Source organism: Mycobacteriales bacterium (genome assembly GCA_030697205.1).
Classification (GTDB): domain Bacteria; phylum Actinomycetota; class Actinomycetes; order Mycobacteriales; family SCTD01; genus JAUYQP01.
Window position 1 is genome coordinate 1 of the sequence record JAUYQP010000013.1, and the last position, 55052, is coordinate 55052.

At 74.2% G+C, this 55052-nt stretch carries 63 protein-coding genes and 2 tRNA genes (1 of these 65 running past the window's edge); 27 read left to right on the forward strand and 38 right to left on the reverse strand.

Annotated elements, in window-relative coordinates; all coding sequences use genetic code 11:
- Together Q8R60_03325 and rsmI are read right to left on the reverse strand one after the other, a co-directional pair.
- Positions 1-197 (reverse strand): class I tRNA ligase family protein (locus Q8R60_03325; protein MDP3711502.1); only part of this gene is annotated, 197 nt, incomplete at its 3' end.
- 92 nt (positions 198-289) lie between these two features.
- A complete protein-coding gene (gene rsmI, locus Q8R60_03330; protein ID MDP3711503.1) occupies positions 290-1123 on the reverse strand; it encodes a 16S rRNA (cytidine(1402)-2'-O)-methyltransferase in 834 nt (277 codons plus the stop codon).
- Between the two features lie 64 nt (positions 1124-1187).
- Between rsmI and Q8R60_03335 the strand changes: the two genes are divergently transcribed.
- Positions 1188-2786, forward strand: coding sequence for a phospholipid carrier-dependent glycosyltransferase (locus tag Q8R60_03335; GenBank protein ID MDP3711504.1), 1599 nt, complete (start codon positions 1188-1190; stop codon positions 2784-2786).
- A 149-nt stretch (positions 2787-2935) separates the two neighbouring features.
- Here Q8R60_03335 and Q8R60_03340 read toward each other — a convergent pair.
- The 8 genes from Q8R60_03340 to Q8R60_03375 form a co-directional block, all read right to left on the reverse strand.
- Positions 2936-3009 (reverse strand) — tRNA-Ala (locus Q8R60_03340).
- A 32-nt stretch (positions 3010-3041) separates the two neighbouring features.
- Positions 3042-3944, reverse strand: coding sequence for a hypothetical protein (locus tag Q8R60_03345; GenBank protein ID MDP3711505.1), 903 nt, complete (start codon positions 3942-3944; stop codon positions 3042-3044).
- A 144-nt stretch (positions 3945-4088) separates the two neighbouring features.
- The gene (locus Q8R60_03350) at positions 4089-4700 is read right to left on the reverse strand and encodes a GNAT family protein (protein ID MDP3711506.1); all 612 of its coding nucleotides are present in this window, start codon (positions 4698-4700) and stop codon (positions 4089-4091) included.
- A 3-nt stretch (positions 4701-4703) separates the two neighbouring features.
- Positions 4704-5201: a molybdopterin-binding protein gene (locus Q8R60_03355; GenBank protein ID MDP3711507.1), complete on the reverse strand. Its 498-nt coding sequence runs from the start codon at positions 5199-5201 to the stop codon at positions 4704-4706.
- Positions 5189-5614 (reverse strand): cyclic pyranopterin monophosphate synthase MoaC, encoded by a 426-nt coding sequence (moaC, locus tag Q8R60_03360; protein MDP3711508.1) that lies wholly within the window; start codon positions 5612-5614, stop codon positions 5189-5191. Before moaC ends, Q8R60_03355 begins: the two co-directional genes overlap by 13 nt.
- A 38-nt stretch (positions 5615-5652) precedes the next feature.
- Positions 5653-6864: a molybdopterin molybdotransferase MoeA gene (locus tag Q8R60_03365; protein ID MDP3711509.1), complete on the reverse strand. Its 1212-nt coding sequence runs from the start codon at positions 6862-6864 to the stop codon at positions 5653-5655.
- Positions 6861-7742 carry a UTP--glucose-1-phosphate uridylyltransferase GalU gene (gene galU, locus Q8R60_03370; protein ID MDP3711510.1) on the reverse strand — a complete coding sequence of 294 codons (882 nt, stop codon included), beginning with the start codon at positions 7740-7742 and terminating at the stop codon, positions 6861-6863. Before galU ends, Q8R60_03365 begins: the two co-directional genes overlap by 4 nt.
- A gap of 44 nt (positions 7743-7786) precedes the next feature.
- On the reverse strand, positions 7787-9763 hold the full coding sequence (locus tag Q8R60_03375; GenBank protein ID MDP3711511.1) for a diguanylate cyclase: 1977 nt from the start codon (positions 9761-9763) through the stop codon (positions 7787-7789).
- A gap of 70 nt (positions 9764-9833) precedes the next feature.
- Between Q8R60_03375 and Q8R60_03380 the strand changes: the two genes are divergently transcribed.
- The 4 genes from Q8R60_03380 to Q8R60_03395 all read left to right on the forward strand — a co-directional run bounded on the left by Q8R60_03380 (position 9834) and on the right by Q8R60_03395 (position 11829).
- On the forward strand, positions 9834-10352 hold the full coding sequence (locus Q8R60_03380) for a 5-formyltetrahydrofolate cyclo-ligase (protein ID MDP3711512.1): 519 nt from the start codon (positions 9834-9836) through the stop codon (positions 10350-10352).
- Positions 10349-10849, forward strand: coding sequence for a carbonic anhydrase (locus Q8R60_03385; protein MDP3711513.1), 501 nt, complete (start codon positions 10349-10351; stop codon positions 10847-10849). Before Q8R60_03380 ends, Q8R60_03385 begins: the two co-directional genes overlap by 4 nt.
- A gap of 98 nt (positions 10850-10947) precedes the next feature.
- Positions 10948-11397, forward strand: coding sequence for a hypothetical protein (locus Q8R60_03390; GenBank protein MDP3711514.1), 450 nt, complete (start codon positions 10948-10950; stop codon positions 11395-11397).
- A 129-nt stretch (positions 11398-11526) separates the two neighbouring features.
- Positions 11527-11829, forward strand: coding sequence for a zinc ribbon domain-containing protein (locus Q8R60_03395; GenBank protein MDP3711515.1), 303 nt, complete (start codon positions 11527-11529; stop codon positions 11827-11829).
- 2 nt (positions 11830-11831) lie between these two features.
- Here Q8R60_03395 and Q8R60_03400 read toward each other — a convergent pair whose 3' ends face one another.
- Positions 11832-12194, reverse strand: a complete 363-nt coding sequence (locus tag Q8R60_03400; protein ID MDP3711516.1) for a hypothetical protein — start codon at positions 12192-12194, stop codon at positions 11832-11834.
- On the reverse strand, positions 12191-12517 hold the full coding sequence (locus Q8R60_03405) for a hypothetical protein (protein MDP3711517.1): 327 nt from the start codon (positions 12515-12517) through the stop codon (positions 12191-12193). Before Q8R60_03405 ends, Q8R60_03400 begins: the two co-directional genes overlap by 4 nt.
- A 147-nt stretch (positions 12518-12664) precedes the next feature.
- Between Q8R60_03405 and Q8R60_03410 the strand changes: the two genes are divergently transcribed.
- The 4 genes from Q8R60_03410 (at position 12665) to mscL (ending at position 16187) form a co-directional block, all read left to right on the forward strand.
- Complete coding sequence (locus Q8R60_03410) at positions 12665-13459, forward strand: S-methyl-5'-thioadenosine phosphorylase (protein MDP3711518.1); 795 nt, start codon at positions 12665-12667, stop codon at positions 13457-13459.
- Positions 13456-14061: an SAF domain-containing protein gene (locus Q8R60_03415; GenBank protein MDP3711519.1), complete on the forward strand. Its 606-nt coding sequence runs from the start codon at positions 13456-13458 to the stop codon at positions 14059-14061. The genes Q8R60_03410 and Q8R60_03415 overlap by 4 nt, the downstream gene beginning before the upstream one ends.
- A 42-nt stretch (positions 14062-14103) precedes the next feature.
- Positions 14104-15660, forward strand: coding sequence for an FAD-binding oxidoreductase (locus Q8R60_03420; protein ID MDP3711520.1), 1557 nt, complete (start codon positions 14104-14106; stop codon positions 15658-15660).
- 83 nt (positions 15661-15743) lie between these two features.
- Entirely contained in the window at positions 15744-16187 is a 444-nt protein-coding gene (gene mscL / locus Q8R60_03425; GenBank protein ID MDP3711521.1) for a large conductance mechanosensitive channel protein MscL, read from the forward strand.
- On the opposite strand, the gene Q8R60_03430 is transcribed toward mscL, so the two are convergent.
- Positions 16184-16345 (reverse strand): hypothetical protein, encoded by a 162-nt coding sequence (locus Q8R60_03430; protein ID MDP3711522.1) that lies wholly within the window; start codon positions 16343-16345, stop codon positions 16184-16186. The genes mscL and Q8R60_03430 overlap by 4 nt on opposite strands.
- 41 nt (positions 16346-16386) lie before the next feature.
- On the opposite strand from Q8R60_03430, the gene Q8R60_03435 reads away from it, so the two are divergent.
- Both Q8R60_03435 and Q8R60_03440 read left to right on the forward strand, forming a co-directional pair.
- Positions 16387-16459: transfer RNA gene (locus Q8R60_03435), tRNA-Arg, on the forward strand.
- A 148-nt stretch (positions 16460-16607) separates the two neighbouring features.
- Positions 16608-17051, forward strand: a complete 444-nt coding sequence (locus Q8R60_03440) for a hypothetical protein (protein MDP3711523.1) — start codon at positions 16608-16610, stop codon at positions 17049-17051.
- Here Q8R60_03440 and mftF read toward each other — a convergent pair.
- The 12 genes from mftF to mftA form a co-directional block, all read right to left on the reverse strand.
- On the reverse strand, positions 17048-18355 hold the full coding sequence (mftF, locus tag Q8R60_03445) for a mycofactocin biosynthesis glycosyltransferase MftF (protein MDP3711524.1): 1308 nt from the start codon (positions 18353-18355) through the stop codon (positions 17048-17050). The two genes, Q8R60_03440 and mftF, sit on opposite strands and share 4 nt — an antisense overlap.
- 74 nt (positions 18356-18429) lie before the next feature.
- On the reverse strand, positions 18430-19206 hold the full coding sequence (locus Q8R60_03450) for a mycofactocin-coupled SDR family oxidoreductase (GenBank protein MDP3711525.1): 777 nt from the start codon (positions 19204-19206) through the stop codon (positions 18430-18432).
- 112 nt (positions 19207-19318) lie between these two features.
- Positions 19319-20002 carry a mycofactocin biosynthesis peptidyl-dipeptidase MftE gene (gene mftE / locus Q8R60_03455; GenBank protein MDP3711526.1) on the reverse strand — a complete coding sequence of 228 codons (684 nt, stop codon included), beginning with the start codon at positions 20000-20002 and terminating at the stop codon, positions 19319-19321.
- A complete protein-coding gene (locus Q8R60_03460) occupies positions 19999-20862 on the reverse strand; it encodes a mycofactocin-associated electron transfer flavoprotein beta subunit (GenBank protein ID MDP3711527.1) in 864 nt (287 codons plus the stop codon). Before Q8R60_03460 ends, mftE begins: the two co-directional genes overlap by 4 nt.
- A gap of 4 nt (positions 20863-20866) precedes the next feature.
- The gene (locus Q8R60_03465; protein ID MDP3711528.1) at positions 20867-21172 is read right to left on the reverse strand and encodes a 4Fe-4S dicluster domain-containing protein; all 306 of its coding nucleotides are present in this window, start codon (positions 21170-21172) and stop codon (positions 20867-20869) included.
- Entirely contained in the window at positions 21169-22482 is a 1314-nt protein-coding gene (locus Q8R60_03470; protein MDP3711529.1) for an FAD-dependent oxidoreductase, read from the reverse strand. Before Q8R60_03470 ends, Q8R60_03465 begins: the two co-directional genes overlap by 4 nt.
- A complete protein-coding gene (locus Q8R60_03475) occupies positions 22479-23465 on the reverse strand; it encodes a mycofactocin-associated electron transfer flavoprotein alpha subunit (protein ID MDP3711530.1) in 987 nt (328 codons plus the stop codon). Before Q8R60_03475 ends, Q8R60_03470 begins: the two co-directional genes overlap by 4 nt.
- Positions 23462-25414 (reverse strand): mycofactocin system FadH/OYE family oxidoreductase 2, encoded by a 1953-nt coding sequence (locus Q8R60_03480; protein ID MDP3711531.1) that lies wholly within the window; start codon positions 25412-25414, stop codon positions 23462-23464. Before Q8R60_03480 ends, Q8R60_03475 begins: the two co-directional genes overlap by 4 nt.
- On the reverse strand, positions 25411-27336 hold the full coding sequence (locus Q8R60_03485) for a mycofactocin system FadH/OYE family oxidoreductase 1 (protein ID MDP3711532.1): 1926 nt from the start codon (positions 27334-27336) through the stop codon (positions 25411-25413). Before Q8R60_03485 ends, Q8R60_03480 begins: the two co-directional genes overlap by 4 nt.
- Positions 27336-28514 (reverse strand): mycofactocin radical SAM maturase, encoded by a 1179-nt coding sequence (mftC, locus tag Q8R60_03490; protein ID MDP3711533.1) that lies wholly within the window; start codon positions 28512-28514, stop codon positions 27336-27338. Before mftC ends, Q8R60_03485 begins: the two co-directional genes overlap by 1 nt.
- Positions 28511-28801 (reverse strand): mycofactocin biosynthesis chaperone MftB, encoded by a 291-nt coding sequence (mftB, locus tag Q8R60_03495; GenBank protein MDP3711534.1) that lies wholly within the window; start codon positions 28799-28801, stop codon positions 28511-28513. The genes mftC and mftB overlap by 4 nt, the downstream gene beginning before the upstream one ends.
- Entirely contained in the window at positions 28786-28941 is a 156-nt protein-coding gene (mftA, locus tag Q8R60_03500) for a mycofactocin precursor MftA (protein ID MDP3711535.1), read from the reverse strand. Before mftA ends, mftB begins: the two co-directional genes overlap by 16 nt.
- 84 nt (positions 28942-29025) lie before the next feature.
- Here mftA and mftR point away from each other — a divergent pair, with 84 nt between their 5' ends.
- Positions 29026-29613, forward strand: a complete 588-nt coding sequence (mftR, locus tag Q8R60_03505) for a mycofactocin system transcriptional regulator (protein MDP3711536.1) — start codon at positions 29026-29028, stop codon at positions 29611-29613.
- A gap of 34 nt (positions 29614-29647) precedes the next feature.
- Complete coding sequence (folE, locus tag Q8R60_03510; GenBank protein MDP3711537.1) at positions 29648-30199, forward strand: GTP cyclohydrolase I FolE; 552 nt, start codon at positions 29648-29650, stop codon at positions 30197-30199.
- 16 nt (positions 30200-30215) lie between these two features.
- Here folE and Q8R60_03515 read toward each other — a convergent pair whose 3' ends face one another.
- A complete protein-coding gene (locus Q8R60_03515; protein MDP3711538.1) occupies positions 30216-31121 on the reverse strand; it encodes an SDR family NAD(P)-dependent oxidoreductase in 906 nt (301 codons plus the stop codon).
- Between the two features lie 97 nt (positions 31122-31218).
- Between Q8R60_03515 and Q8R60_03520 the strand changes: the two genes are divergently transcribed.
- Positions 31219-32211 (forward strand): TlpA disulfide reductase family protein, encoded by a 993-nt coding sequence (locus Q8R60_03520; GenBank protein MDP3711539.1) that lies wholly within the window; start codon positions 31219-31221, stop codon positions 32209-32211.
- Between the two features lie 39 nt (positions 32212-32250).
- Positions 32251-33597: a deoxyribodipyrimidine photo-lyase gene (locus Q8R60_03525; GenBank protein MDP3711540.1), complete on the forward strand. Its 1347-nt coding sequence runs from the start codon at positions 32251-32253 to the stop codon at positions 33595-33597.
- Between the two features lie 4 nt (positions 33598-33601).
- On the opposite strand, the gene Q8R60_03530 is transcribed toward Q8R60_03525, so the two are convergent.
- A complete protein-coding gene (locus Q8R60_03530; GenBank protein ID MDP3711541.1) occupies positions 33602-35548 on the reverse strand; it encodes a hypothetical protein in 1947 nt (648 codons plus the stop codon).
- A gap of 59 nt (positions 35549-35607) precedes the next feature.
- Between Q8R60_03530 and Q8R60_03535 the strand changes: the two genes are divergently transcribed.
- Positions 35608-36264, forward strand: coding sequence for a hypothetical protein (locus Q8R60_03535; GenBank protein ID MDP3711542.1), 657 nt, complete (start codon positions 35608-35610; stop codon positions 36262-36264).
- Here Q8R60_03535 and Q8R60_03540 read toward each other — a convergent pair.
- Together Q8R60_03540 and pdxH are read right to left on the reverse strand one after the other, a co-directional pair.
- Positions 36248-37489 (reverse strand): MFS transporter, encoded by a 1242-nt coding sequence (locus tag Q8R60_03540; protein ID MDP3711543.1) that lies wholly within the window; start codon positions 37487-37489, stop codon positions 36248-36250. The genes Q8R60_03535 and Q8R60_03540 overlap by 17 nt on opposite strands.
- Positions 37486-38121 carry a pyridoxamine 5'-phosphate oxidase gene (pdxH, locus tag Q8R60_03545; GenBank protein ID MDP3711544.1) on the reverse strand — a complete coding sequence of 212 codons (636 nt, stop codon included), beginning with the start codon at positions 38119-38121 and terminating at the stop codon, positions 37486-37488. The genes Q8R60_03540 and pdxH overlap by 4 nt, the downstream gene beginning before the upstream one ends.
- Positions 38122-38208: 87 nt before the next feature.
- On the opposite strand from pdxH, the gene Q8R60_03550 reads away from it, so the two are divergent.
- The 3 genes from Q8R60_03550 to Q8R60_03560 are packed head-to-tail and all read left to right on the forward strand — an operon-like array spanning position 38209 to position 40711.
- Entirely contained in the window at positions 38209-39324 is a 1116-nt protein-coding gene (locus Q8R60_03550; protein MDP3711545.1) for a citrate synthase 2, read from the forward strand.
- On the forward strand, positions 39324-40442 hold the full coding sequence (gene serC / locus Q8R60_03555; GenBank protein ID MDP3711546.1) for a phosphoserine transaminase: 1119 nt from the start codon (positions 39324-39326) through the stop codon (positions 40440-40442). Before Q8R60_03550 ends, serC begins: the two co-directional genes overlap by 1 nt.
- A 59-nt stretch (positions 40443-40501) precedes the next feature.
- Positions 40502-40711, forward strand: coding sequence for a hypothetical protein (locus Q8R60_03560; GenBank protein ID MDP3711547.1), 210 nt, complete (start codon positions 40502-40504; stop codon positions 40709-40711).
- A gap of 12 nt (positions 40712-40723) precedes the next feature.
- On the opposite strand, the gene Q8R60_03565 is transcribed toward Q8R60_03560, so the two are convergent.
- Positions 40724-41530: an alpha/beta fold hydrolase gene (locus Q8R60_03565; GenBank protein ID MDP3711548.1), complete on the reverse strand. Its 807-nt coding sequence runs from the start codon at positions 41528-41530 to the stop codon at positions 40724-40726.
- On the reverse strand, positions 41527-42918 hold the full coding sequence (locus tag Q8R60_03570) for a wax ester/triacylglycerol synthase family O-acyltransferase (protein MDP3711549.1): 1392 nt from the start codon (positions 42916-42918) through the stop codon (positions 41527-41529). The genes Q8R60_03565 and Q8R60_03570 overlap by 4 nt, the downstream gene beginning before the upstream one ends.
- 38 nt (positions 42919-42956) lie before the next feature.
- On the opposite strand from Q8R60_03570, the gene Q8R60_03575 reads away from it, so the two are divergent.
- On the forward strand, positions 42957-44189 hold the full coding sequence (locus Q8R60_03575) for an alpha/beta hydrolase (protein ID MDP3711550.1): 1233 nt from the start codon (positions 42957-42959) through the stop codon (positions 44187-44189).
- A 265-nt stretch (positions 44190-44454) separates the two neighbouring features.
- Here the strand turns inward: Q8R60_03575 and Q8R60_03580 are convergent, their stop codons facing one another.
- The 4 genes from Q8R60_03580 to Q8R60_03595 form a co-directional block, all read right to left on the reverse strand.
- Positions 44455-44670, reverse strand: coding sequence for a hypothetical protein (locus Q8R60_03580; GenBank protein ID MDP3711551.1), 216 nt, complete (start codon positions 44668-44670; stop codon positions 44455-44457).
- A gap of 65 nt (positions 44671-44735) precedes the next feature.
- Positions 44736-46028: an MFS transporter gene (locus Q8R60_03585; protein MDP3711552.1), complete on the reverse strand. Its 1293-nt coding sequence runs from the start codon at positions 46026-46028 to the stop codon at positions 44736-44738.
- Entirely contained in the window at positions 46025-46402 is a 378-nt protein-coding gene (locus tag Q8R60_03590; GenBank protein MDP3711553.1) for a MarR family transcriptional regulator, read from the reverse strand. The genes Q8R60_03585 and Q8R60_03590 overlap by 4 nt, the downstream gene beginning before the upstream one ends.
- A gap of 115 nt (positions 46403-46517) precedes the next feature.
- On the reverse strand, positions 46518-47993 hold the full coding sequence (locus tag Q8R60_03595; protein ID MDP3711554.1) for an NCS2 family permease: 1476 nt from the start codon (positions 47991-47993) through the stop codon (positions 46518-46520).
- A gap of 60 nt (positions 47994-48053) precedes the next feature.
- On the opposite strand from Q8R60_03595, the gene Q8R60_03600 reads away from it, so the two are divergent.
- Positions 48054-48317, forward strand: coding sequence for a DUF2530 domain-containing protein (locus Q8R60_03600; GenBank protein MDP3711555.1), 264 nt, complete (start codon positions 48054-48056; stop codon positions 48315-48317).
- A gap of 12 nt (positions 48318-48329) precedes the next feature.
- Here Q8R60_03600 and Q8R60_03605 read toward each other — a convergent pair whose 3' ends face one another.
- A complete protein-coding gene (locus tag Q8R60_03605; protein MDP3711556.1) occupies positions 48330-49454 on the reverse strand; it encodes a DUF3027 domain-containing protein in 1125 nt (374 codons plus the stop codon).
- A 40-nt stretch (positions 49455-49494) separates the two neighbouring features.
- Here Q8R60_03605 and Q8R60_03610 point away from each other — a divergent pair, with 40 nt between their 5' ends.
- Both Q8R60_03610 and mqnB read left to right on the forward strand, forming a co-directional pair.
- Entirely contained in the window at positions 49495-49959 is a 465-nt protein-coding gene (locus Q8R60_03610; protein MDP3711557.1) for a hypothetical protein, read from the forward strand.
- A gap of 2 nt (positions 49960-49961) precedes the next feature.
- A complete protein-coding gene (gene mqnB, locus Q8R60_03615; GenBank protein ID MDP3711558.1) occupies positions 49962-50651 on the forward strand; it encodes a futalosine hydrolase in 690 nt (229 codons plus the stop codon).
- Positions 50652-50671: 20 nt separating this feature from the next.
- Here mqnB and Q8R60_03620 read toward each other — a convergent pair whose 3' ends face one another.
- Entirely contained in the window at positions 50672-51055 is a 384-nt protein-coding gene (locus Q8R60_03620) for a cold shock domain-containing protein (GenBank protein MDP3711559.1), read from the reverse strand.
- 189 nt (positions 51056-51244) lie between these two features.
- Between Q8R60_03620 and Q8R60_03625 the strand changes: the two genes are divergently transcribed.
- Complete coding sequence (locus Q8R60_03625) at positions 51245-52480, forward strand: alpha/beta hydrolase (GenBank protein ID MDP3711560.1); 1236 nt, start codon at positions 51245-51247, stop codon at positions 52478-52480.
- A gap of 14 nt (positions 52481-52494) precedes the next feature.
- Positions 52495-52725, forward strand: coding sequence for a hypothetical protein (locus tag Q8R60_03630; protein MDP3711561.1), 231 nt, complete (start codon positions 52495-52497; stop codon positions 52723-52725).
- On the opposite strand, the gene larE is transcribed toward Q8R60_03630, so the two are convergent.
- The gene (larE, locus tag Q8R60_03635) at positions 52699-53514 is read right to left on the reverse strand and encodes an ATP-dependent sacrificial sulfur transferase LarE (protein ID MDP3711562.1); all 816 of its coding nucleotides are present in this window, start codon (positions 53512-53514) and stop codon (positions 52699-52701) included. The genes Q8R60_03630 and larE overlap by 27 nt on opposite strands.
- Positions 53515-53568: 54 nt before the next feature.
- Between larE and Q8R60_03640 the strand changes: the two genes are divergently transcribed.
- Both Q8R60_03640 and Q8R60_03645 read left to right on the forward strand, forming a co-directional pair.
- Positions 53569-54558 carry a hypothetical protein gene (locus tag Q8R60_03640; protein ID MDP3711563.1) on the forward strand — a complete coding sequence of 330 codons (990 nt, stop codon included), beginning with the start codon at positions 53569-53571 and terminating at the stop codon, positions 54556-54558.
- A gap of 199 nt (positions 54559-54757) precedes the next feature.
- Positions 54758-55052: the 5' portion of a hypothetical protein gene (locus Q8R60_03645; protein ID MDP3711564.1), read on the forward strand. The gene runs 107 nt beyond the window's last position; 295 of the gene's 402 nt are visible here — the first part of the coding sequence; it begins with the start codon at positions 54758-54760; the stop codon falls past the right edge of the window.

The window sequence follows — 55052 nt, forward strand, 5'->3', positions numbered from 1 at the left end:
ACGCCCTGCTGGTCGGCGGCCACCAGGATCGGGGTGCCGTGCTCGTCGGTGCCCGAGACCATGAGTACGTCGTGTCCGGCCATCCGCATGTAGCGGCTGAAGACGTCGGAGGGCACACCGAAACCGGCAACGTGGCCGATGTGGCGCGGGCCGTTGGCGTAGGGCCAGGCGACCGCGGTGAGCACGTGGCGGGACATGCCACCAACCCTAGTGAGCCCGTGACCGGTCCTCGACGGGTTTGTCGTCAGCGGGCCGTCACGCCCCCTGCAGCTCCATCATCGATCGAGGGCTAGGGCTGCGCCTGGCGCTTCGCCGCGACGACGGCGTCGTAGACGGCGCGGCGCGGGGCGCCGGTCTCCGACGCGACCGCGGTGACGGCCTCCTTGCGGGTCAGGCCGGCCGCCTCCCGCAGGGCCACCTCGGCGGCGAGGTCGAGGTCCGCGCGGACCTCCTCGGCACCGGCGAGGACCAGGGTGATCTCGCCGCGAACCTCGCCGGTCGCCCACTGCGCGAGCGAGCCCAGGGTGCCGCGCAGCACCTGCTCGTAGGTCTTGGTCAGCTCCCGGCACACGACGGCGCGGCGGTCCGGGCCGAGCACCGAGACCATGTCGGCGAGCGCGTCGGCGAGCCGGTGCGGCGCCTCGAAGAGCACCACCGTGCGGCGCTCTGCCTGCAGCTCGGCCAGCCGGGTCCGCCGCGCCCCGGCCTTGCGGGGCAGGAAGCCCTCGAAGCAGAAGCGGTCGCTGGGCAGGCCCGACACGGCCAGCGCCGTGGTCACCGCTGAGGGCCCCGGCAGGCAGGTCACCGGCAGGTCCTCCGCGGCGGCGGCCGCCACCAGCCGGTAGCCGGGGTCGGAGACCGACGGCATGCCGGCGTCCGTGACGAGCAGGACGGTCCGGCCCTCGCGCAGCGCCTCGAGCAGGACCGGCGTGCGCTCGGCCTCGTTGGCCTCGTAGTAGCTGACGAGGCGCCCGGTGTAGGTGACGCCCAGGTCGTGGCACAACCGCGTCGTACGACGGGTGTCCTCGGCGGCGAGCACGTCGGCGGTCGCGAGCGCGTCGCGCAGCCGCTGGCTCGCGTCGCCCGGCTGCCCGATCGGGACACCGGCGAGGACGAGGGGCACGCGAGCAGTCTGCCCGGCCACCGGGTCCCTGCGCGGAGCGGCTCCGGCTCCTAGGCTGCGCGCCATGACGGCCACGCTCGAGACCGCCCCCGTCGTCGTGCCGCCGGCCGACGCGCGTCCCACCTGGCGCGAGCGACTTCAGCCGCTGACGAGCAGTCGGGGCGGCTGGCTCGCCACGCTGCTGGTCGCGCTCATCGGCGGGCTGCTGCGCTTCGTCCGCCTCGACATCCCGGGCACCGGCGTCGAGGCCAAGAACGGCGGGACCTTCGGCGCGGGCAAGATCTTCGACGAGATCTACTACGCCTGCGACGCGAAGAACCTGCTCCGCTACGGCGTCGAGCGCAACGCCGCCGACGGCAACTCCGACTGCCTGGTCACCGACGGCGGCAGCTTCATCGTCCACCCGCCGCTCGGCAAGTGGGCGATCGCGATGGGCCAGTGGGCCTTCGGCGAGACCAGCACCTTCGGGTGGCGCTTCTCGGCGGCGTTGTTCGGCACCCTGACGATCGTGGTGCTGGTGCGCGCGGCGCGCCGGATGACCGGGAGCACCCTGCTCGGCTGCCTCGCCGGCCTGCTGCTGGCGCTCGACGGACTGCACTTCGTGCAGAGCCGGGTCGCGATGCTCGACATCTTCCTGTGCTTCTGGGTCACCGCTACTTTCGCCTGCCTCGTCGTCGACCGCGACACGGTCAGGCAGCGGCTCGCCGATGCCGACGACGACGACCTCGACGGGTGGGGGCCACGGGTCGGGCGCCGTCCGTGGCGGCTCGCCGCCGGCATCTGCATCGGTGCGGCCGTCGCGACGAAGTGGAGCGCGCTGTTCTACGTGGTCGTCCTCGTGCTCATGGCCTTCGCGTGGGAGGTCGGCGCCCGGCGTACGGCCGGGGTCGTCGCCCCCGTGCGCGCCACCGTCGTCCGCTCCGTCGCGCCGCTGCTCCTCACCCTGCTCGTCCTGCCCGCCGCGCTCTACGTCCTGTCGTGGGCGGGGTGGTTCCTCACCGACGAGGGCTACGACCGCAACTGGGCGGCCAGCAACCCGGCCAGCGGGCTCGCGACCCTGCTGCCCGACGACCTGCGGTCCTGGTGGCAGTACCACCGCGAGATCTTCGGCTTCCACGACAACCTGTCGTCGCCGCACCCCTACCAGTCGCACCCGATCGGCTGGCTGCTGCTCGCCCGGCCGGTGTCCTACTACTACCCGCAGGGCGTCGGCGCCGGGGAGTACGGCTGCACCGCCGCCTCCTGCGCCCGGGAGGTCCTCGCGATCGGCACGCCGGCGATCTGGTGGGCGACCATCCCGATGCTGGTCGTGTGCCTGTGGCTCTGGGTCTCGCGCCGCGACTGGCGGGCCGCCGCGGTGCTCGTCATGGTCCTCACCGCGATCGTGCCGTGGGTCCGCGACGACCTCGACGGCCGCACGATGTTCCTGTTCTACGCCCTGCCGGCGGTGCCCTTCATGTGCCTCGGCCTGGCGCTGGTCGCCGGCTGGGCGCTCGGCGGTCGCGACGCCACACCACGACGCCGGGCAGCCGCGTCCGCAGGGATCGGGGTCTACGTCGCCGCGGTGCTGCTCAACTTCGTCTTGCTCTACCCGGTCCTCGCCGCGCAGACCCTGGCCTACGACGACTGGCGGCTGCGGATGTGGTTTTCCACCTGGATCTGACGCCGGCCGGGCCCCTCGCGCACAGCCCCGTCATGGGGATGTGGCGATCACGGACGCTCAGGCTCACGGGCATGATCGCCACATCCGGGGCCGGTGGGAGACGACGAGAGCCCCGGGCCGGTCGGCCTCGGGGCTCACGTGCGGACGGGTGGAGCTGAGGGGATTCGAACCCCTGACCCCCTCGATGCGAACGAGGTGCGCTACCGGACTGCGCCACAGCCCCGTCGGTCGTGCGGTGCGAAACGCTACCAGCCGTCAGTCGCCGACCGCGCGCCGCCGCTCGAGGATCGAGTCGAGCTCGTCGTCGTCGTCGAGAGCCCGGCCGATCGGGCCGTCGAGGATGTCCAGACCGGCGTCGAGCGTCGCGCTCCACTCGCCGGGCTTGGTGAGGTCGAGGACCCGCGGGCGGCGCGGCGGGGCCACGGCCTTGGTGACGTAGGTCGGGACCGGCACGGGCACCGGCGACCAGGCCTCGCCGAGGCTGCCGGCGACCGGCTCGTCGTGGCGGGCGGCCGGGGCGGGCAGCGGTGCGGTGAGCGGAGCGGGCCGCGCGGGCATCCGGTCCGGGATGCCGACGACGTGCGCCGGGGTGACGCCGCGAGCCGCGCGACCCACCTGGGCAGCTGCTGCGACAGCGACCGGGGCGGGCCGGCCCGTGGCCGCGCGGACCGGTGCGGCGGGACGGGCCGTCGTCGCCGGGCGGGCGGGAGCGGCGGCGCGGGCCGGTGCGGACGCGCGGACCGGCGGGCGGTGCGTCGTACGCGCTGCCTTGAGCTGCGCCTGTCGGCGGCAGTGCACGACGAAGGCGACCACGAGGGCGTCGAGCAGCAGGTGGACCCACAGCAGCGGGCCGGCGACGAGCGACCCGAGCAGGGTGACGGCGGCGGCGGCCAGCAGGCCGAGGAGGGTACGCCGACGGCGGACCGCGAGCGACACCGTCGGCGCGGGCGCGCGGGGCGCGGGCAGGACGACCAGCGAGCGCTGCCCGACCCGGCTGGTCGAGGACGTGCCCTCGCGCCGGCTCAGGACCCGCATCGCGTCGCTGAAGCGGTCGACCGACGACAGTGAGGAGGTGGAGTCGTGCGACCGCAGCGCCATCGGCACCAGCACCGCGAGCCACGCCCCCACGATGACCAGGAGGATCAGGCCGCTACCCACGGCGACGACGCTAACGACGGGTGACCGTCAGGCGTCGGACGCGCGCCGGTGTGTCGCGCACCGCTTTGCCGCAGGACAGGGTGCTCTCACCTCACCGTCCCTCCCCACGCGTTGCGTCCTGCGGGCGGCGTTGCACCTCGACGCTCACGGCGTAGGACGCAACGAGGGGTTGGGGCGGTCGTCGGTCAGGGCGTAGCCGACGTGGTCGCGCCAGGCGCCGTCGATGTGCAGGTAGCGCAGGTGCAGGGCCTCCTCGCGGAAGCCCAGCTTCTCGACGACCCGGCGCGAGGCGGTGTTCTCCGGCCGGACGTTGGCCTCGATGCGGTGCAGCCCGACCGGGCCGAAGCAGTGGTCGACGACGAGCCCGAGGGCGGTCGGGACGATGCCGCGACCGGCGTGGCGGCCGTCGACCCAGTAGCCGACGGCGGCGCTGTCGAAGGCGCCGCGCACGATCCCCGACACCGTCACCTGGCCGACGAAGCGGCCCTGCCAGGTCACCGCGAAGGGCAGGCAGCGACCACCCCGAGCCTCCGCACGCAGCTGGCGCAGCATGACGGCGAAGACGCCGGCGGTGTGGCGCTCCGCCCAGCTCGCGGTGGGCGGGCCGAGCCGCGCGGGCGCGCCCTCCCACGGGGCGAGCCAGGCCTCGTTGGCCTGCCGCACCTCGACCCACGCGACGGTGTCACGCAGGCGCAGCGGCCGCACGCCGACGTCACCGCTCGACAGCGACACCGGCCAGCCCGGCGCGGTCGCCACCGGTCAGTGGTCGCCGCCGCGCAGCTGCGCGACGGCGTGCCCGACGACCGGGGCGAGCACGGCGACGCCGTCGCGCACCCCGCCGGTCGAGCCGGGCAGGTTGACGACGAGCGTCGTGCCGATGGTGCCGGCGACGCCACGCGACAGGATCGTCGTCGGCACGGCCTCGCGGTTGTACTGCCGCAGCGCCTCGACCAGCCCCGGCGCCTCGCGCTCGAGCAGCGGCCGGGTGGCCTCAGGGGTGACGTCGCGCGGGGACAGCCCCGTCCCTCCCGTGGTCACCACCAGGTCGTACGACGCTGCCGCTGCCTCGCGCAGCGCCCGCTGGATGTCGGCGACCTCGTCCGGCACCACGACCACCGGTGGGCAGGCGAACCCCAGGTCGGTGAGGAGCTCTGCGAGGAGCGGGCCGCTGCTGTCGTGGCGGGCCCCTCCGTGGGAGCGGTCCGACACGGTGACGACCTGCGCGCGGGCGCCCGGCGGCAGGCCTACCGCGCCCACGTGCCGCTCCTGCCCCCGGACTTCGCGTCGACCTGCACCGCGGTGATGACGGCGGCGCGGTCGACGGCCTTGGTCATGTCGACGACCGTCAGGCAGGCCACCGTGACGGCCGTCAGGGCCTCCATCTCCACGCCGGTGCGGTCGGTGGTGCGGACCGTGGCGGTGACCGCGACCCCGGCGTCGTCGACGGCCAGGTCGAGGTCGACTCCGGTGATCGCGAGCGGGTGGCACAGCGGGACGAGGTCGGGGGTGCGCTTGGCGGCCATGATCCCGGCGACCCGTGCCACGGCGAGCACGTCGCCCTTGGGGACGGCGCCGTCGCGCAGCAGGGCGACGCACTCGGCGGACAGCTCGACGCGACCGGTGGCGGTCGCGGACCGGGCCGTGACGTCCTTCGCGGAGACGTCGACCATGCGGGCCGCGCCCTCGTCGTCGAGGTGGGTGAAGCCGGTCACCGGCCGCGCCGCTCGAGGACGAGGACCTCGACCGCGCCGCCGGGCTCGATGCGCTCGACGTCCTCGGGCACCACGGCGAGGGCGTTGGCCCGGGCCATGCCGGCAAGCAGGTGGGAGCCGGCGCCGGAGACCGGACTGACGACGTAGACCCCGTCCATGACCTCGAGCTGCACCCGCAGGAAGGAGCGCTTGCCGGGCGGGGAGTCCAGCGCGGTCAGCGACTTCGCGACGACCCGCGGCCGCTCGACGGGGGTGGCGCCGAGCATGGTGCGGATCGCCGGACGGACGAAGCACTCGAACGACACCAGTGCACTGACCGGGTTGCCGGGCAGGCCGAAGACCGGGGTGCGGTCCGGGCCGATGGTGCCGAATCCCTGCGGCATGCCGGGCTGCATCGCCACCCGCTCGAAGGCGACGTCGCCGAGACGGGCGAGCACCTCGCGCACCACGTCGTAGGCGCCGACCGACACCCCGCCGCTGGTGACGATGAGGTCGGCGCGGACGAGCTGGTCCTCGATCGCGTCGGCGAGCCGACGCGGGTCGTCGGGGACGAGCCCGACGCGGTAGGCGATGGCCCCGGCCTCCACCGCCGCGGCGGTCAGCGCGGGGCTGTTGCTGTCGGCGACCATCCCGGGGCCGAGCGGCTCGCCGGGCTCGACCAGCTCACTGCCGGTGGACAGCACGACGACCCGCGGGCGCGGCCGGACGTGCAGACGCGACCGACCCACCGCAGCGGCGAGCCCGATCTGCGCCGCACCGAGGTGGGTGCCGGCGGTCAGCACGACCTCGCCTGCCTGGACGTCCTCGCCGGCCCGCCGGACGAAGGCCCCCGGCTGGGGTGCGCGGTCGATGCGGACCTGCGCGACACCGCCGTCGGTCCACTCCAGCGGGACCACCGCGTCGGCGCCGGCGGGCAGCGTCGCGCCGGTCATGATGCGCACGCACAGGCCGGGCTGCACCCGCAGTGGCGACGCCGGCCCGGCGGCCACGTCGCCCACGACCGGCAGCGTGACCGGCAGCGACGTGAGGTCGGCGGTCCGCACGGCGTAGCCGTCCATCGAGCTGTTGTCGAAGCCCGGCAGCGGCGCGGGGGCGACCAGGTCCTCGACGAGCACGCAGCCGTGGGCGTCCATCAGGCCGAGCTCGAGCGGGGGCAGCACGGAGACGACCGACAAGACGTCGGCGAGGTGCTGGCTGACCGGCTTCACGCCCGGGCGTCCAGCCACTCGCGCAGCCAGGCGGTGAAGGGCGGCCCGAGGTCCTCGCGGTCGGCAGCGAGCCGGACGACCGCCTTGAGGTAGTCCAGCCGATCGCCGGTGTCGTAGCGGCGGCCACGGAAGACGACGCCGTGCACGGGCTCGAGCGAGATGAGCTCCTGGAGCGCGTCGGTGAGCTGGATCTCGCCGCCGCGACCGGGCGGGGTGCGGCGCAGGACGTCGAAGACCGTGGGCGACAGGACGTAGCGGCCGATGATGGCGAGGTTGCTCGGGGCCTCGTCGACCCGTGGCTTCTCGACCAGGCCGGTGATGCGGACGACGTCGCCGGTGCCCTCGACAGCGGCGCAGCCGTAGAGGCTGATCTGGTCGTGCGGCACCTCCATGAGGCACACGACGCTGCCGCCCTCGCGCTGCTGCACGGCCACCATCTCCTCGAGCAGGTGGTCTCGCTCGTCGATGAGATCGTCACCGAGCAGCACCGCGAAGGCCTCGTCGCCGACGTGAGGCGCCGCCGCGAGCACCGCGTGGCCGAGGCCCTTGGGGTCGCCCTGCCGCACGTAGTGCACGGTGGCCAGCTCCGAGGTGGCCCGGACCAGTGCGAGCTTGGCGGTGTCGCCCTTGGCCTCGAGCGACATCTCCAGCTCGACGTTGCGGTCGAAGTGGTCCTCGAGCGGGCGCTTGCCACGACCGGTCACCATGAGCACGTCGGTGAGGCCGGCGCGGACGGCCTCCTCCACGACGTACTGGATGGCGGGCTTGTCGACGACCGGGAGCATCTCCTTGGGCGTCGCCTTGGTGGCGGGCAGGAAGCGCGTGCCGAGGCCGGCTGCGGGGATCACGGCCTTCGTGATGGTCGAGCGGAGGGGCATGCCGCGACCCTAGTGGCCGCGCGTGACCGGACCGTGCCGTGCGCTCAACGGGTGTCGAGGTCGCTGAGGTCGACGACCCGCGGGCCGGCGGTGCGCCAGGTGTCGCGGCCGGAGTCCTTGGCGTCGTAGAGCGCCTCGTCGGCGCGGCGCAGCAGGGTCGACGACGACGCGCCGTGCAGCGGGAAGACCGCGACGCCGATCGAGACGGTGACGTCGACAGGGTCCTGGCCGGGGTCGCCGAAGGGGCGTCGGCGCACAGCGTCGCAGATCCGCTCGGCGGCCTGCTGACCACCCTCCTCGTCGGTCTCCGGCAGGACCACGACGAGCTCCTCCCCGCCGTAGCGGGCCAGGGTGTCGACGTCGCGGACCTGGCTCTTGACCCGGCCCGCCAGCTCGACGAGGACGGCGTCGCCGCGCGGGTGGCCGTGGGTGTCGTTGACCGCCTTGAAGTGGTCGACGTCGATCATGAGCAGGGTCAGCGGGCGGCCGAAGCGGGCGGCGCGCTCGATCTCCTTCGCGACCGTCATCGTGAAGTAGCGGTAGTTCCACAGACCGGTGAGGCCGTCGGTGATGGACAGCCGCTGGGCCTCCTCGTGGAGCACGACGTTGTCGACGGCCACCGACGCCTGCGAGGCGAAGGTGCGGATGGTGGCGAGGTCGGACTCGGTGAAGTCCTCCGCGTCGGCCCGGTCGAACAGGTCGAGCACGCCGATGACCTGGCCGCCGGACCGCAGGGGCACCGCGATCATGCTGGTGGCGGTCGGCTCGCCGACCGCGCCGTGCAGCGCACCTGGACCGATGCCGACGCGGCCGACGACCGGCTCGCCGCCGGACGCGACACGACCCGAGACCCCGGTGCCAGCGGGCATCCGCAGGTCGTCGGGGATGCGGTGCGGCTCGAGCCCCCTACCGACCCGCAGGACGAGCTCGGAGCGGTCCGGGCTGAGCAGCAGCACCATGCCGGCGCGGGCGCGGGTCGCGGCCATCGCGGTCTCGAGGACGACGGCGAGGATGCCGTCGAGGTCGTGGGTGCTCGACAGGGTGTCGCCGAGCCGGGCGAGCCCGGCCTGCAGCTCGTCGCGGCTGGCCTCGAGGGCGCGGATGTAGGTCCGCAGGTCCTCGGTCATGTCGTTGAAGGCCGCGGCGAGGGTCCCGACCTCGTCACGGGAGCGCACGGGGATCGTGGTCTCGAGGTCACCGGCGGCGATGCGGGCCGCCGCCTCGCCGAGCTCCTCGAGGGGCCGGGTGGTGGCGCGGGCCAGCACCAACGCGATGAGCGACGCCAGGCCGACCGCGCCGAGCAGGACGAGCGAGGCGACCGGCAGCACACCGGGCCCGGCCTCCACGGGCTCGACGACGAGCAGCCCGAGGGGCTGGGACTCGGTGGCCCGGCGGAAGACGGCCGCCTGGCCGCCCACCACGACCCCGTCACCCCCTGCCGCGCGGGCGGCGTCGAGCAGCGCGCCGGAGACGGTGCCCGTCGCGGCCACGACCCGGTCACCGGCGTAGAGCGCGACGACGTCCTTGCGGGTCGCGTCGCGCAGCAACGTCGCGAAGCGGGTGTCGACCTCGAAGGCCGCGATGACGGTGCCCGCGGGGGCGCCGGTCGGGGTGCGCAGCTCGAGGACCTGGGTGATGAACGGCTCGTCGACGGCCGCGCCGGACTCGCAGCTGACGGGGGTCGTCGGCAGCCGACCCGACTCCCCCACCAGGTCGCCGGAGCTGTCCAGGACACGCAGTCCGTCGGCGATGCCGCCCTCGACCAGCCGGGCGAGCTCGGGAGTCGCCACCTTGGGTCCGAGCCCCGACGAGGCCCGGCCCGCGGCGATGGCGGCGGCCTGCGCCCGATGGCAGTAGCCGGCGAGCACGTTCGACGCGGTCTGAGCGGTGTCGGACAGCCCCGACAGCTGGCGGCCCTCGACGGCCGCGGGCACGAGGCGCATGACGAGCACGGCGCCGACGAGCAGCGGCACGAGGACGACGAGGACGAACGCCACCGTCAGGCGGGTGCGCAGCGTCACGCCCCGCTCCCCTCGTCACCCGGCCAGGCCGCGCGGCAGCCCGGTGCCCCCGCCCTGCCATGCTCCCACGGTGGAGCCCAGTGGCGGAGAGGCCGGACGGCACAGCGCGAAGTCCGCCATCCGGAGCAACGTCCTCGCCGCGCGCCGCGACCTCACCGAGGACACCCTCGAGGCGAGTGCCCGGCGCACGACTGCGGCACTGCGACCGCTGCTCGCGCAGGCGGCGCGCGTCGCGTCGTACTCCCCCCTGCCCTTCGAGCCGCGCCCGCCGCTCGTCGAGGGCGCCCTGCTGCCCGTGCTGCTCGGCGACGGTGACCTCGACTGGGAGGTCGAGGGAGTACGCCGGGGGGTGGCGGCCGTCGCGGGTGTCGACCTGGTGATCGTGCCCGCCGTCGCCGTCGACCGGTCGGGGGTGCGGCTCGGGCGGGGCGGTGGCAGCTACGACCGGGCGCTGGCGAGGACCGGCGCTGTGACGGTCGCCCTGCTGCACGACGGCGAGCTCTTCGACGCGCTGCCGGTCGAGCCGCACGACGTGCGGGTGGGGTGGGTCGTGACGCCGTCACTGGGCCTGGTGGGATTGACCGCATGAGCGATGCGTTCGACGACGTACTGACGGCCAACCGCGACTTCGCGGCGGAGTTCGTAGACGACGGGCTGCCGGGCAGGGCCGCCCGCGGCCTGGCCGTCGTGACCTGCATGGACTCGCGCATCGAGCCGCTGCGGATGCTCGGCCTGCAGCGCGGCGACGCGAAGATCCTGCGCACCGCCGGCGCGCGCGTCACCGACGACGTCCTGCGCAGCCTCGTCCTCGCCCACCACCTGCTCGGCGTCGACCGGGTCGTCGTCGTGGCCCACACCGACTGCGGCATGGCCAAGGTGACCGACGAGGTCGTGCACGCGACCATCGCCCGGGAGAGCGGCGTCGACAGCCGGTCGCTGGACTTCCACACGATCACCGACCAGACGGCCACGCTGCAGCACGACGTGCAGCGGATCCGCTCGCTGCACTACCTGCCCGACGCGATGCCGGTCCTCGGCGCGATCTACGACGTGCGCACCGGCCGGCTGACCGTCGAGGTCCCCTAGCTCGTCGGCGGTGTGGCTCTCGCCACTGCGTCGAACCGGGCACGCCCGGTGGCCGTACGAACGTTGATAACTGCATCACCCCATCGAGAGGACCGCTCGTGCTCGTCACCCGGACCGCCACTGCCCTCGGCGCCGCTGCCCTGCTCTCCCTGACCGCCTGCGGTGGGGGTGAGGACGACCCGACGCTGTCCGCCCCGACCACCGCGGGTGGCCCCACGACCGGCGCGACCACGGGCGGGACCGCGCCCGCCGCCGGCAGCACCCTGCTCGCGCTGGTCGGCACGAAGGAGTCGCCGCAGGCCTTCGAGATCTCGCTGACCGACGAGACCGGCAACGCCGTGACGACGCTGGCCGCCGGCACCTACTCGATCAAGGTGACCGACGAGAGCACCATCCACAACTTCGCCCTCAAGGGCGACGGCGTGGAGATGGAGACCAGCGTCGACGGCAAGGAGTCGCCGACCTGGAGCGTGACCTTCAAGGCCGGCGACTACACCTACATCTGCGACCCGCACCCGAGCATGAGCGGCAGCTTCAGCGTCACCTGACCGCCGACGGCTGGGTCGACGCCTGTGGACGCGCGCCGGGGGCACCTGGCACACTTGGCACTCACCACCCGCGAGTGCCAGCCAGTCACGCCACTCGCCGCTGCACCGCCCGACGCCCGAGGAGAGACCGTGCCGACCTACCAGTACGCCTGCACCGCGTGCGGAGAGTCGCTGGAGGCCGTCCAGTCCTTCACCGACGCCGCGCTCACGGAGTGCCCGGCGTGCGGGGGTCAGCTCCGCAAGGTCTTCTCCGCCGTCGGCGTCGTCTTCAAGGGCTCCGGCTTCTACAAGACCGACAGCCGGTCGTCCTCGAGCAGCGCCGACAAGCCCGCCGCGAAGACCGACAGCCCGAAGACCGACAGCACAAAGACCGAGAGCACCCCTTCGGCCAAGCCTGCCGCCGCGAGCACCTCGAGCACCCCCGCGGCCTGACGTCAGGCGACGTGCGCGACGAGCCGTTCGGTCGCGACGTTCGAGACCACCTGCTCGGGAAGGCCGAGCGCGCTGAGGAGCTCGACGAGCGCGGTCAGACTGCGTTGCCCGCTGACCCGGACCCGAGTCTGGTCCGGCAGGTGTGAGTCGAGCCGAGCGACGAGGGCGTAGACCCGACCCTCGAGCTCGAGGAGCAGCTCGGCACTGCGCCCCATCTCGTCGGTGACGTCGTGGAAGGGCAAGCCGGTGTGCTGGCTCAGGTCCGCCGCAGACATGTCGAGATCAGCCAGGTAGCGCAGCTCGAGACCCTGCTCGACGAGGACCTCCACCGGGAGGACCTTCGCCTGTGACTTGTCGGCGCTCATGCGTCCTCCTTCCGGAGGATTCTCGTCACCTCGACCGGGATCTCAGCGTAGTCCTCGTCACGCGTCGGGTCATGTCCGAGCGTGACGTCATGGCGCCACCCGGACCAGTTCGCCTCGACGGGGTCTCCGTTGCGGTCCGGCTGAACGCTGGTCACGAACTCGATGCCGGATGCTCCTGGTGGGAGCGGCCCGTAGTACGCCTGGGCCAAGGGCCGGTCGCCGCTGAACCGTGACGGGTACCCCCGTAGCCGGCCGGTGCGCTTGATGAGCTCCGCATCTGCGTCGGTCTGCGTCAGGGAGTGCAGCCGGTAGTAGTCGCTCACAGCTGCTCCTGGTCGACCCGCCGAGTCGGCGAACTCGCGGCGGTGTCGCGCGCACGCTAGGGCTGGCCGTCACCGACGCCAGCGAGACCGCAGACCGACCTGTGGACGACGGGCGCGAGGCCCGGATCGCGTCCTAGGGTTCTGCGCATGGCAGACATCGGCGTCATCGGGGGCTCCGGCTTCTACCGCTTCCTCGCCGACGTCCGCGAGGTCGAGGTCGAGACGCCGTTCGGCCCGCCGAGCGACCCGGTCGTCGTCGGTGTCGTGGGAGACCGCGAGGTGGCGTTCCTCCCGCGCCACGGCGCCGACCACCGCTTCCCGCCGCACCGCATCCCCTACCGCGCCAACCTCTGGGCGCTGCGCGCGCTCGGGGTCCGCCAGGTCCTCGCGCCCTGCGCGGTCGGCGGCCTGCAGCCGCACCTCGGGCCGGGGTCGCTCGTCGTCCCCGACCAGCTCGTCGACCGCACCTCGGGCCGTCCCCAGACCTTCTACGACGACGGCACCGTCCACGTCGCCTTCGCCGACCCCTACTGCCCGGTCGGGCGCGCCGTCGCCGTCGAGACAGCTCGCACCCACGACTGGGAGCCCACCGACGGCGGCACCTGCGCGGTCGTCGAGGGCCCGCGCTTCGGCACCCGCGCGGAGTCGCAGTGGTTCGCAGCGCAAGGCTGGTCGATCGTCAACATGACCCAGCACCCCGAGGCTGTCCTCGCCCGCGAGCTCGCCCTCTGCTACACCGCGATCGCCCTCGTCACCGACCTCGACGCCTCCGTCGAGGGAGCAGGCGGCGTGACGATGGAGGAGGTCTTCCGGGTCTTCGGCGACAACACCGAGCGACTGCGCGCACTGCTGTACGACGTGGTCGCGGGCCTCCCCCTCGAGCGGACCTGCCCGTGCGCCGGGGCGCTCGACGGGATGGACCTCCCGCTGGCCTTGCCGTGACCCCGGCCGACCTGCGCCGGGCGGTCCGCCGCCACCGCGCGCTGCTCGCCGCGGGCCTCGCCGCCGGTGCGGTCGCCGCCGGGCTGTCGGTCGCCGCCCCCGCCCCGCCACCGACCGTCGAGGTGCTCGCGGCCGCCCGCGACCTCGTCGCCGGCGCGGTCGTCGCGCAGGAGGACCTGACCCGGGTCGCGCTGCCGGTCGCCGCCGTGCCGTCCGGGGCGCTGACCGACTCCTCGCTCGCGCTCGGCCGGCTGCTCGCCGGGCCGGTCCGCCGGGGCGAGACGCTCACCGACGTGCGCGTCGTCGGCTCCGGCCTGCTCGAGAAGGCCACGATCGGGACCGTCGCGGTGCCGCTGAGACTGGCCGACCCGGCGGCCGCGGCGCTGCTGCGGGCCGGCGACCGGGTCGACGTCCTCGCGGCCACCGACGGCGCGCCCGTGGCAGCCACCGTCGCGAGCGGCGTCGAGGTCCTCGCCGTGCCGTCCGCTGTCGGTGACCTCGGCGAGGGCGGCCTCGTCGTGGTCGCGACGACACCCGAGGTGGCGGCCCGCCTCGCCGCCGCAGCGGTCGGGGGGCGGCTGTCGGTGACGGTGCGGCGCTGAGCCTCTCGTCGTACTCCTCCTGGCGTGGCAAGGTGCGGTCTCGTGAGCGACTCCTACCGGGTGTGGGGCTGGGGCGACCCGGCTGACGAGCCGACCGCGCAGGGGCTCACCGAGCTCGCGCCCTACGTCGCCGCGGTCACCGGCGTCGCGGTGCAGCCACCCGAAACGCCCGGGCCGCTACCGGTCGTTGCGCCCTCCCGTCGGCTCGGCGCGCTGCCGGCGTCGCTGCGCGACCTTGCCTCCGACGACCCCGTCGACCGGGCCAGGCACGGGATCGGGCGGGCCTACCGCGACCTGATCCGCGGGCTGCGCGGCGAGCTCGTCGATGTGCCGGACCTCGTGCTGAGGCCGGCAGACGAGCAGGGCGTCGTCGACGTCCTCGACTGGTGCGCGTCGGTCGGGGCCCCGGTCGTGCCCTTCGGCGGCGGGTCGTCGGTCGTCGGTGGCGTCGAGCCGCGCGGCCTCGAGACCGCGGTGTCGCTCGACCTGTCGCGGCTCGCTGGTCTCGTCGAGGTCGACGCCACCAGCCGCGCGGTGCGGCTGCGGGCGGGGACCTTCGGACCGGCCGCCGAGCAGGCCCTTAAGCCGCACGGCCTGACGCTGCGCTTCTACCCCCAGAGCTTCGAGCGCTCGACCGTCGGTGGCTGGGTCGCGACCCGCGCCGCCGGTCACTTCTCGACCGGGGCGACGCACGTCGACGACCTCGTCGAGTCGGTCCGGGCGGTGACGCCGGTCGGGGTGTGGGAGTCGCGGCGGCTGCCGGGCTCCGGCGCCGGGCCCTCGCCGGACCGCCTGCTGCTCGGGTCGGAGGGGACCCTCGGCGTCCTCACCGAGGCGTGGCTGCGGGCCCAGCCCCGGCCGGCCCACCGGTGGCAGGCGACGCTGGCCGCGCCGACCTTCACGGCGGGCTGCGAGGCGGTGCGGCTGCTGGTGCAGTCGGGCGCGCGGCCCGCGACCTGCCGGCTCGTCGACGCCGCCGAGTCGGCGCTGACCGGCACCCTCACGACCGGCGAGGCCGCGCTCGTCCTCGGCCTGGAGTCGCTGCACGACCCGGTCGACGGCGCATCCCTGCTCGACCTGCTGCAGGGCGCCGGCCTGCGGGTCGTCGAGGCCGGTGCCCGCGGCGCCGCCGGCGAGTCGTGGCGGTCGACCTTCGTCCGCGCGCCCTACCTGCGCGAGTCGCTCGTGCTGCTCGGCGTCCTCGTCGAGACCTTCGAGACCGCGATCACCTGGGACCGCCTCGACGCGCTGGTGACGTCGGTGACGGCCGCGGTCGAGGACGCGCTGCTGCGGGTCTGCGGGGGTGGGCGCGTGACGTGCCGACTGACACACGTCTACGCCGACGGCGCTGCGCCGTACTTCTCCGTCTTCGCCCCCGCCCGGCGCGGCAGCGAGGTCGCGCAGTGGGACGAGGTGAAGGTCGCCGCGTCGGAGGCGCTCGCCGCCGCGGGCGGCACGATCACGCACCACCACGCGGTCGGGCGCGACCACCGGCCCTGGTACGACGAGCAGCGGCCGGAGCCCTTCGCGATCGCGCTGCGGGCAGCCCGTGCGGCCCTGGACCCCGCGGGCGTACTCAACCCGGGAGTGCTGGTGTGACCTGCAGGTAGTAGCCGTCGGACCTCTTGCAGGTCCATGATCGCAACGTCAGCCCCCCCCCGCTCTCACCCCGAGGAGTGCACGTGGACGGCTTCAAGAAGTTCCTGCTACGCGGCAACGTCGTCGACCTCGCCGTCGGTGTCGTCATCGGTGCGGCGTTCGGCGCGGTGGTCACCGCCTTCACGACCGGCCTCCTCACGCCACTGATCGGGCTGTTCGGCAACAAGAGCTTCGATCAGTACCAGGCCTGCCTCAAGGGCGCCTGCACGATCGCCGACGACGGCACCGTCGACGGCGTCCTCCTGCGCTACGGCGCCGTCCTCACCGCACTGCTCAACTTCGTCATCGTCGCGGCCGTCATCTACTTCTTCGTGGTCAAGCCCATCGGCCGACTGATGGACAAGTTCAAGACCGAGCCGGAGCCCTCCGACCCGGTCAAGGAGTGCGCGGAGTGCCTGTCGAAGATCCCGGTCGCGGCGACCCGCTGCGCCTTCTGCACCGTCGAGCAGCTCGAGGCCGTCGGCTAGCTCTTCTCCTCGTGGTGCGGCGGGCGCTCGCTCAGGAAGCGCTCGTCGTCCTGCGGGGTCTCGTCGCGCTCGACCGGCTCCGCGCGGGGCTCCTCGCCGGGCGGCGTCGCGCCCGGCGGACCCACCGCCCGCCGCCTGCGTCTGCCCGCCTCCGCCACCCCGCCGAGGCTAGTCGCGGCCCGGTAGCCTGGGTCGGCCAGCCTCCGTAGCTCAGTGGATAGAGCGCCTCCGTCCTAAGGAGGGCGTCGGGAGTTCGATTCTCTCCGGGGGCACCCCCTCCTCGTGCAGGCGACGTCATGTCGGGGATGACGACGTGTGCTGCCCGGCCCGTGAGGGCCAGCAGAGTCTGGTCCTGCTGACCGTGGCAACAGGTCCCGACGGACCATGTACTCAGGTGTCTGCACTGCCGATGGTGTCCGGGTGACCGACCACGACTCCCTGACCCGGTCGACCGCGCACGTCGAGGCGCCTGTCGGCAGCATCCCCACCCAGCGCGTCCCCGCGCGGGAGGCCCGCTACGCCGCGGCCCCGCTCGACCTCGCCGACCCCGGCGTGCTGCTGCGGTCCTGGATGCAGACCCTCCACGGCCCGGGGCTCGACCCGCGACCGCGCACCACCGGCCCGCTGCCGAGCGCGCGCCAGCTGCTCCCGACGGTGCTGTCCTGGCACGTCGCCTACGCCGTGATCGCGCTCGCAGGCGCCCTGGCCGTGCAGCGCAGCGGCTCCGGGTCGGTCGTCGCCGACGAGCTCGCCGCCGCCGGGCGACCCGGTCTCGTCGTCGCGACGCTGCTGCTGTGGTGGGGCGGGGTGGCCGCGGCGACGGTGCTGTGGTGGGCCGGGGTCGCGAGCACCCGGAACCGCTAGTCGGGTCGTCGCAGCGACGGCAGCAGCGGTCGTGCGGTGCGGTGCCTGAGCGCACCGGCCCAGACCCCGAGGCCGTAGGCGAGCTCGTCCACCGCGCGGACCGCCGTCCACCGCACCGGGTCCACCGGCGGGCGCAGCCGGGCCCACTCGACGACGTGCGGGAGCACCGCGAGGGCGACGCCCGTGCGGCCACGGACCAGCAGCGGCGCGAGCGAGCCGAGGACCCGGCCGAGCCGCTGGGCGGTCCCGCTGACGCCCTGCGCGACCGTGACGGCGGCGACCTCACCGGGCAGCCCGTCGAGCTGTCGGGCGAGCCTCACCGTCGGGACGGCGGCGGCCAGCAGCGCCGGCCCCGGCCGGCGGGTCAGCAGCAGCGCGACGACGGCGGTCGGCCACGGGCGCAGCACCAGGTGGGTGAGGCGCACCCCGTGGCGCGTCGCGAGGGGCGCGGCCGAGGTGCCGTAGCGGAACCGCCTCGTGAGCACACCCCGCCAGGTCTCGGGCTCGACGTGGGCCACCTCCACCGACGGGTCGTAGCGCACCGTCCAGCCCGCGTCGTGCAGCCGCCACGCCAGGTCGACGTCCTCGCCGTAGCGCAGCGCCGGGTCGAAGGCCGGCTCCGGCAGGGCTGCGACCCGCACGAGCAGCGCGGCGGTCGGGACGTAGGCGACGGCACCGCCCGGTCGCACCCGAGCCGGGTGCGCGCCGAGGTCGAGCGGGCTGCGGGCCGCCGACACCCGCCCCCGCACGGTCGGCCCCGCCGTCCCCACCACTCGCGGCGCGACCGCCGCGACAGCCGGGTCGGCGAGGTGCCCCAGCAGCCGTGACAGCCAGTCCGCCGGGGGGCGGCAGTCGCTGTCGACGAAGGCGGCGTACGCCGTGCCCGTGTGCGCGAGCCCGCTCGTGCGAGCGGCCCCCGGCCCCCCGCAGGTCTCGCGCCGGACGAGTCGGGCGCCGTGCCGCGCGACGACCGCCGCGACCGCTGCGGGGTCGAGCGACCCGTCATCGACGACGACCACCGGAGCCGCCCGGCCGAGGGCGGTGAGGCAACCGTCGAGCTCAGCGGCCCGGTCCTTCACGGGCACGACGACGGTCACGTCGGCCACCGCAGCCGGCCGTGGCCGGGGGTGGGCGAGGCCGCCGTCGAGCAGGGTGCGCGCCAGTCGCTGCGAGCCGACCCGCCCCTGCGCGAGGCCGGCGAGCACGGCACCCGCGGTCGGCCCGAGCCGCAGCAGCCGACCCGGGTCACCGCCGAGCAGCACCCGCCCGTCGGCCGACCGCCGCACCCGCGGGTCGAGGTGCACCGGCAATCCCTCGGGCAGCCGGTCCGACAGCGGACCCGCAGGGCGGTCGCTCCGGGCAGCCGGACCGCCCGGTGTCACAGCGACAGGCCGCCGTCGACGGCGAGCGTCGCCCCCGTCACGGCGCCGCTGCCCGCACCCGCCAGCCACACGATCGCGGCAGCCACCTCAGCCGGGTCGACGAGCCGCCCGAGCGGCTGCTGGCTCGCGAAGTCGTGGGCGGACTCGAGCCGGTAGAGCCGGGCGCTCTCGTCGAGCACCCGCGTCTCGGTGGAGCCGGGACTCACGGCGTTGGCCGTCACGCCCGTGCCGGCGAGCTCGGCAGCCAGGCCACGGACCAGGCCGGTCACCCCGGCCTTGGCCGCGCAGTAGGCCGCGAGCTGCGGCAGCCCTCGGGTCGCGGCGGCCGACGCGACCGCGACGAAGCGACCCGAGCGGGGCGCGGGGCGGCGTAGCAGCGCGGGCACGCCGACCCGCGCGGCCGTGACGACCCCGCCGAGGTCGACCTCCAGTACCGCGCGGACCTGCTCCTCCGGCTGCTCCCACAACGGCACCCCGCCGGCGACGACGCCGGCGACGGCGAGCACCGCGTCGAGCCCGCCGAAGCGCTCCTCGGCGACCGCCACGGCCGCGCCCAGGGCCGCGCCGTCGCAGGTGTCCGCGACCACCGCCAGGGCCCCGGTCTCGGCGGCCAGCGCGTCGAGCTCCTCGCGGGTCCCGAGCCCGTAGGGCAGCCGCGGGTCGTCCGCGCACCGGTCGGTGGCCACCACCGCCCAGCCGTCCGCCGCGAGCGCCCGCACCGTCGCGGCCCCGATGCCGCGCGCCGCCCCCGTCACCAGCGCGACCCGCGTCACGGCTGCCCCTCCGTCGTACGCCCCTCATCCGCGAATGGGGATCCCCGTTCGCACATCCGGGAGCCTGCGCGCAGAACGGGGATCCCCATACGCACCAAGGTGTGCAGCCGCGTCATGCGGGCTCGACCGTCAGCCAGGCGACGACGGTGGCCTCCAGGTCGTCGACGGCCTCGGCGAGCAGCGCGCGGCCCTCCTCCGCCGAGGCCCCCGCGGGGTCGCCGAGGACGCCGTTGGTCGAGACGGCGCGCAGGCCGTCGCGCCGCAGCGCGGGCAGGATCTCAGCCAGCGGCGCGACCTCGCCCGCGTCGCGCGCAGGCCCCACCCGTGAGGGGTCGAGCGCGAGCTGCACCGAGGTCTCGGTGCGGCCGGCGTGGGCGTCGCCGCGCCAGCGCGGGGCCCAGACGAGCACGTCGCGCGACTCGGCCCGCAGCCGCGCGGCCGCGGCGGCGAGGGTCGGCGCGTTGCCGCCGTGGCCGTTGACGAGCAGCACGTGGCGGAAGGTCTCCGTCGCCGAGCGCACCAGCTCGATGAGCAGCAGCTCGAGCGCCTCGTGACCGATCGACAGCGTCCCGGCAAAACCGGCGTGCTCGCCGCTCGCGCCGTAGGGCACGGCCGGGGCGACGACGACGTCGGTACGCCGCTCGGCGAGGCCGTGCGCGAGAGCGACCGCGATGTCGGTGTCGGTCGACAGCGGCAGGTGGGGGCCGTGCTGCTCGGTCGACCCGAGCGGCACGGCCAGGACCTCGTCGGGGACGGCCGGCCAGGTCAGGTCGCCCAGCCGCGCACCCGCCGTCACGTGACCGCCCAGCCGGTGCGGGCCTCGGTGAGGTAGCCGTGGCGGACGAGGAAGTCGAGCAGCACGTCGGCGGCCTCGGCGGCGTCGACCGGCCCGACGACGGTCGGCGGCTCGTGGGAGAGCAGCGCGCCGGTGAGGGCGAGCAGCCGCTCGCGGGGCGAGCCGGTCGGGGGCGCGACGTGGCGCGGGCGGGGCCGCGAGGCGCGGGCCGCGACGACCCGCACCCGCGACGGGCCGACGGCCACCGGGGCGACCGGGACCTCGAGCGACGCCGCGGCCAGGGCGGCGGGCAGCGGCGCGCGACGCAAACGCACCCCCGCGCCCTCGACCGAGCAGACCGCCGGGGTCGGCACCCGCATCCGCTCGCGGCGGCCGAGGTCGAGCCGTCGCTCGGCGAGCAGCTCGCCGTCGACGAGCTCGAGGGAGACCAGGCCGGGGGCCTGCACGCAGCCGAGCTCGTGGGCGACGAAGGCCGGCAGCGCACCCGTCCCCCGGTCGGCGCTGCGGTCCGCGCAGAGCACCAGGTCGGGGCGCTCGCCGCCCAGGGCCGCGACCAGCGCGCGGGCGAGGACCTGCTCGTCGGCGGCGAGCTCGTCGACGTAGGAGGGCGTCCACGCGACCCGTCGTACGTCTGCTCCGAGGGCCGCCGCGTCGCGCAGCGAGGCGTCGACCTCGGGACCGCCTGCGGACATGGCGAGCACCGTGCCGCCGGTGGCCTCCGCGATCCGCAGCCCGTGCTCGAGCGCGGCCGCGTCGGCGGCCGACGGCGCGGCCGCGCGGGGGTCGCGCGCGACGGCACCGGTGAGCGGGTCGACCTCGGCTCGCAGGTCGGTGCAGCGCAGCAGGACGACGACTCTCATCGGCTCACCCGTGCCGGAAGACGACGCCGTGGCCGCCGTCGGGGTAGGACCACGACAGCGCGCCCTCGCTGTTGCACACCTGGTAGCAGGTGCCGCACTCGAAGCACTGCTCGTAGTTGAACAGGATGCCGCCGTCGCTGGTCGGCGCGAACAGGTCGGCCGGGCAGGCCGTCACGCAGGCCTTGGTGGTGCAGGACCGGCACACGTCGCTGTCCACGACGATGTGGGCGCGCTCCGCGACCCGGAACTCCACCGTCGCCATCCGGTCCTCGAACGCGATGCCGTCGTACGCCTGAGAGCTGTCGCTCACCGGAACACCCTCCCGCCCGCGATCGCGTCCGCGGCAAGGTGCCGCAGCTTGACGCCGTTGCGCTTCGCCGACCGGCGCAGCAGCGCCAGCGCGCCCGGCTTCGCGGTCGGGTTGGTCACCGTGAACAGCCCCTCGACGAGGTCCGCGACCAGCCCCGGGTAGCGCTGCTGCACCCGCTCGCTGAGCACCAGCCCCGGCGCACCCCGCAGGCGCTTGTGGTCCTGGAGCACGAAGGTCGACTCAAGGTCCCGACGGTACGCCGACAAGGCCCGCCTCGAGCTGTCCCCCTGCTGCGCCGCCGCCGCGGCCGTGCGCCCGGCTGCGAGACCGGAGCCGATCGCGAAGTTGACGCCCTCGAGCCAGATGCCCGCAGCGAGCGTCATGCCGGCCGCGTCGCCCGTGACGAGCATCCCGTCGATGGCGAGCTCGGGGAAGGCGTCGTAGCCACCCTCGGGGATGAGGTGGGCGGTGTACTCCTTGACGCTCGCCCCCCGCAGCCACGGGGCGACCGCCGGGTGGGCCTTGAGGTCCGCGACGAGCTGCTCGGGGCGGACCTTCGCGGCGGCGAGGTGCTCGAGGGAGACGACGACGCCGACCGAGACGGTGTCGCGGTTGGTGTAGAGGAAGCCGCCGCCCGGGATCCCGCGGGTGCAGCCGAGGATCTCGACGTCGACGCCCTCGTCACCGCTCACCCCGAAGCGCTCGTCGATGACGTCGCGCGGCAGCGCCAGCACCTCCTTCACCCCGAGGGTGTGGTGCGTGGCGTCGGCGCGCGGCAGCAGGCCGGCCTCCTTGGCGAGGAAGCTGTTGACGCCGTCGGCCGCGACGACGACGGCCGCGCGCAGGTCGCCGTCGGGCCGGTCGGTGCGGACCCCGACGACCTTCCCGGTCTCGTCGCGGAGCAGCCCGGTGGCGACCGTGCTCGTCACGAGATGCGCGCCGGCCTCGACAGCCTTGCCCGCGAGCCAGCTGTCGAAGTCGGCGCGGAAGGTCGTGCAGCCGTTGTAGGGCGCCTGCCCCCACGCGGCCGTGCGGAAGTCGACGGTGAGGGCCTGCGTCTCGGTGAGGACCATCGTCGAGCGCCGGGTCACCCAGCGCTGGAAGGGGACCTCCTCCCACCACCGCGGCAGGACCTCGTCGAGGACCCGGCCGTAGACGACGCCGCCGTAGGCGTTCTTCGAGCCGGGGAAGGGCCCGCGCTCCAGCAGCACGACGCGCGCGCCGGCTCGGGCAGCAGTCAGCGCGGCCGAGGACCCGGCCGGTCCGGCGCCGACGACGATGACGTCGTAGTCGTGTGAGGCGTCGTTCACGGGGTGACTCCCAGCCGCTCGGCGAGCTCGTCGAGCAGGGCGCGCGCGTCGGTGACGAGACCGAGGTCGGCCATCGCGGTCATCGGGCACGACGGGTCGAGGTTGACGCTGACGACGTGGCGCGGGGCGCCGAGGCCGCCGGTGTGCTGACCCGCGCCGGCGACGCCGAGTGCGAGGTAGAGCTCGGGGTCGACGCTCACCCCGGTCGTGCCGATCTGGCGGTCGTGGTGGACCCAGCCCGCGTCGGTGACGACCCGGGTCGCACCGGTGCTCGCACCGAGCCGGGTGGCGAGGGCTCGCAGCAGGTCGAAGGTCTGCCGGGCGGTCGCGTCGTCGGCGCCGTGCGGGACGAGGCCGGCGCCGCCGCCGACGACCCGCGCGGCCTCCGAGAGGTCCATCGTCTCGGGGTCGGGCGGCAGCACCGCGAGCCGCTCCGCATCGACGCCGCCGCTCGCATCGAGCAGCAGCTCGAGCAGCTCGCCGTTGGTCGGGCGCAGCGGGCTGCGGCAGCCCGGCAGCAGCGTCACGACGGCCGGGCCGTCGCAGCGCACGTCGACGTCGAGCCGACCGTCGAGGCGCGACAGGGTCGCGGTGACTCCGTCGTCGTCGACACCCGCCGCCGAGGCCCAGGCCAGGAGGGGCCGGTCGAGCGCGGCGGCCAGCCGGGGCGCGAAGTCGCGACCGTCCGGGCTCGCCGGCAGCACGACCAGGCGCACGTCGCGCAGCAGCGGCACGAGCGCCGCCGACAGGCCGGCGGGTGCGGCACCGGCGGTCTCGGCGTACCACGTGCGGGTGGCCCCGAGCTCGGCCGCGGCCTCCGCGGTGCCCGAGCCGACGAGCAGCACCCGACCGCTCGCCTCCGCCGCCGCCTCCGCCGCTCCGACCGGGAGCTGGCCCGCGCGCACGATGACGAGCGCGAGCCGGCTCACCTGCAGCGGCTCGACCTCGGCGGTCGCGCCGAGATGGGTGGAGGTCACGGTCACAGCGACACCGCCACCCGGTGGCCCTCGACGACCGCGGCGTGGGCACGGCGCGGGGCGAGGCAGTCACCGATGCGGTGCACGGGGAAGGGCGCGTCCGCCAGGGCGTGCCACAGCGCGTCGTCGGCCCGCTGCTGCACGGCGCAGACGACCCAGTCGCAGGTCAGCGTGACGTCGGTGCCGGTCGGGTGGTGCTGCAGCTGCAGCACGATGCGGTCGCCCTCGACGGTCGCGTCCATCGGCACGACGTCGGTGCGCTGCGCGATGCCCTTGGCCTCGGCCTTCACGTTCCAGGTCTCGAGGTCGAGGGTGATGCCGAGGTCCTGGCCGACGACCATGCCGGGGGTGACGACCTCGACGTCGCAGCCACGGTCGGCGAGCAGCTCGGCGACCGAGGTGGCCTGGTGGAAGCCGAGGTCGTCGACGACGACGACGCGCCCCGACGGCGCGGCCCGCCCCTCGAGGACGTCGCGCACGTCGACGACCCGCGCGGCGTCACCGGCCCACCAGGGCCGGTTCGGGACCGCTCCGGTGGCGAGCACGACCACGTCGGGGAACTCGCCGAGCAGCAGGTCGGCGCTCGCGTCGTACGACGTCTTGATGTCGACGCCGACGCGCTGCGCGGCCGAGACGAGGTTGCGGGTGATGTCGAGGAACTCCGCCCTGCTCGGGACACTCGCGGCGATCGGCACCTGACCTCCGAGCCGCTCCGAGCGCTCGAAGAGCGTGACGTGGTGACCGCGCTCGGCCGCGGTGACAGCGGCCTGCAGACCGGCCGGACCGCCCCCGACGACGAGGACCCGCTGCGACCGGCGGGTCGGCATCGGCAGGGCGACCGACTCGTGGCCTGTGCGGGGGTTCTCGATGCAGCCGAGCCAGCGGTTGAGGCCCATCCGCCCGACGCACTCCTGGTTGCACGACAGGCAGGTGCGGATGTCTGCGGCCTGGCCGGAGCGGGCCTTGCGGACGAAGTCGGGGTCGGCGATCTGGCCGCGCACGACCCCGATGAGGTCGGCCTGACCGGCGGCGATCGCGCGGTCCGCCTGGGTCGGGTCCTTGAAGCGACCGACGCCGACGACGGGGATGCTGACCGCCTCGCGGATCGCCGACGGGATGAACATCGCGTAGCCCGGCGGCACCTGCATCGAGGCCTCGATCATGTAGAGCGTCGCGGTCGCGACCCCGATCGAGGTGTTGACGTAGTCGACCTGACCGGTCGCGTCGCACAGCCGCGCGACCTCCACGGCCTCGTCGATCGTCGTACCCCCCTCGATGAGCTCGTCGCCGCACAGCCGCACACCGAGCGCCTTCGTCGGGCCGAGGACGGAGCGGACCGCGGCGACGACCTCGAGCAGCAGCCGGGCGCGGTTGGCGAGGCTGCCGCCGTAGGCGTCGGTGCGCAGGTTGGTCGCAGGGCTGAGGAAGCCGCGCACGATGGAGGAGTGGCTGCACTGCAGCTCCACGCCGTCGAAGCCGCCGGCGACGCAGTGCTCGGCGACGAGGGCGTAGCCGTCGACGACCGAGCGGATCTCGGCGTGGTCGAGGGCCTTCGGGACCTCGCGGAAGAGCGGGTCGGGTACGGCGCTCGGCGCCCAGACCGGCAGCCGGCTGTACATGCTGGAGGCCTGCCCGCCATTGTGGTTGAGCTGCGCGAGGATCGGCGTGCCGTGGGCGTGCACCGCCTCGGTGATGCGGCGGTAGCCGGGGACGACCCGCGGGTCGAAGCCGTGGATGAGCTTCTCGTAGGGCCAGTCGGTGACGTGGGTCGAGTGCTCCTCGGTGATGATCAGGCCGGCGCCGCCCGCGGCCCGGGCGGCGTAGTAGGCCGCGTGCTGCTCGGTCGCCATCCCGTCCTGCGCGTAGTTGGTGAGGTGGGCGCTGAAGACCACGCGGTTCTGCACGGTCAGCGGACCGATGCGCAGCGGCGACAGCAGGTGCGGGTAGCGGCTCACGGGTGCGCCCCCGCCGGGGCGGCGCCGCAGAGCTCGAGGGCACGGCGGCGACCCTCGAGGACGGCCTCAAGCACGGTGCGCGGCGCGACGCAGTCGCCGGCCCGCGGGTGCCCCGGGAGCGCCGGGTCCGGGAGCCGGTGGCCGCAGTCGACGAGGACCGCGCAGTCGATGGTGCGGCGCTCACCGGTCCACACGTGCTCGAGCACGGCGGTGCCGCCGGAGGCGGAGCGGAGCAGGGCCTTGAGCTCACGGCGTACGCCGAGCCGCTGCAGCCGGGTGTTGCAGTCGGCGAGGTCGCCGGTGAGGGACAGCAGCGTGCCGGCGATCGGGTCGGCGGTGACGAGCGTGACGTCGCGCCCGGTGAGGGCGAGGTGCTCGGCGACGGCGACACCCGCGGTGCCTCCGACCGGGTCATGGACGACCACCGGACCAGGAGGGACCTCGCCGGTCAGGGCCGCGCGGACGTCGAGCAGGACCGTCGGGTCGACCGTCGGCCCGGGCTGCCCGTCGGCCTCCGGGGTGCGCCCGTGGGTGCGGTCGGCGGGCACACTGCCGGTCGCGACGACGACGTCACCGGTCACGGGCTCGCGGACCTCGCTGCCCAGGCGGACGTCGACGCCCAGGCGACGGCACTCGGACTCGAGCCAGCCGAGGTAGGCGCTGAAGCGACCGCGACCGGGCAGCTGGGCCCACTCGCGGACGGCGCCGCCGAGGCCGGGCGCCCGCTCGTGCAGGACCACCCGGTGACCGCGACCGGCGAGCACCCGCGCGGCCTCGAGACCGGCGGGGCCGCCGCCGACGACGGTGACGTCGCGCGGGTGGTCGAGCCCCTCGGGCGCGGGGTCGGTGAGCTCGTGGCCGGAGCGGGGCTCGACGACGCACGACACGATCGGGTTGCGCGCGTCGCGGACCCGGCAGGCCTGGTTGCACAGCACGCAGGGGCGCGGCGCGACACCGGCGCGGGCCTTCGCGACGAGCTCCGGATCGGCGACCTGCGCGCGGGTCATCTCGACGAGGTCGGCGGTGCCGTCGACCAGCGCCTGCTCGGCCATGGCCGGGTCGACGACCGAGCCCTGCAGGACCACCGGCACACGCACGGCGGCCTTGAGCTGCGCGGTCAGGTCGCGGTTGAACCCTGGCTCGACGTGGGCGTCGGGGCGGTAGGCGCTGCCGGCGTAGGGGCCTGCACGCACCACGACGAGCAGGTCGATCAGGTCCTGCACGCCCGCAGCGGTGGCGACCGCGTGCTCGGGGGTGATGCCGGCCCAGGGGGCGAGCTCGTCGCAGGACAGCCGGAGGGAGACGATCGCGTCGGGGGCTTCGGCGCGCACCGCGGTGAGGACCTCGCGCAGCAGCAGGGCCTTGTCGTCGCCGTAGCCGTCGCCGCGCTGGTTGGTCAGGCCGGACAGGAACTGCCGTAGCAGGCTGCGGTCACCGGCCTCGACCTCGACGCCGTGGCAGCCCGAGTCGACGGCGAGGCGGGCCGCGTCGGCGAAGCCCGCGACGACGGCGGCGATCTCGGTCGGTCCCATGACCGCGGGCAGCTCGCGGCTGACGACGTCGGCGACCGGCGACGGCGCCCACAGCACCTGCTGGGAGTAGGCGCTGGAGCCCTGCAGGCCGGTGTGGCCGAGCGAGGCGAGGACGAGCGCGGGGGCAGAGGCCGCGGCGACGGCCGCCCAGCCGGGGCCGCACTCCGCCGCGAGCGGCGCCCGCTCGTAGGGCCAGTCGTCGGCGGTGACCGACGCGGTCTCGGTGACCACGACGCCTGCACCACCGGCCGCGCGCGCGGCGTAGTAGGCGACGTGGCGGTCCGACAGGGCGCGACCACCCGGTCGACCGAGGTTGGTCTCGTGCGGGCCGAAGACGACGCGGGAGGGCGCCTCGTGGCCGCGCAGGACGACCGGACCGGTGAGCAGCATCAGCGGGCGAGCCCCGCCAGGGGGCTCTCGTCGCAGCCCTTGCTGGGCGGCCGCATGCCGATCGTCACGGGCACCGGACCGCCGCGGACCCCGCCCTTGTGGGAGTGGTCGCCGGTGGGTCGCGGAGCTGAGACGACGCCCGCGAGCGCGCTCTCGCCGTAGCCCTGCACGCACTCGGGGTCCGGGCCGTCGAGCGGCAGGCCGGTGAAGAACTTCGCGGCCATGCAGCCTCCGCGGCAGGCGTCGTAGTGCTGGCACGACGCGCAGCTGCCACCGCTCTGCGGCTCGCGCAGCTCGCGGAAGAGCTCCGACTCCCGCCACACCGTGGCGAAGCCGCCGGGCGAGCGGACGTTGCCGGCGAGGAAGGAGTCGTGGATGGCGAAGGGGCAGGCGTAGACGTCACCGACCGGGTCGATGAGGCAGACGACGCGACCGGCGCCGCACAGGTTGAGGCCGGGCAGCGCCTCGCCGAACGCCGACAGGTGGAAGAACGAGTCGCCGGTGAGGACGCCCTCGCCGTGGCGGACCAGCCAGTCGTAGAGCTCGCGCTGCTGCGCGGCCGTGGGGTGCAGGTCGTCCCAGACGTCGGCGCCGCGACCTGAGGGTCGCAGCCGGGTGAGCCGCAGCGTCGCGCCGAAGCGGTCGGCGAGCGCCTTGAAGTCGTCGAGCTGGCCGATGTTGTGGCGGGTGCAGACGACCGACACCTTCGCGTCGCGGAAGCCCGCGTCGGCGAGGTGCTGCAGGGCGCGGGTCGCGGTCTCGAAGGAGCCGGCGCCGCGCACCGCGTCGTTGACGTCGGCGGTCGCGCCGTCGAGGGAGATCTGCACGTCGACGTAGTCGCTGGCCGCGAGCCGGGCCGCGGCCGCCGCGTCGATCTTGATGCCGTTGGTGGAGAACTTCACCCCGACCTGGTGGGCCGTCGCGTAGTCGACGAGCTCCCAGAAGTCGGAGCGCACGGTCGGCTCGCCGCCGCCGATGTTGACGTAGAAGACCTGCATCCGCTGCAGCTCGTCGATGACCGCCTTGCACTCCTCGGTCGACAGCTCGCGCGGGTCGCGCCGGCCGCTGCTGGACAGGCAGTGCACGCACGCGAGGTTGCAGGCGTAGGTGAGCTCCCAGGTCAGGCAGATGGGCGCGTCGAGGCCGGCCTCGAAGTGCTCGATGAGGGTGGCGGTCACTGGAGCATCCCCGTGGTCTCGAGGGTGGTCAGGGCACGGGCGTAGCGGGGCAGCTCGCCGTCGGTGATGCCGGCGACCGCGCAGGCCTCGCGGGTGGTGCGGGTGCCGTCGAGGGCCTCCACCGCGGCGAGCAGCCGCGGCTCCTTGAGGAACGACAGCCGGCGGGTGCCGAAGTGGTAGAGCAGCGCTCCGAAGCGCTCCGGGCGCACCGCGACCTGCGGGTGCAGCCGGAGCGGCCGGTCGAGCACGGGGGCGGGGGCGGGGGCGGGCACTAGTAGACGCCGCACATCCCGTCGATGGAGACGTCCTCGACGAGCACGTCCTCCTCGACGACCTCGACGGGCGGAGCGGTCTCGAGGTCGGCCTCGACGACGGTCTCGATGGCGGTCTCGATGGCGGTGTCGATGACATCGATGGGAGCGGTCATGCGTGGTACTCCTTAGCGCGAGGGTGACAGCCGTCACAACGTGTGATGCACCATAGATGCACTCGGTGCAGAAGGGAAGACCCCATGGCAGGGCGCGGCCGACCGCCGTCCACGACGCACGACGAGCTGTCCGACCTCGGCCTGCGACTGTTCGTCGAGCGCGGCTTCGACGAGACGACCGTCGACGACATCGCCGCCGCCGCCGGCATCGCGCGCCGCACCTTCTTCGGCTACTACCCGTCGAAGAACGACGTCGTCTACGGCGACTTCGGTGCGCTGCTGTCGGCGATGCGCGCCCACCTGTCGGCCACCCCCGCGACGGTGCCCGTGCTCGACGCGGTGCGAGACGCGGTCATCGCCTTCAACCGGGTCGGCCCGGCCGCGGAGGACCTGCACCGCGAGCGGATGCGGCTCATCCTGCACACGCCCGCGCTGCAGGCCCACTCGACGCTGCGCTACACCGCCTGGCGCTGCGTCGTCGCCGACTTCGCCGCCGAGCGCTTCGGCTGCGACGTCGAGGACCTGCGCCCGCAGCTGGTCGCCCACACCGCCCTCGGTGCCGCGCTCGCGGCCTACGAGCAGTGGCTGCACCAGCCCGGCTCCGACCTCGACAAGCTGCTCGACGAGGCGCTGCGCTGGGTCGCCCACGGCCTCGCGACCGAGCTGTCCTGACCGCCGGCCGGCCGCTCTGTGCTGGACTCCTGACATGAGCGTCGACAGGGACCGGGCCGAGGCTGCTGTCCGCGAGCTGCTCAGCGCGCTCGGTCAGGATGTCGCCCGCGAAGACCTGCGCGACACGCCACGGCGGGTCGTCGCGGCGTACGACGAGCTCTTGACCCCGACCGACTTCGACCTCACGACGTTCCCCAACGACGAGGGGTACGACGAGCTGGTCCTCGTGCGCGACATCCCCTTCCACTCGCTGTGCGAGCACCACCTGCTGCCGTTCGTCGGGACGGCCCACGTCGCCTACCTCCCCGGCGACCGCATCCTCGGGCTGTCGAAGCTGGCCCGCGTGGTCGAGCGGTTCGCGCGGCGGCTGCAGGTGCAGGAGCGGATGACGCAGCAGATCGCGACCTGGCTGCGCGAGGAGCTGCAGCCCAAGGGCGTCGGCGTGGTGCTGGAGGCCGAGCACATGTGCATGCGGCTGCGCGGCGCGAAGGCGCCGGGCACGTCGACGGTCACCTCGTCACTGCACGGCGCGCTGCGCGACAGCGCGCGCACGAGGGCGGAGTTCCTCGACCTCGTGCGCCGCTGACCGCCGTCGGGGGAGGTCAGCCGCCGTAGGACTTCGGCTGGCCGTAGGCGTTGGTCTGCGGCGCGGCCTCGGCGACGAGGCCGGGCAGCACCTCGTGGAGCTCGGCGACCTCGAAGCCGCCCTCCTTCTCGTAGGCCGGGCCGACGGCCCAGCCCTCGGCGACCGACACGTGCCCGGCGCGGACGTTGAAGACCTTGCCGTTGACCTCGCACAGTGGCGAGCCGAGCCAGGCGACGAGAGCCACGATGTGCTCGGGGCCGCCGGGGTTGACCCAGCCGGTGCGGGCCTCGAGCTCGTCGAGCCGCTCCTTGTAGCCCGTGAGGCCCTCCGTCATGGAGGTCAGCGCGGACGGGGCGATGGCGTTGGACAGCACGCCGTAGCGCCACAGCTCCTCGCCGAGGATCTGCGTGAACGCCGCGATGCCGGCCTTCGCCGCGCCGTAGTTGGCCTGCCCCGCGTTGCCGAAGATGCCGCTCGGCGAGGACGTGTTGACGATGCGGGCGACGCGCTGGGCGCCCCCCTTCGACTGCTCGCGCCAGTAGGTCACGGCGTGCTTGGTCGGCGCGAAGGTGCCGCGCAGGTGCACCTTGATGACCGCGTCCCAGTCGTCGAGGCTCATGTTGACGAACATCCGGTCGCGCAGGATGCCCGCGTTGTTGACCAGTGTGTCGAGGCCGCCGAAGGTGTCGATCGCGGTCTGCACGAGCCGCCCGGCACCGTCCCAGTCGGAGATGTCGTCGGTGTTGGCGACCGCCTCACCACCGGCGGCGCGCACTTCCTCGACGACGGCCTGCGCGCCGTCGGCAGAGACGTCGTTGACGACGACCCGCGCGCCCTCCTGCGCGAACAGCAGCGCCTCGGCCCGACCGATGCCGCCACCCGCTCCCGTGATGACGACGACCCGACCGTCACTGCTGGCCACTGGCTGCTCCTCTGCCTCGCGTGCTCCGACGAGGTCATCCTGCCCACCCAGCGGGAGGCAGTGGCAGGCAGGCCCCGCCATGTGCCACCTTCCCGCCATGACGACGACCCTCCTGCTGCTCGACGGCACGACGACGACGGAGATCCCGGCGGCGTACGACGGTGACGCCCTGCTGGTGGGCGCGGCCGACCTGCTCACCGCGACCGGGTGGGAGCTCAAGCCCGTCGGCCTGTGCCGCGGCGACGTCTGCGTCCCCGTGCCGCTGCCCGACCCCGCACCACTGGCCGCCTTCGCCGCCGCCCTGCAGCGCCCACTCGCCGTCGAGGTGCTCGCCGACCGGGTCGTGGCCGTCCTCGGGGAGCCCGGTGGCTCGACCGTCAAGGTCGGCGACGTCGCGCCGGAGGTGGCGCTGTCCGACGTCGACGGCAACGCCGTCGCGGTCACGGGCACCGGCCGCAAGACCGCCGTCGTCGCGTGGTCGACGTGGTGCGGCTGCCGCTACGAGCTGCCCGCGTGGAAGCAGCTCGCCGACGAGCTGAAGGCCGACGGCCTCGACGTCGTCACGGTCGCGATCGACGAGGACCCCGAGGCCGTCCGGCCGTGGGCAGAGACCGCCGACCTGCCGGTCGCCGTCGACCCGGAGCACCGGCTGTCCGACGTCTTCGGGATCGTCAACGTGCCGTCCGTCGTCTGGCTCGACGAGCAGGGCCGGGTCGCCAAGCCGCCGACGATCGCGCCCGGTGACGACCAGTTCCAGGAGTTCACCAAGGTGGCGTCCGGCGACCACCACGACGCGCTGCGCCGGTGGGTGCGCGACGGCACCGTGCCCGAGACGCCCGCGCCGGCCGACGACGCCGACCTGCGGACCGCCCGCGCCGAGCGCCGGCTCGCCGCGTGGCTGCACCGCCACGGCGAGACCGAGGCCGCCGAGCGGCACTTCGCGGCCGCGGTTGCGAAGGCACCGCTGGACTTCACCATCCGACGCAGCTCGATGCCAATGCGCGGGCAGGACCCCTTCGGCACGGAGTTCTTCGAGCTCTGGGAGGAGTGGAACGACGCCGGTCGCCCCGGCTACACCCCGACGGCCTGACCGCGCGGTCGGACGCGAGACGGCCTAGCGTCGGAGACCGTGACGACCGCCCTGCTCTGGTTCCGCCGTGACCTGCGGCTCGCCGACCACCCGGCGCTGCTCGCCGCCCGCGACGCCGGCGACGAGGTCGTGCCGGTCTTCGTCCTCGACGACGCGCTGCGCCGACCGAGCGGCGCGGCGCGGCTCGCCTTCCTCTACGGCTGCCTGCGCGAGCTGCAGGAGCGGACCGGCGGCGCGCTGCGCGTCGTGCACGGTCGACCCGAGGACGTCGTGCCCCGGCTGGTCCGCGAGACAGGTGCGACCACGGTGCACGTGAGCAGCGACCACGGCCCCTACGGGCGGGGCCGTGACGAGCGGGTGGCCGAGGCACTCGGCGAGGTGCCGCTCGTCGCGACGGGATCGCCGTACGGCGTCACCCCCGGGACGCTCGCGAAGTCCGACGGCGATCCCTACAAGGTCTTCACGCCGTACTCCCGTGCCTGGCGGGGGCGCGGGCTGCGCTCCCCCGCCCTCACCCCGCGCAGCGTGCCGTGGAGCGACGGCGGCCTGCGCTCCGACGGCGTGCCGAGCAACCCCGATCTCGTCGACGTCGTGCTGCCCGAGCCCGGCGAGGCCGCGGCCCTCGCGCGGTGGGCGCAGATCCGCGACGACGTGCTGCCGGACTACAAGGTCACCCGTGACCTACCCGGGGTCGAGGGAACGAGCCGACTGTCGCCCTACCTCAAGTACGGCTGCGTCCACCCGCGGACGCTGCACGCCGACCTCGGCCGGGGCGAGGGGCCGACGACTTACGGCACCGAGCTGATCTGGCGCGACTTCTACGCCGACGTGCTCTGGCGCGCGCCGCGGTCGGCCCGCGAGGACCTCACCGACGCGATCCGCGGCCTGGAGTACGACGAGGGCGCCGAAGCGCACCGCTGCTTCACGGCGTGGGCGAGCGGGCGCACCGGATATCCGATCGTCGACGCGGGGATGCGCCAGCTGCTCGGCGAGGCCTGGATGCACAACCGGGTCCGGATGATCGTCGCGTCGTTCCTCACCAAGGACCTGCACGTCTACTGGACCCGCGGCGCGCGTCACTTCATGCAGCACCTCGTCGACGGCGACCTCGCGAGCAACCAGCACGGCTGGCAGTGGACTGCCGGGACGGGCACCGACGCCTCGCCGTATTTTCGGGTCTTCAACCCGGTCACGCAGGGACAGCGCTTCGACCCGACCGGCGACTACATCCGGCGCTGGGTGCCGGAGCTGCGCGACGTGCCCGGCAAGGCCGTGCACGAGCCGTGGACGCTCGACCGGCTGCCCGACGGCTACCCGCGTCGCATCGTCGACCACAAGGCCGAGCGCGAGGAGTCGCTGCGCCGCTACGCCGCCGCCCGCGCCTGAACGATCAGCAGGGGTGGTTGGTGTCGTAGGTGACGCTGTCCTGCTGGGTCTGGTACTGCGTCATCACGACCGGCCCGCCCGACGGGCTGCGGCGCTGCTCGCAGAAGTCCTGCGGCGTCGCGGCCGGGGCGGGGAACAGCCAGACCGGCAGCGTCGGGAAGGCCAGCGCGCCGCCGGTGATGGCCTCCCAGTCCGGGGACGAGCTGGTCGCGTGGTCGGTGTAGATGCCGGTGCGCACACCGGACTGCGCGAGCCGGGTCACGGCGGCGCGGATGACCTCGCGATTGACGGCCTGCGTCTGCCAGAACGGCCCGGAGGAGTAGGGACCCTCGACGTCGAGCCACACCATCGGCCGTGACCCGTCGGGGTCGGTGGGCAGGAACGTCAGCGCGTTGGAGAGCAGGTTCCAGCCGTAGTTCCAGCCGCAGTCCGGGTCGGAGCTCGTGCCGTCGCAGTCACGGGGCCCGGGCCGCTCCCAGTCGGGGTCGTCGGCCCCGGGCGCATCGAGGATGACGTAGACCGACGGCTTGCCGGGCAGCGACGACGCCCACGAGTAGGCGTCGGCGAAGCACTGGACCCGGCGGAAGTTGTTGCTGGTGCCGTCGGTGAGCCCGATGACGGCGAAGGCACCGCCGGTCGGGTGCTGCGCGACGGTGCCGTTGCGGTCACTCGCCCCGCTGGTGTTGCGGCACTGCGGCCAGCTGATGTCCCAGCCCTCGCCGGCCGGGCCGAACCAGCCGGACACGTCTGCGATGAGCGACAGGGTGCCGGACTCGTTGCGCAGCCGGACCGAGCCGTCCTTGCCGAGGGTCGCGAAGACCGCGTTGGGGGCCGTCTGCCCGCGCACGACGTTGAGATTGCTGACCGTCGGGACGGCGCCGTCGTCGGAGGTCGGGTAGACGCGCACGTCGCTCGACGACGACACGCCGGTCGCGGTGACGTTGAGGACCGCCGCGGTGGCGGTCGGGTGGACCAGCCGCCCCCCACCGACGACGAGGTCAGCCGTCGCACCCGCACCGAGCGGCGAGCGCGTCTCTCGCTGGTCGAGCAGCCGCAGCGGGTCGACCGGGTGGAAGACCGCGCCGTCGGTGCCGGGGACGTACCAGCCCGACAGGTCGACGACCAGGTGCACGAAGCCCGCCTCGTTGCGCAGCGAGACCGCGCCGTTGCTGCCGACCGCGACGACCACGGCTGCAGGGACGGTGCGACCGCGCGGCGAGTTGAGGTTGCTGACCGTCGGGGGCGACGCCGCGCCCGAGGGGTAGACGCGCACGTCGGTGCCCTCGGTGCCGCCCACCGCGGTGACGTTGAGGACGACCGCGCTGGCCGCCTCGGGAGCGCCCTTCTCGCCACCCCGCACGACGAGGTCGCGCACCTCTCCGGGCCCGACCGCGCCCGTGCCCTCACGGGTGTCGACCAGCCGCCGCGGTGCCGCCCCGGTGTAGCTCGCGCCACCGCCGCCCTCGACGTAGTAGCCCGAGAGGTCGGCGATCAGATGGGTCTCGCCCTTCTCGTTGCGCAGCCGCACCGAGCCGCCCTGCCCGACCTTCACCGTCACGAGGTTGGCGACGGTCACGCCGACGGCGGCGTTGAGGTTGGACACCGTCGGGAACGACGCGTCGGCCGGCGTCGGGTAGACCCGAACATCGGTGCCCGAGGTCGGCTGCACGACCGTGACGTTGAGGACGACCGCGGTCGCCCCGGCCGGCACGCCGTTGACCCCCGCCACGACGAGGTCGACGGTCCCGCCGGGACCGACCGGTCCTGTCTGCGGCCCGACGACGCCCTGCGAGGGACGGGTCTCCATGACCCGCACGGGCGACAGCGGGACGTAGGTCGACTGGCCGGCCGTCGGGGTCGCGGCGCTCGCCGGCGTCGGCCCGGGCAGGCCGGGCACACCGGTGACGAGCAGGGCGGCGCTGACGAGCACGGCGGTGCGCAATCGGGTCATCGCCTGACAGTAGGTGCGGATCGTGATCGTTCGCGCGGGAGGTCTGCGAGGCTGCCGGCATGAGGATCGCTGCGCGCTTCTGCGGCCCGCCCGGGTCGGCCAACGGCGGGGTCGCCGCCGGCCTGCTCACCCAGCTCACGGGTGGCGACGAGGTGACACTTCGCCGTCCTCCGCCGCTCGAGACCGACCTGCGGGTCGAGGGCCACGAGGTGTACGACGGGGAGCACCTCGTCGCGACGAGCGCCCTGGCGGGCGTGGACGTCACGCCACCGGACCCGGTCGACGTCGCGACCGCGCGGGCCGCGGGCGCGGGCTTCCGCGACGGTGTCGAGCACCCCTTCCCGCGCTGCTTCGTCTGCGGCAGCGAGCGTGACGCACCCGACTCGCTCGGCCTGCGTCCCGGGCTGCTCGCGCCCGACCGCACGGCCGCGGTCTGGGTGCCGCAGGACGACAGCCCCGTCATGGTGTGGGCCGCACTGGACTGCCCGGGCGGCTGGGCGTCGGGCTACCCGGCCCGCCCGATGGTGCTCGGCCGGATGGCGCTCGACCTGCGGGCACTGCCGGTCGCGGGCGAGGAGCACGTCGTGCAGGGCTGGGTCACCGGCCGCGACGGCCGCAAGACCCACACCGGCACGGTGCTGCACAGCCCGGCGGGTGAGGTCCTCGCGGTCGCCCGGGCAACCTGGCTCACCGTCGACGTCACTGCTCTGGGCTGACCAGCTCACGGGTGTCGTAGCGCCGGAAGCGCGGCACCGCGGCGCCGATCGCGGTGGTGAGGCCGACGACCGCGAGTCCACCCGCGACGACCGCGCCCTGCAGGCCGACCAGCTCCGCGCCACCTCCGGCGCGGGCGTCGCCGAGCCGCGGTCCGCCGGCGACGACGACGATGAAGACCCCACCGAGCCGGCCGCGCATCTCGTCGGGCGCAGCGGCCTGCAGGATCGCGGTGCGGAAGACCGCAGACACCATGTCGGAGGCGCCCGCGGCGGCGAGGAAGAGCAGCCCGAGCAGCAGCGAGTCGGTCAGCCCGAAGGCCGTGATCGCGAGGCCCCAGGCGACGATCGCGCCGAGGACCGCGAGGCCCTGGCGGTGGACGCGACCGAGCCAGCCGCCGAAGACCGCGCCGACGAGCGCCCCCGCCGCGAGCGCAGAGTAGAGCGCGCCCGCGGTCTGCGGCCCGCCGCCGTAGACCTCCTCGGCCAGCGCCGGGAACAGCGCCCGCGGCATCGCGAAGACCATCGCGACGATGTCGACGACGAAGGTCATCAGCAGCACCGGCTGGGTGCGCAGGAAGGCGAGCCCCTCGACCACCGAGGCCGTCCCGGCCTTGCGCCCGCCGCCCTCGGGCGGCATCGCGGGCAGCCCGCGCACGGCGAGCAGCACGAGGCTGAAGGACATCAGGTCGACGAGGTAGGCGGAGGTGTAGCCGTAGCGCGCGACGAGCAGCCCGGCGAGCAGCGGCCCGAGGGTGACGCCGAGGTTGAACTCGACCTGCTTCACCGCGTTGGCCGCGGGCAACAGCTCGGTCGGCAGCAGCCGGGGCAGGAAGGCCTGCCGGGCCGGCGAGTCGACGGCGAACAACCCCGCCTGCCCGGCGACCACGGCGTAGAGCAACCAGGTCTGCTCGAGGCCGGCCGCGGCCTGCGCGACGAGCACGCCGCTGAGCAGCACCTGCCCGACGGTCGTGATGAGCACGAGCCGCCGCCGGTCGACCGCGTCCGCGACCGCCCCGCCGTAGAGCCCGAAGACGATGAGCGGAACCAGCCCGGCGAGGCCCACCAGCCCGACGGCCGCCGCCGAGCGGGTCTGCGCGTAGACCTGGATCGGGACCGCGACCATCGTGACCTGGGTCCCGATGACGGAGACCGCGTCACCGGCGACGAGCCGGCGGTACGCCGGGGAGACCCGCAGTGGGGTGAGGTCGAGGAAGGCGCGCCTCACGGGGAGAGCCGCTCCACGACCCAGCCCTCGCCGTCGCGCCGGAAGCGCAGCCGGTCGTGGAGCCGCGACGGTCGGCCCTGCCAGAACTCCACCGTCTCGGGCACCACCCGCAGCCCGCCCCAGAAGGGCGGCAGCGGCACCTCCTCGCCGGCGAAGCGCTCCTCCAGCTCGGCGGCGCGGGCATCGAGGACGTCACGCCCACGGATCACGCTCGACTGGCGTGACACCCAGGCCCCGACCTGCGACCCCCGCGGGCGGGAGGCGAAGTAGGCCGCGGACTCCTCGCGGCTGACCTCCTCCACGCTCCCGACGACGCACACCTGCCGCTCGAGCTCGACCCAGGGGAAGACCAGCGACGCGCGCCGGGTCGCGAGCGCCTCGGTGGCCTTGCGGCTGGTGAGGTTGGTGAAGACCACCAGGCCGCGCTCGTCGAGGCCCTTGCAGAGCACGGTCCGCGCGCTGGGCGTGCCGTCGGGCGCGACCGTGCCGAGCACGACCGCGCCCGGCTCGGGAAGGACGGCCGCGTCGACCAGCCAGGCCGCGAGCTGGGCGTGCCAGCCGGGGGCGAGGTCGGCCTCCGACAGCCCCGCACGCGCGTAGTCGCGGCGCAGCGCGGCGAGGTCGAGGGTCACCACGGCAGCCTGCCTCATCCCCCTGCCAGGGGGCACGGCAGAATGCTGGTGACACTCATCGACGAGCGCATGACGAGCGGAGCCCCGATGGCGGACGACACCTTCAAGCCCGGCCTCGAAGGGGTCGTCGCGTTCGAGTCGGAGATCGCGGAGCCCGACAAGGAGGGCTCGGCGCTGCGCTACCGCGGCGTCGACATCGAGGACCTCGTGGGCCACGTCTCCTTCGGCAACGTCTGGGGCCTGCTGGTCGACGGCAAGTTCCGCCCGGGCCTGCCGCCCGCGGAGCCCTTCCCGCTGCCGGTGCACTCCGGTGACATCCGCGTCGACGTGCAGTCCGCCGTCGCGATGCTCGCGCCGGCCTGGGGCCTGCAGCAGATGCTCGACATCGACGTCGACCAGATCCGCGACGACCTCGCCCGGGTGTCGGTGATGGCGCTGGCCTTCGTCGCGCAGTCCGCCCGCGGCCTCGGCAAGCCGATGGTCCCGCAGTCGGAGGTCGACAAGGCCGAGACCATCGTCGAGCGCTTCATGATCCGCTGGAAGGGCGAGCCGGACCCCAAGCACACCAAGGCCGTCGACGCCTACTTCGTCTCCGCCGCCGAGCACGGCATGAACGCCTCGACCTTCACCGCCCGCGTCATCGCCTCGACCGGCGCCGACGCCGCGGCGAGCATCTCCGGCGCGATCGGCGCGCTGTCCGGCCCGCTGCACGGCGGTGCCCCCTCGCGCGTCCTGACGATGCTCGACGAGGTCGAGCGCTCCGGCGACCCGGTGAAGTACGTCAAGGCCCTCATGGACCGCGGCGAGCGGCTGATGGGCTTCGGCCACCGCGTCTACCGCGCCGAGGACCCGCGCGCCCGCGTGCTCCGTCGTACGGCGAAGGAGCTCGGCTCGCACCGCTACGAGGTCGCGGAGGCGCTCGAGAAGGCCGCGATCGAGGAGCTCACCGCGCGCTACCCCGACCGCGCGCTGCGCACCAACGTGGAGTTCTGGTCGGCCGTCGTCCTCGACTACGCCGAGGTCCCGGCCCACATGTTCACGTCGATGTTCACCTGCGCCCGCACCGCCGGCTGGTCCGCGCACATCCTGGAGCAGAAGAAGCTCGGCAAGCTCATCCGCCCGTCCGCCAAGTACGTCGGCCCGGCTCCGCGTCCCGTCGCGGACGTCCCGGTCGGCGAGCTGCCCGCAGGGAACCAGGTCTAGTGCCCGACATCACGATCCCGTCCTCGCTGCTGCCCGCCGACGGGCGCTTCGGCGCGGGGCCGTCGAAGGTCCGCGACGCCCAGCTGGACGCCCTGCTCGCGGCCCGCTCGGTGCTCGGCACCTCGCACCGCCAGAAGCCCGTGAAGGACGTCGTCGGCCGGGTCCGCAGCGGCCTGTCGTCGCTGTTCTCGCTCCCCGACGGCTACGAGGTCGTGCTCGGCAACGGCGGCGCGACGGAGTTCTGGGACATCGCGACCTTCGGCCTGATCGAGCGCCGGTCGCTGCACGCCACCTTCGGCGAGTTCTCCTCGAAGTTCGCGACCGCGGCGAAGGCCGCGCCCTTCCTCGACGACCCGGTCGTCGTGACGAGCGACCCGGGCACCCACCCCGACGTCGTGGCAGAGGAGGGCGTCGACCTCTACGCCCTGACCCACAACGAGACCTCGACCGGCGTCATGATGCCGATCAGCCGGGTCGCCGGCGCCGACGACGGCGCGCTCGTCGCGGTCGACGCGACCTCGGGTGCGGGCGGCCTGCCCGTCGACGCGTCGCAGTTCGACGTCTACTACTTCTCGCCACAGAAGTGCTTCGCCTCCGACGGCGGACTGTGGTTCGCCCTGATGTCGCCGGCCGCGATCGAGCGGGTCGCGCGGATCGCCGCCACCGACCGCTGGGTGCCGGCGTCCTACGACCTCACGATCGCGCTCGACAACTCCCGGCTCGACCAGACCTACAACACCCCGGCGCTCGCGACGATCGTGCTGATGGCCAACCAGGTCGAGTGGATGAACTCCCAGGGCGGCCTCGACTGGTGCGTCGCGCGCACCGCCGAGTCGTCGTCCGCGCTCTACTCCTGGGCCGAGAAGACGGCCTACACGTCGCCCTTCGTCACCGACCCGGCGAAGCGCTCGCAGGTCATCGGCACGATCGACTTCGACGACTCCGTCGACGCCACCGAGGTCGCGAAGGTGCTGCGCGCCCACGGCATCGTCGACACCGAGCCCTACCGCAAGCTCGGCCGCAACCAGCTGCGGGTCGCGATGTTCCCGGCGATCGACCCGGCCGACGTCGAGGCGCTGACCGCCTGCATCGACCACGTCGTGACGGAGCTGTCCTGACCGAGCAGGGGCCGCACGCGCCGCTGCCGCAAGCCTGGGTCCCCCGGGTCGTCAACGGCGTGCTCGCCCTGTTCCTGCTGCTGTTCCTCACCCCGGTCGTGACCAACCTCGACGACAAGCCGCTCGTCGCCCAGGTCGTGCTGGTGATGCTGGTCGCGCTCGTGCTGCTGTTCGTGACGCTGTGCAGCGCGAGCGCCCTGCGGCCCGGCTCGCTCGGACGCTTCGCCCGCCGGATCAAGGCCCGCCGAGACACCCGCCGCGCCCGCTGAGGCCTGGCGCGCTCAGCCCGGCAGCAGTGGCGGGACGGCCGCGGCGGAGCCCAGCTGCCACGTCGTGCCGACCTCGTCGTACTCCCCTGCAAGGGCCCGGGCGATCGCGACGTAGGCGTTGCGCGCGGCGACCAGCCCCATGTGGCTGCCGCGCACCTCGACGTTGCGCGCGTAGGGCACGACGCAGGACTGCCACCGCACCACCTCGTCGGAGCGGGTGAACAGCGACACCAGCCGCGGACCGTCGGGCCACTCCTGCCGGTAGGCCGCGCCGTAGGGGCAGGCACAGGCCTCGGTGAGGCAGCCGCGCGAGCGCCGCTCGGTGTCGCGTTGCAGCCGCGAGCGGGCCAGCGAGGCGGCCCGCTCGAGGGTGAGGTTGTGGATGGTGAAGGGTGCTGCGAGGGGCGCGGCGAGGGTGACCACCCGACGGACGGCGGCCGGCTCGGACTGCGCGATCGCCTTGGCCAGCAGGCCCCCGCGGGAGTGACCGACGAGGGAGACGGGGCCGCTGTCGGCCGCGAGCGCGAGCACCCGCGGCAGGACCTTCGCCAGGGTGCGGTCCGAGCAGTCGACGTGCCAGGCGATGGAGGAGGAGTGCGCGGCGTAGCCGATGCGGCCGAGCCACCGGGTCATCACGCGCATGTACCAGTCGCCGGTGACCGCCGGGGGCAGGACGACGACCGCGGACCCGTCGCCATGCGGCACCCCCCGCCCGGCGACGACGTCGGAGCGCAGGAAGCGGGCCAGCTCCCACGGCGGGCGGACCCGCGAGACCCCACCGGCGAGCTGGCCGGCCGCGCGCAGCGGTCCGCCGCTCACGGCCGCGCTGCCACCGCGAGCAGCTCGTCGAGCGACGGGCGGACCTGCGCGGCGAGCGCGCGGAGGTCCGGGATCCGGTCCGCGCAGGCGATGAAGCCGACCCCGACGGTGTCGGCGTAGCTGACGATCGTGACGTTGAGGCCGGCGCCGTCGAGGACCGGTCCGAGGGGGACGAGGGCGTCGATGCGGGCCCCCGCGAGGTAGAGCGGGATCGGCGGCCCGGGCACGTTGGACAGCACCAGGTTGTGGATGACCGGGTGGACGTCGGCCAGCCGCAGCGCGCCGTAGGCCCGCGCCGCGAACGACACCAGGATCGGCTCGACCAGGGCGCCCGCCTGCTCGACGATGTCACCGCCGAGCGCCCGCTGGTCGGCCTTGCCGGCCGCCGTCGCGGCCTTGATGGCCTCCAGCCGCTCGACGGGGTCGGCAAGGTCCGTGGCGAGCGTCGAGAACATCGCGGAGGCCTGGTTGCCCCCGCGCTGGCCCTCGCGGCGCACGTTGACGGGCAGCACCGCGATCAGGCTCGCGTCGAGCGAGCCGTCGAGGTAGCGGTGGAAGGCACCACCGACCACCGTCATCATCACGTCGTTGAAGGTGCCGCCGAGCGCCTTCTTCACCGCCTTCACGTCGCCCATCGGCACGTCGACCAGGGCCACGACCCGGCGACCGGTGACGCTGCCGTTCCACGGCGCGCGCGGTCCCTGGAAGGGCATGGTGCCGCCGGCGGACTCGCCGCTGCGACGGGTCCGCACCAGGCCGGTCACGGCCTTGGCGGCCGACGGGACGAGCCGCGCGATGCCGACCGGGCGGGTGACGACGCCCTTGACGGTGTGGCCGAGCATCTCCGGAAGGCCCGGCCGGCGGCGGCGCTCGGCGACCAGCCGCGAGGCTTCGTAGATCTCTCCTGCGGTGCGCCCCTCGGGTCCGAGGTCGACGAGCTGGGCGAGCACATCGCCGGCCGCGACCCCGTCGACCAGGCAGTGGTGGACCTTGACGACGACGGCCACCCGGCCGTCCTCGAGGCCCTCCACGACGAGCACCTGCCACAGCGGGCGCGACCGGTCGAGCTGCACCTCGGCGAAGTCCGCGACCGCCCGCTCGAGCTCCTCGACACCACCTGGCGCGGGCAGGACGACATGGGTGACGTGCTCGGCCACGGGCACGTCGATGAGGTCGACCCAGACCGGGTGGTGCAGCCGGAGCGAGGTGGCCGACAGCTTGCGCCGGAACTCCGGGATGAGCACGAGCCGCGACGCCAACAGCTCACGGACTCGCTCGAACCCGAAGCCCTCCTTGGCGGTCGAGGGGTCGAGGACGAGGACGCCGCAGACGTGCATGTGCATCGACGGCGTCTCGAAGTACAGGAAGGCCGCGTCGACGCCGCTCATCTGCTCCACGGCGACACCATGGCAGATCGCCTGGCCGCGTGCAGCAGACTGGCCAGATGCCGGTGGTCCTGCTCGCGCTCGGGTGCCTGGCGCTGCTGGCCGCGCTCAACGCGACCCGACCCCTGCGGTGGACCCCCGCGCTGCTGCCGTCGTTCTTCAGCGCCTGGCTGACCGCCGAGCTCGCACCGCAGGTGATGGTCCTGACCGTCGCGCTCGCCGGGACCGCAGCCGCACTGGGTGGGCTCGCGACCACGACGGGTGCTGTCGGCCTCGCTCTCGCCGTACTCGCCCTGCTGCTCCTCGGCCGGATCGTGCTGGAAGCCGAGCGGGCCGCGGACGTCGCCGACGACGTCCTGTCGGAGCTGCCCGACCTCTCACCGCGCGACGACGTCACGCGCGGGCTGCGCCGGTGGTTCGTGCCGCTCGCCTTCCGCCACCCCGACGTCGTGCACGTCAAGGACGTCCGCTTCTCCGACGAGCACCGCCGGCTGCGCCTCGACGTCTTCCACCGCAGGGACCGACCCACCGGCTGCCCGACGCTCGTGCAGGTCCACGGCGGAGCCTGGGTCATCGGCAAGAAGGAGGAGCAGGGCCGCCCGCTCATGCTCCACCTCGCCGCGCTCGGCTGGGTCTGCTTCGCCCCCAACTACCGGCTGTCGCCGGGGGCGACCTGGCCCGACCACCTCATCGACGTCAAGCGCGCCATCGCGTGGGTGAGGGAGCACGGCCAGGAGTACGGCGCAGACCCCGGCTTCCTGGTCCTCACCGGAGGGTCGGCCGGCGGTCACCTCGCCGCGCTGGCCGCCCTGACCGCCGACGACCCGTCCTTCCAGCCCGGCTTCGAGGACGCCGACACGTCGGTGTCGGGGTGCGTGCCCTACTACGCCGTCTACGACATCGAGGGCGAGACCGGCACCCGCAGCGACCGGCAGCGCGAGCGGCGGGTGCTGGCTCCGCTCGTGTTCAAGAAGCGGCGGGCCGACGCGCTGGAGCTCTACCGCAGCGCCTCCCCCATCGCGCGGGTGCGCGCCGACGCGCCGCCCTTCCTCGTCGTCCACGGCCGCAACGACACGCTCGTGCCCGTGCAGGAGGCGAGACTGTTCGTCGAGCGGCTGCGCGCGGTGTCCGACCAGCCGGTGCTCTACCTCGAGCTGCCCGGCACGGAGCACGCCTTCGACGTCTTCCCCTCGATCCGCAACGCCCACGTCGTCCGCGCGGTCGGTCGCTTCGTCGAGCTCCTGCGCCGTCAGCACGCCACCCCCGACCGCTGACCCGCCCCTCTCGCAGTTCCCCACCCGCCGCTGCCGGGCCACGCCAGCCCCGGGGCCCCACCATGATCACCAGGCGGTCTGCTCGCCGACACGCAGCGTGTCCCGTGCAGACCGCCTGATGATCTCCGGAGATCGGGGGGGTGCGGGGGTCCGTGGCCGCCCGCGACCAGCGGCGAGACCGGACTCGGTCAGGTCTCCGCGCCCTGGCGCGCAGCCCTCACCGAGACGCGGGGGACGGCGTGAGCCCCGCGTGCCGCAGCCGACCTCACCCAGGGCGGCGGCGGGACACGCCCACGACGCACAGGACGACAGCGACGAGGACCCCGCCCTGCACCCACTCGCCGAACGGCGTCCCGTAGCCGAACAGGCTGTCGCAGCGCGGACGTGCCTCGTCACTGCTCTGGCTGCACGTCACGGGCGCGAGCAGGGCGACTGCCAGGACGAGCACGCCAGCCGCGAGGTGGAACCCCTGTCTGCGCATGACCGGTCGGACGCGCCGCGGGTCGGGAGGGTTCCGTCAGAGCACGACTGCGCCCTCGCGCTCGTCTACTTCCCCCCGGCGACGGGCTGACGCGACAAGCGCGCGGGGCGCACGTGGACGTGCGGGCGGCGACGCAGGACGTGGGCGTCGAGGCGCACGTCACGGGCCCGGCTGAGCCACAGCGCCAGCCCGATCGAGGCGAGCACGCTGACGGTGCCGCCGACCAGCAGGCTCGACCGCGGACCGAAGGCCTCCGCCACCGCCCCGATGAGCGGCGCGCCGAAGGGGGTCCCGCCGAGGAACACCAAGACGTAGAGCGCCATGACCCGGCCGCGGACCTCCGGGTCGGAGCCGAGCTGGACCGTCGCGTTGGCGGCCGTGGTGAAGGTGAAGACCGCGACGCCGGTCGGTACGAGCAGCAGCGCCATCGTCTCGAAGGTGGGCGCGAGGCCGACGCAGACCTCGAGCAGCCCGAAAACGACAGCAGCCGTGAAGAGCCTCCGCACCGGCGGGGGCCCGGTGCGACGGGCCGACAGCAGCGCGCCGATGAGCGAGCCCACCGCGAGCATCGAGGTGAGCAGTCCGAACGACGCGGCGCCACGGTCGAAGACCTGGCGGGCGACCAGCGCCATCGTGATCTGGAAGTTGAGCCCGAAGGTCCCGATGACGAGCACGAGCAGCATCGTCGCCAGCAGCGTCGGCCGCTCCCGGACGTAGCGCAGGCCCTCGCGGGTCTGGCCCCTCGCGCGGTCGACCCGACGCGACGGTCGCAGCTCGGCCGTCCGCATGCGGGCGAGCCCGGTGACGACCGCGACGTAGGTGACGGCGTTGGCGAGGAAGACCCACCCGGTGCCCACGGCCGCGATGGCGAGGCCGGCGAGCGCGGGCCCGACGATGCGGGCGCTGTTGAAGGTCGCGCTGTTGAGGCTGACGGCGTTGGGAAGGTCCTCGGGGCCGACCATCTCCACGACGAAGGCCTGCCGCACGGGGGTGTCGACGGCGGCGGCCATGCCGAGACCGAAGGCCAGCGCGTAGACGTGCCAGAGCTCGACCGCCCCGGTGACGTCGAGCAGACCGAGCGCCAAAGCCAGCAGGCCCATGACGACCTGCACGGCGATGAGCAGCCGGCGCTTGTCGTAGCGGTCGGCGAGCAGCCCGCCCCAGAGGCTGAAGAGCAGGACGGGGAGGAACTGCAGGCCGGTGACGATCCCGAGCGCGACGCCGCTGCTGCCCGACAGCTCCAGCACGAGCCAGTCCTGCGCGACGCGCTGACCCCAGGTGCCCGACAGCGACACGACCTGGCCGGTCGCGAAGAGCCGGTAGTTGCGGACCCGCAGCGAGCGGAACGTCGGGCTCATGCGCCTGCCAGCTTGTCGAGGACCCCGGCGGCCTGCCGCAGCACCGCGAGCTCTCCCGGCTCGAGCTCGGCGAGCCGCTGGGCCAGCCACGCCTCGCGGCGACGGCGGTCCTCCTTGAGCAGCGCCGAGCCCTCGGCCGTGCACCGCAACTGCACCTGGCGGCCGTCGGTGGGGTGTGGCCGGCGTTGCAACAGGCCGGCGGCCTCCAGCGCCGCGACGACCTTGGTCATCGACGGCGGCTGGACCTTCTCGCGCGCGGCGAGCTCACCAGGCGTCACCCCCGGGTGCCGCTCGACGGTGGCGAGCGCGGCGACCTGGGTCAGGGTCAGCGAGCTCTCGGCGCGCTGCTGGCGCATCCGGCGGGCCAGCCGCATGACCGACAGGCGAAGCGTCGACGCGAGGGCGGTCTCGGTGGCGGTAGGCACATCATTAGCCTACCTCATGAGTCTGCCTCACGATCTCGGCCCACGTTCTCGGCCATCGCGGGGGTCAGGTGAGCGCGCGCTCGATCGGGTCGATGCCGAAGTAGACGACGAACAGCGCCGCGACCAGCCACAGCAGCGGGTGCACGTCACGGGCCCGGCCCTGGGTCGCCTTCAGCAGGACGTAGGAGATGAAGCCCGCGCCGATGCCGTTGGTGATCGAGTAGGTGAAGGGCATGAGCACGATCGTGAGGAACGCCGGGATCGCGATCGTGTAGTCGTCGAAGTCGATGCCCTTGATCTGCGTGATGAGCAGGAAGCCGACGATGACGAGCGCGGGCGAAGCCGCCTCGAAGGGGACGATCGTGACGAGTGGTGTGAGGAACAGCGCGAGGACGAACAGCAGCCCGGTCACGACGGAGGCGAGTCCGGTGCGGGCACCCTCACCGACACCGGCGGCGGACTCGATGTAGGTCGTCGCCGACGAGACCGAGGCAGCGCCGCCGGCCGCGGCCGCGACCGAGTCGACGAGCAGCACCCGGTCGGCGCCCGGCAGCCGGTCCTGCTCGTCGAGCAGGTCGGCCTCGCGACCGACCCCGACGATCGTGCCCATGGTGTCGAAGAAGTCCGCCAGCATCAGCGTGAAGACGAGCAGCAGCGCCGCCACCACACCGACGCGCTCGAAGCCGCCGAACAGCGAGAAGTCCCCGAGCAGGCCGAGGTCGGGGGTGCTGATGACGTCGTCGGGCAGGGTCGGGGTGTTGAGCTGCCAGCCCGACGGGTTGGACTCGGTCGGCGAGACGAAGGACGGGCCGATGTCGAAGGCCGCCTCGACCGCGATCGCGAGCGCCGTCGTGACGACGATCCCGAGCAGGATGGCCGCCTTGGTCCGCCGGGCCACCAGCACCGCGGTCAGCAGCAGGCCGACGACGAAGACCACGGTCGGCCAGCCCTTGAGGTCGCCGGCGACCCCGAGCTCGACCGGCACGGGACCGGTGCCCGTGCGGCGCACGAAGCCGGCGTCGACGAGCCCGATCAAGGCGATGAACAGCCCGATGCCGACGCTGATCGCGGTCTTGAGCTCGACCGGGATCGCGTGGAAGACCGCGACCCGGAAGCCGGTCAGGACGAGCACACCGATGACGAGGCCCTCGAGCACCACCAGGCCCATCGCGTCGGCCCAGCTCATCTGGGTCGCGATCGAGAAGGTGACGAAGGCGTTGAGCCCGAGCCCCGTCGCGATCGCGAAGGGGTAGCGGCCGACGACGCCCATGAGGATCGTCATCACCGCGGCGACGAGCGCCGTGGCCGCGGCGACCTGCGGGATCCCGAGGACCCTGCCGTCGGCGTCGGGCACCGTCCCGATGATGAGCGGGTTGAGCACCACGATGTAGGCCATTGTGAAGAACGTCGCGAGACCGCCGCGCACCTCACGGCTGACGGTGGAGCCGCGCTCAGTGATCTTGAAGTAGCGGTCGAGGCCGTTCGCAGGGGCCGGGCGGTCGGTGGACACGGCGGGCTGGTCGCCCGTGGAGGTCGACATGGCACCGAGGGTCCCACCACCGGAGCCGTTCACGCGTGAACGCCGCGTACCCTCCGGCGCATGGCGCTGTTCGCGAAGTCAGGGGTCGCGCGGCGACCCGACCCCGAGCCGCTCGAGACCGACGACGTGCGCGTCGTCGGTGGGCTGGGGGTCCTCTGGGCCGTGGCGCTGGTCGTCCTCGGCATCGCGCGGCTCGCCGGCGCAGACGTCCGCGGCTGGTGGCTCGTCATGTGCGCGTGCGGCGCTGCGCTCGGCGTGCTCGGCGTGGCCTACTGCAGACGCCGCCAGGCCGCCATCGCCCGCGACCGGCTGGCCGCGGGCTGATCGCTCAGCCGGTCAGCTGTGGCCGTAGGGGAGGGCAGCTTCGCCCTCCGGGGTGACGACCGGCTCGTCGGCGTGGTCCGCGGCGGGGTCGACGTGGACGTCCACGACGTGCTCGGGCCCGGACTGCTCGGCCGGCTCGGTCAGCTCCGCCGACCCGGACGGCTCGGTGGCGGTCATCTCGAAGTCCTCGTGCTCCACGGCGAGCGCCGTCGTGGCGGCGTGCGCGGGGTCGACGACGACCGAGGAGTGGGCGCCGCAGCCGTGGTCGAGCGCGACGACGCGGCCGTCGTCGGGGGCGAAGCCGTTAGCGCAGGCCCCGAAGCCCTGTGCCAGCCCGCCCGCCAGAGGGACGAGGAAGCCGCAGCTGCGGCAGGGGGCGGGAGCGGCTTTCGCGAGGGGTGAGCGCGGACCAGCGTCTCCGTCGTACCAGCGCTCGGCGGCGAGCTCGCGACCCTCGAGCGAGAGGACCTTCTCGCGGCCGAGACCGAGCTCGCGGTCGAGCTCCCACAGCAGGTCCTGCTGCTCGACGTCCTCGAAGGACGCGACCAGCCGCGGGTCGTCGGGCGAGGTCGGGAGCAGGTCGCCGGGCGAGAGGTCGCCGGGCTGGATGCGCTCGCTCCAGGGCAGCCACTCGGGGGCGAGCAACGCGCCGCCACCTGGGAGCAGCACGACCTCGTCGACGGTGACCTCGTCGTGGCCGTCGGCGCGCGAGACGGTGACGGCCCAGCGCCAGCCGACGTAGCCCTTCTCGAGAGCCGCGAAGGAGTGCGTCAGGGTCAGCGCGCCCTCGGGCTCGACCCCGAGGTGGTCGCCGACCGCACTACCGGCGACCTCGGCCGCGATCGCGCGGGCGGTGTCGACCGCGCCGAGCAGCACGGCGTCGGGGGCGACCTCGGCAACCGGCTCGGCGATCGGCTCGGAGACGGTCGGTGACTCCTCCAGGGCAGGGGGCGTCTCGACGGGCACAGCAGTCTCCTCGGAGGGCAGGTCGGTGGGGGCGTCCGGCTCGGCAGGCGCCACACCAGTGTCGCTGGTCACAGCCCCGGCGTGGTCGGCGGTCTCGGGGGTCGCCTCGTCGCGCGCGGGCGCGCGGGTCCCGGCTAGCCTCGTCCCGACGTCGCGCAACCTGCGCCGCATGCCTGCCACACCGTCAGCCTGCCAGACCGGAGAGCCGCACATGACCCCCCGTCGCCGAGTCCTCGCCGCCGCCACCGCGGCCGTCGCCGCGCTGGGCCTCACCGGGTGCGAGAAGCCGCTGCCGATCGTGACCGTCCAGAGCGGCACGACCGTCGAGGTGGCCGAGGCCAGCAGCTGGTGCTTCGGCGAGGCTCCGGGCGTGAAGTGCGTCCAGGGCGACCAGGCCGCGACCGAGCTCGAGGCGAGCCCCGGCCAGATCGTCTCGGTCGACGTCTCCAAGGAGGTCGCCGACCGCGGCTGGGTCCTGCGCCAGGAGGTCGCGGGCTCGCCGCAGCAGAGCGGCGCCTACGAGCCGCGCGACGACCACTACTTCACGATCACGATGCCGCCCGTCCCGGTCCAGCTCACGATCACCGCCCTCGACGGCAACAAGAAGGCCGACGGCACCTACGACACCACCCAGGAGACCGGGTCCTGGGTCTTCGTCGTCAAGCCGAAGGCCTGACGCTGGCCGGCGTCCTCGCGGTCGTCGCGACCGCGCCGGAGCGCGACGCGCTGCTGCGCCGGCTCACCACGACCCGCACCCGGGTCGGCCCTTACGACGCGCACGCCGTCGGGGAGGTCACGGTCGTCGTGAGCGGGGTCGGTCCAGGCCCCGCCGCCGCGGCCACGGCGACCGCCCTCGCGCTGCAGGAGTACGCCGAGGTCCTCTCGCTGGGCATCTGCGGCGGCTTCGCCGGGGCCGCCTCGATCGGCGACGTCGTGGTCGCGACCGACCTGGTCGCCGCCGACCTCGGTGCGGACTCCCCCGAGGGCTTCCTCGGCCTCGCCGAGCTCGGCTGGGCGGAGGAGTCGCTGCCCGCCCCCGTCGGCGCGCTGCAGCGCACCTGCGACCGGTTGCGCGAGGCCGGCCTCACCGTCGTCACCGGGCCGGTCGTCACGGTCTCCACGGTGACCGGCACCGACGCGCGCGCCCGCGAGCTCGCCGAGCGCCACGGCGCGGTCGGCGAGGCGATGGAGGGCCGCGGCGTCGCCGACGCCGCACTGGCCCACGGCCTCGACGTGCTGGAGGTGCGCGCGGTGAGCAACCTGGTAGGCCGGCGCGACACCGGTGCCTGGCGGATCGGCGCGGCCTTTGAGGTGCTCGAGCGCGTGGGCGAGGCCCTGTGGTCGCCAGCAGGTCCGGGACCGGGCTAGGCCCCGAGCTACCCCTCGAGCTACGCCTCGAGCTCGGTGGCGATCGCCCGCAGGATCTGGGCGACCCGCTTGGCCGTGTCGCGGTCCGGGTGCTTGCCGCGCCGCAGCGCCGGCTGCACCTTCGCCTCGAGCAGCTTGATGGTGTCCTCGAGCATCACCTCGAGCTCCTCCACGGGACGACGGTTGCCCGCCAGCTCCGGCGGGGCGTCGAGGATGCGCACCGACAGGGCCTGCTCGCCGCGCTTGCCGGCCGCGACCCCGAACTCCAGGCGCATGCCGGCCTTGAGCTCCTCGACGCCCTCGGGCAGCGAGGCCTTCGGGACGAAGACGTCGCCCCCGTCGTCGCGCGCGGCGAAGCCGAAGCCCTTGTCCTTGTCGTAGAACTTGACCTTGCCGGTGGGCACGGGACGTCCTCTGCTCTCGAGGCGCCCCTCCTCCTGAGCGGCGCGCCTGCAGGCTACCGAGCGCAGCCCGGTGACGCGCCCCCTTATGCTCGCGCGATCATCGGCACGAGCCGGGCTCCAGGGGGGCGTTCCGGCTGCCGATGTGGGAGCGGGGCACGGTGCCCCGCTCGCGCACCAGGGGGGACGTCTGTGGCTCGCCGACGCGCCATTGCGCTGACGGCCGCACTGGTCGGCGTGCTGGTCACCGCCCTCCCCGCGCTGGACGCCCGCGCCGACACCGGCATGCGGTCGGAGTCGGTCGTCGCGCCCGGCATCGTGAAGCAGACGCACGCCTACGGCACCGGCGGTAACACGCAGACCCTCGACGTCTGGACCGACGTCACCGAGCCCGACGTGCCCCGCACGCCACGCCCTGCGGTGGTCTTCGTCCACGGGGGCTCCTGGGCCATCGGCGACAAGTCCGAGTGGGCCAGCCACGCCCTCGAGGTCGCCGAGCGCGGTTGGGTCGCGGCCTCCATCAACTACCGGCGGTCGGGCGACGCTCCCTGGCCGGCCCAGCGCGACGACGCCTCCGCGGCCCTGGCCTACCTGCAGCGCAACGCCGCCCTGCTCGGCATCGACCGCGACCGCATCGGGGCGATCGGCGACTCCGCCGGCGGCCACCTCGCCGCCCTGCTCGGCGTCGCCCGCCCCGGCCAGGCGCCGGTGCGCGGCGTCGTGACGCTCTCCGGCGTCAACGACCTACCCGGCCTGCTCAAGCAGCCCTCGAGCGGTGGCTGCACGACATCGTCCTGCGGCTACAGCGGGCTCGCGCTGCGGGTCAGCCGCGACCTGATGCGCTGCCTGCCGGCGAGCTGCGGTGAGGCCTACCGCCAGGGCTCCGCGGGTGCGCTCGTCACCAGCACGTCGCCCGCGACACTGGCCTTCAACAGCGAGGCCGAGCTGATCGACCCGCGCCAGGCGTGGGTGATGGACACCGCGCTGCGTCGGGCTGGTCGCGCCAGCCGGGTGCAGGTCTTCTCGGGCTCGCTGCACGCCCGCGGCTACCAGGACAAGGTCTTCGAGCCGGCCATGCGCTTCCTCGCGGCCGCGCTCACCCCGGAGACCGCCCCGGCGTACCCCCGTCCGAAGGTCGTCACGACCCTCGACCTGCCGTCGTCGGTGAGCGCCCGGCGCGGCGTGCCGGTCCGCTTCAGGGGCGTCGTGCGGCCACGCGCCTACGGCAGCTCCGTGGCGCTCCAGGTCCGCGGCGGAGACGGCGTCTGGCGCACCCTGCGCGGTGTGCCGCTGCTGCGCGGGCAGTACGACACCTACTACGACACCACCTGGACCCCGACCCGCGCCGGCACCACGGTCTGGCGCACGGTCTGGACCGGTGGCGGTGGCCAGGGCATCAGCAAGACCGTCACCGTCGTCACCCGCTGACTAGCCTCGGGGGCGTGCCCCGCCACGCAGCCCCCGACAGCGCCCGCCCCGGTGACCGCCTGGTCGGTGCCGGAGCCGTCGTCTTCCTCGTCGGCCTGGTCGCCGTGATCGCGGTGGTGCTGCGCTTCCTCAACGACGCGGCGGTGCCGCTGTGGCTGGTGCTCGTCGCCTCGACGCTGCCGATCGGGCTCGCTCTCGCGCTGCTCGGCCTGCTGCGCTCAGTGCTCTCGCGGCCCGGTCGCTAGCGCGTCGTTCATCGACCCCGAACGGAACGCCGCGGCGGTGACGGTCTCGAAGCCGCTGCCCCGCACCAGCTCCGCCAGCGCGTCGTCCCAGCGGCCCAGCGCGTCGTCATCGAGCTCGACCCGCGCCGAGCCCTCCCCGAGGTCGCGCACCCGCAGGTCGCGGACCTCCCCGAGCGCGGCGCGCAGCGCGGTCTCCGCCCGGTCGACCCGCGCGAGCCGCGACGGCGTCACCTCGAGTCCGTAGGCGATCCGCGACGCGAGGCACGCGAGCGCCGGCTTGTCGGCGGTGACCAGACCCCAGCGGCGGCTCGCCTCGCGGACCTGACCCTTCGTGAGGTGCTCGAGCGGGGTGACGGCGCCGCGCTCGGCCGCCGCGCGGATCCCGGGCCGGAAGCCGGCGACGAGGTCGTCGGCGTTGGTGCCGGTCGCGACGCAGGCCAGCCCCAGCTCGGCCGCCAGCGGGCGCAGGGTGTCCACCAGGGTCGCCTTGCAGTGGAAGCAGCGCTCGCCGTCGTTGCGGACGTAGCCCTCGCGCGACAGCTCGTCGGTCCCGGGCGTCAGGTGCCGCACCCCCAAGGACAGGGCGTACGCCGCTGCCGCCGGCAGCTCCGCCTGGGCCAGCGAGGGGCTCACCGCGGTCGCCGCGACAACCCGCTCGGGGCCGAGGGCCCGGACCGCGGCCGCGAGCAGGAACGCCGAGTCGGCGCCACCGCTGAACGCGACGAGCACGCTGCCGAGCCCGCGCAGCCGGTCGTCCAGCTGCACCAGGGCCGCGTCCAGGTCGTCCACCCGACCGAGAGTAGAGGGGTCCCGCGCGGGCCCTTCCCGCCGTACAGTCGTGAGGTGCTTCGTCCCGTCTCGCGCCTCATCCCGCTCGCCGTCGCGGCCGTCCTGTCGCTGACGGTGTCGACGGCGGCCGCGGACGTCCGCTGGCGGCCGAAGCCGCCGCAGCCGTGCATCGGCGCGCTGCCGCCGGGCACCCCGCTGTCCTGCCTCGGCACCGCGCCGATCCCGGCGCGCAGCAACACCGTGGCCTACGAGGGGCTCGGCACCTGGCTCGACGCCTACGACTGGGCGCCGGAGTACGGCGGCACCGTCAAGCCGTCGGCGCTCGACGAGATGCAGCGGCGCGGCATCCGCACGATCTACATCCAGGCCGCCAAGCAGGGCACCCGGTCGAAGGGCACCCTGCTGTCGCCGTCGCTGCTCGGGCAGTGGCTCGTCGGCGCGCACGCCCGCGGGATACGGGTGCAGGCGTGGTATCTCCCGCTGTTCACCGACGTCGCCAAGGACAACGCCTCCCTCGACGCCATCGTGGCCTTCCGCTCCCAGGGACACGCCTTCGACACCATCGGCATGGACATCGAGTGGCGCGGCGTGACGGACGTGAAGATCCGCAACTCACGGCTCGTCGCGATGTCGAAGCGGCTGCGCGACAAGGTCCCCCACCTCCCGCTCGCCGCGATCGTCGTCGCGCCGGTCGTCACCAACGACGTGAACAAGAACTTCTGGAACCCCTTCCCCTGGGCAGAGCTCAAGCCGCTCTACGACGTGTGGCAGCCGATGGGCTACTGGACCGACCGCAAGTCCACCTCGAAGTGGCGTGACGCCCACACCTCCACGGTCTGGAACGTCCGCTACCTGCGCGAGGACCTGGGCGACCCGAAGGCGAAGGTCCACTCGATCGGTGGCATCAGCCCCACCGGCGCCGAGGTCCGCGGCTTCGTCAACGCCGCCAACGAGGAGTCCTCGCTCGGCGGCTCGATCTACGACTACCCCCACACAGCGGCCTCGGTCTACAAGGACCTGCAGAAGGTCCCCAACCAGGGCTGAGCGCGTCACCTGAACCAGTCGTGGGCCTCACGCGTCTGCGTGCCATGACGCACCTGCGCACCGTGGTCGCGCTCGTCGCGCTGCTGCCCGCCCTGGCGCCTGCGGCGACGGACCGTCGTCGGTCACCGCTCCCCTCGCCGCGCCGTCGGCGATCACCCACCCCCCCCCGCCCGTCACCGCGACTGCCACCTCGACAGCTGTGCCGGGCTCCGTCATCGCGCCTCCCGCGGCCCACCTCGCGCAGACCGACGACTTCGGGCTCGTCCGCGTCGTGCGTCGGTCGCCGACCGTCGTCGTCGAGGTCGACCGCGTCGACATGTTCGGCGGTGAAGCGGCCGAACGCGCCGCCGCGGCCAACGGCACGGACGTGTCGAACGACTACTACCTGGTCAACGACGACCCGCGACGCCGCCGCTACGAGGTGCGGGCCGATGCGCAGGTGTGGGGAAGCATCCGCATGACGCGGAGGGTGGACGGAGCGCGCGTGTCGGTCA

What these genes read in the sequence shown, in the direction of transcription:
- folE (MDP3711537.1), top strand. Translation starts at nt 29,648, where the DNA reads ATGAGCGTCGACAGGGACCGGGCCGAGGCTGCTGTCCGCGAGCTGCTC.
- Q8R60_03535 (MDP3711542.1), top strand. Translation starts at nt 35,608, where the DNA reads ATGAGGATCGCTGCGCGCTTCTGCGGCCCGCCCGGGTCGGCCAACGGC.
- Q8R60_03605 (MDP3711556.1), bottom strand. Translation starts at nt 49,454, where the DNA reads ATGCGGCGCAGGTTGCGCGACGTCGGGACGAGGCTAGCCGGGACCCGC.
- Q8R60_03460 (MDP3711527.1), bottom strand. Translation starts at nt 20,862, where the DNA reads ATGAGAGTCGTCGTCCTGCTGCGCTGCACCGACCTGCGAGCCGAGGTC.
- Q8R60_03590 (MDP3711553.1), bottom strand. Translation starts at nt 46,402, where the DNA reads ATGCGGCTGGCCCGCCGGATGCGCCAGCAGCGCGCCGAGAGCTCGCTG.
- Q8R60_03385 (MDP3711513.1), top strand. Translation starts at nt 10,349, where the DNA reads ATGAGCGATGCGTTCGACGACGTACTGACGGCCAACCGCGACTTCGCG.
- Q8R60_03570 (MDP3711549.1), bottom strand. Translation starts at nt 42,918, where the DNA reads ATGAGCGGCGTCGACGCGGCCTTCCTGTACTTCGAGACGCCGTCGATG.
- Q8R60_03485 (MDP3711532.1), bottom strand. Translation starts at nt 27,336, where the DNA reads ATGCTGCTCACCGGTCCGGTCGTCCTGCGCGGCCACGAGGCGCCCTCC.
- Q8R60_03550 (MDP3711545.1), top strand. Translation starts at nt 38,209, where the DNA reads ATGGCGGACGACACCTTCAAGCCCGGCCTCGAAGGGGTCGTCGCGTTC.
- Q8R60_03335 (MDP3711504.1), top strand. Translation starts at nt 1,188, where the DNA reads ATGACGGCCACGCTCGAGACCGCCCCCGTCGTCGTGCCGCCGGCCGAC.
- Q8R60_03580 (MDP3711551.1), bottom strand. Translation starts at nt 44,670, where the DNA reads ATGCGCAGACAGGGGTTCCACCTCGCGGCTGGCGTGCTCGTCCTGGCA.
- moaC (MDP3711508.1), bottom strand. Translation starts at nt 5,614, where the DNA reads ATGGTCGACGTCTCCGCGAAGGACGTCACGGCCCGGTCCGCGACCGCC.
- mftR (MDP3711536.1), top strand. Translation starts at nt 29,026, where the DNA reads ATGGCAGGGCGCGGCCGACCGCCGTCCACGACGCACGACGAGCTGTCC.
- Q8R60_03400 (MDP3711516.1), bottom strand. Translation starts at nt 12,194, where the DNA reads ATGAGCGCCGACAAGTCACAGGCGAAGGTCCTCCCGGTGGAGGTCCTC.
- Q8R60_03410 (MDP3711518.1), top strand. Translation starts at nt 12,665, where the DNA reads ATGGCAGACATCGGCGTCATCGGGGGCTCCGGCTTCTACCGCTTCCTC.
- Q8R60_03595 (MDP3711554.1), bottom strand. Translation starts at nt 47,993, where the DNA reads ATGTCGACCTCCACGGGCGACCAGCCCGCCGTGTCCACCGACCGCCCG.
- Q8R60_03530 (MDP3711541.1), bottom strand. Translation starts at nt 35,548, where the DNA reads ATGACCCGATTGCGCACCGCCGTGCTCGTCAGCGCCGCCCTGCTCGTC.
- mftA (MDP3711535.1), bottom strand. Translation starts at nt 28,941, where the DNA reads ATGACCGCTCCCATCGATGTCATCGACACCGCCATCGAGACCGCCATC.
- galU (MDP3711510.1), bottom strand. Translation starts at nt 7,742, where the DNA reads ATGCCCCTCCGCTCGACCATCACGAAGGCCGTGATCCCCGCAGCCGGC.
- Q8R60_03585 (MDP3711552.1), bottom strand. Translation starts at nt 46,028, where the DNA reads ATGAGCCCGACGTTCCGCTCGCTGCGGGTCCGCAACTACCGGCTCTTC.
- Q8R60_03600 (MDP3711555.1), top strand. Translation starts at nt 48,054, where the DNA reads ATGGCGCTGTTCGCGAAGTCAGGGGTCGCGCGGCGACCCGACCCCGAG.
- Q8R60_03610 (MDP3711557.1), top strand. Translation starts at nt 49,495, where the DNA reads ATGACCCCCCGTCGCCGAGTCCTCGCCGCCGCCACCGCGGCCGTCGCC.
- Q8R60_03520 (MDP3711539.1), top strand. Translation starts at nt 31,219, where the DNA reads ATGACGACGACCCTCCTGCTGCTCGACGGCACGACGACGACGGAGATC.